The following is a 54,795-nucleotide window of genomic DNA, read 5'->3' as shown; positions in this document are numbered from 1 at the left end:
AGGCGCGGGGCTACCCGCCACCACACCTCCCGCACCCGCCGCCGCTCCCTACATCGAGATCGACGGCCGCACGGCCGCCACTGCGGACGACCTCCTCGTCCCCACCCTCTACGGCGGCTACGCCCACTTCACCGCCATGCAGGTCAGGGACGGCGGGGTGCGTGGACTGCGCCTGCACCTCGCGCGCCTCGACGCTGCCACCCAGGAGGTGTTCGGGACCGGGCTCGACGGCGAGCTGGTGCGCGAACGGGTGCGGCATGCGCTCGACGGGGCGGGGGTGCGGGATGCCGCGGTGCGTGTGTACGTGTTCTGGGCGCCGGGGGCCGTGGCGGCCACCCTCATGGTGACTGTCCGGCCGCCCGCCACCATGCCGTCAGCGCCGCAGGCCCTGATGTCGGTCCCGTACGAACGCCCCTTCCCGCACATCAAACACCTGGGCAGCTTCGCCCAGACCCACTACGGGCACCTCGCGCGGCGCGCGGGATTCGACGACGCGCTGCTGACGGTGCCCGGTGGGGTCGTCGCTGAGGGCGCGATCACCAATGTTGCTTTCTACGACGGCACTTCGGTCGTCTGGCCCGACGCGCCGTCGCTGCACGGCGTCACCATGGCCCTGCTCGAAGCCCGGCTCCCGGAGTACGGGCTGCCGTCGGTGCGGGGACGGGTGACGGTGGGCGGGCTGGCCGGGTATCGGGCGGCGTTCGTTACCAACTCGCAGGGGATTGCCGCGGTGCGGCGTATCGACGAGACGGGGTTCTCGGTCGACGAGGAGCTGATGAAGACGGTCATGTCGGCTTACGAGGCGACGCCGTGGGAGGCGGTCTGAGGGGGGCGGGTGCGGTGCGGGGGCGGTGCGGGCGCGGGTGCGGTGCGGGTTGCCTGCGGCGCGTTCCCTACCGCCCCTTCCCGCTGTGACGCTTTGCGGCTCCGCCGCGTGAGGGGCGCTGCCCCAGACCCCGGTCCTCAAACGCCGGACGGGCTGAAGTAGCCGGGGGTAGCTGGGGCTCCGCCCCAGACCCCGCTCCTCAAACGCCGGAGGGGCTGGATAGTGCCCGGCAGGGGCCGGCTTTGCGGCCCTGGCTGCAAAGTCGGCCCGTCCGGCGTTTGAGGACACGCCCGCAGGGCGTCTGTGTTGTCTGGGGTCTGGGGCTTGCCCCCAGTTTCGGGAAGGGGCGGGTAGGGGAAAGCCCGCCCGGCAGGGCCGTCCGTCACCCATTCGGTGCGCAATGGCAGGGTGACCGCCTCACCACCTCTCGCCCCCGCGCTGACCTGGGCGGACGCAGCGCCCGCGCGGCGTGGCGCGGAGCCGGGGGCAGGCAATCCGACCCGCGCTCAGCAGGCGCCCCGCGTGTGCGGCCACTTATCTCGGAGGGAGTGCCGTACCGACGCCTCCGGGAGGATCACCATGCGCCCTGCACTTCTGCTGACCGGTACCGCGCTGGCGGCCGCCGCGTTCGGCGGCCTCGGCGCAGGTCCGGCGTACGCCGAGAACGACACTCCGGAGCACACGCTGGAGGTGTATCCGGCGACCGCCGGCCCCGGCGAGACCATCACGGTGAACACCACCGCCTGCGGTTCCGACAGCGGCGGCACGGGCGACGCCAACTCCGTCGGCGCGGGCGACTTCCCTCTCCAGCCCGGCACCCACAAAGAGGTCGTCACCGGGGAGTTCACGCTCCCCCCGGACGCCCCGACGGGAACCCACGACATCGCGGTGGCCTGCGACAACGGAAACACCGCCCAGGGCACGCTGACCGTGACCGCCGGTTCGTCGCACGAACCCACGCACGCTCGCCCCCCGCACCCTCAACCCACGCACCCTCGCCCCACGCACCACACCCCGACCCACAAGCCCACGCACCCCACGGGCCACGTCAAGACCGGTGTCGGCGGGTCCGCGGGATCCGACACCACCCAGATCGCGGCGGGTGCGGCCGTGCTGGCCGCGACCGCCGTCGGCGGTACCTGGATGCTCCTGCGTCGCCGGGCGAGCGGCACGCGGGAACGCTGACGGGGCCGGCCCCCGGCCGCCCCGTACCCGTACCGCCGGAGTTCCCCGTGCCTCCGCCCTGGCCCCGAGCCGGGCGGGGGCACGCGGGGCGTACGGCCGGGCCGGACTGCACTGGAGGTGTGATCAGCGATGACGGACCGGCGTACGAAGGGCGGCCTCGTCGCCATCGCCATCTGCACCGGCGTCTGGCTGATCCAGAACGGCACAGCAGGTCAGGACCCGCCCCGGCCGTCGTCCGCCGAAGCGTTCGCCGCCGGGTCCGAGCACGTCCCGAGGAGTACGGTCCCGCCGACGCAGCCGCTGCGGCCCTCCGAGCCCGTACGGATCCGGATACCCGCCGTCCGGGTGGACGCGCCCATCATGCGTCTCGGCCTGGCCCCCGACGGCAGTCTCGACGTACCGCCGGCCGGGAACCGCAACATCGCCGGCTGGTACAAGGACGGCACCCCGCCCGGCGCCGAGGGCACGTCGGTCATCGCCGGGCACGTCGACAACGCGCGGGGGCCGGCCGTCTTCTACAACCTCGGCGCGCTGCGCAGGGGCCACACCATCGAGGTGGAGCGCAGGGACGGGCGTACCGCCGTCTTCACGATCGATGCCATCGAGGCGTACGACAGCGAGAACTTCCCCGAGCAGCGGGTGTACGCGGCCTCGGGGCAGGCCGAGCTGCGGGTGATCACCTGCGGAGGCACGTTCTCCGAGAAGACCGGTTACCGGGGAAACGTGGTGGCGTACGCGCACCTGACGGCGGTGCGCTAGACGCGGCCGCCCTACGTCCACTGGTCGAACGCCAGCTTCGCGACCAGCGAGAAGACCACGACCAGCAGCACCCCGCGCACGAACTCGCTTCCCTTCCTGAGAGCCATCCGCGCGCCCGCCATCGCGCCGGCGAGGTTGAAGAGAGCCATCAGCGCGGCGAGCTGCCACAGCACCGTTCCCTGGTACGCGAACATCGCGAGCGCGCCGGCGTTGGTGCAGACGTTGACGATCTTGGCGTTGGCGGAGGCGGTGACCAGGTCGAGGTGGAGCACGGCGGTGAGCGCCAGAACGAGGAACGTACCGGTGCCGGGTCCGAAGAGTCCGTCGTAGAAGCCGATGCCGCCGCCGACGAGGACGATCGCGGTGACGGTACGGGCCCGGGTGACCGGCACCTTCGCGTCGTCGTCGGCGGCGCGGCCGAAGGAGGGCCGCAGGAGCACGAAGGCCGCGACGCCGAGCAGCACCACCATGATGACCGGGCGCAGTACGTCGCTGCTGATCCCGGCGGCGAAGAAGGCCCCGGTCATGGAGCCGGCGAGGGCCGCGAGTCCGATCCGCACGGCCGTCCCGACCTTCACCGGCGCCTTGCGTAGATACGTCACCGCGGCACCGGAAGTGCCGACGATGGCCACCGCTTTGTTGGTGCCGAGGATGTGCGCGGCGGGCACGTGCGGCAGACCGAGCAGCAGAGCGGGCAGGAGCAGCAGCCCGCCACCGCCCACCACCGCGTCGATCCAGCCGGCCGCCGCGGCGGCGAGGCACAGGACAACGAGCGTGGTCAGCGATATGTCGGGCATGATCGCGACCTTAGGGAGGGGATGGGTGTGGCGTCCATCAATCGTTGGAAGGCTGAGCGACATCTGAGCTTCCTCCGGATGGCGAAGCCGGGTCCGGTGCCGCCGGTGCGGCCGGCGCCGGGGTGCCGCCGGTGCGACTCTTGCGACCGGTTGCACAGGTGCCGGATGCGCGCAGTCGCGCCCCCGAAAGCCCACGTCAGCGGCCCGGAAGGTGATCCGTGAAGAGGCCTTGAGGGAGCCTTGAGACGGCCTTGAGGATCGGCTGAAGGGGTATTGAGCCTCGGCAGCCTCCGCCGCCCCGTCCCCCGCTCCCCCTCACAGCGCCGTGCGCCGTGCGCTGAGCGCAGTGTTCCCCGCGGGAAACAGATGGGATGCGGTCGGGTAACACCGCCCCGGCAGTCTGCGGTCATGAGCAAGGACATCGTGGTGATCGGCGGCGGGACGGCGGGTGCCCGGCTGGCCCGGCAGCTGACCCGTCAGCCCACCCCGGCGACCGAGGCGACCGAAGCGACGGGGCCCAAGGTCACCGTCATCGGCGAAGAGGAGCACGCCCCCTACAACAGGGTGCTGCTCGCCGAGGTCCTCGCCGGCCGCTACGGCCCCGAGGTCATCGCCCAGCCCGCGACGCCGGTACGGCGCGGGGTGCGCGTGGTCCGTATCGACCGTGCCGAGCGGGTGGTGCAGTGCGACGACGGCAGCGTCGTCCCGTACGGCACACTCGTCCTCGCCACCGGCTCCAACCCCGTCCTGCCGCCGCTGCGCGGCCTCGGCGCCGACCTCCCCGACGGCGTCCACCCCTTCCGTACGATGGACGACTGCCTGGCACTGGCAGCCGCCGTACGCGAAGGCACCCGCGCCGTCGTGATCGGCGGTGGCCTCCTCGGCGTCTCGGCGGCCCGCGCGCTCGCGGAGCGCGGCGCCCAGGTCGTACTGGCCCAGCAGGGCGAACACCTCATGCAGCGCCAGCTCGACCCGGCCGCGAGCGAGCTGCTGCGCGGCCACCTGGAGACGCTGGGCGTCGAGGTCCACACGGAGTGCCGGGTGCGCGGCCTGCGCTGCGACGCCGGGGAGCGGGCCGGGACCGTGCGGGCCGTCGAGCTCGCCGACGGCTACGCCCTCGACGCCGACCTCGTCGTCCTGGCTTGCGGTGTGCGCCCCCGAATCGGCCTCGCGCAGGCCGCGGGCCTGGAGGTGCGCCACGGCATCGTCGTGGACGACGAGCTGCGCACCTCGGACCCGCACATCCGCGCCATCGGCGACTGCGCGGAGCACAACGGCCGCGTATACGGTCTCGCGGGCCCGGCACTCGAACAGGCCGACATCCTGGCCTCACTGCTGCTGGACTCACCTCGGACCGCGCCCTCCGTCAGCCCACTGTCCAGCCACGCCGCTGCCGCCGACGCCTGGTCGCAGAGCATCGGCGGCTACACCGGCACCCGCGCCCTCACCCGCCTCACCCTCAGGGCCGGCGGCAAGGGCTCCGGGCCGCTCGACCTCGCCGCGTTCGGCGAGACGAACCCGCTCCCCGGCGACGACGTCGTCCGCCTCGCCGACGCCACCCGTGGCGCGTACCGCAAGGTCGTCGTGCGCGGGGACCGGCTGATCGGCGGCATCCTGCTTGGCGATCTCGGCGCCGTCGGCGAACTCGCCCGCACCTGGGAGGGCGACGAACCGCTCCCCTCCACCCCGTTGTTCCATCTGCTTGGAGGCGCCTGAGATGTCCACACCACCCACGATCGTGGTCGTCGGCCACGGCATGGTCGGCCAGCGCTTCCTGGAGGCTCTCGCCGAGCGGGGCGTGACCGAGCGGGCGCGTGTCGTCGTGCTGTGCGAGGAGCCGCGAGCCGCGTACGACCGTGTCCAGCTGACCTCGTACTTCTCGGGCCGCACCCCCGACGAGCTCGCTCTCGGCGAGCCGGACTTCATGGACCAGCACGGCATCGAGCTGCACCTGGACGACCCGGCGACGGCCATCGACCGCGAGGCGCGGATGGTCACCTCGCGCGCCGGACGGACCTTCACTTACGACACGCTCGTCCTCGCCACTGGTTCGTACCCCTTCGTACCACCCGTTCCCGGGAAGGACGCGGAAGGGTGCTTCGTCTACCGCACCATTGAGGACCTCCTCGCGATCGAGGCGTACGCGAAAACAGCACGTACGGGAGCGGTCGTGGGCGGCGGACTGCTCGGCCTGGAGGCGGCGGGCGCGCTGAGCGGGCTCGGACTCGCCACGCACGTCGTGGAGTTCGCTCCCCGGCTGATGCCCGTCCAGGTCGACGAGGGCGGCGGCGCGGCCCTTCTCCGTACGATCGAGGGCATGGGCCTTAAGGTCCACACGGGCGTCGGTACGCAGGCCGTGACCACCGACGACGCCGGCGCGGTGAACGGCATGTCCCTCTCGGACGGTTCGACGCTGGAGACCGACCTCGTCGTCTTCTCGGCGGGTGTACGGCCGCGCGACCAGCTGGCCCGGGACTGCGGCCTGTCGGTGGGCGAGCGGGGCGGCATCGCCGTCGACGAGCAGTGCCGTACGTCCGACCCCGCGGTCTTCGCGATCGGCGAGTGCGCGCTGGCGGTGGACGGCCGGGTGTACGGCCTTGTCGCGCCCGGTTACGAGATGGCGGAGACCGCCGCCGAAACGATCGCGGGAACGGCCGAGGAGGCGACCAAGGCGTTCACCGGTGCGGACATGTCCACCAAGCTGAAGCTCCTCGGTGTGGACGTCGCGTCCTTCGGTGACGCGCACGGCCACGCGGAGGGCTGCCTGGACGTCACGTACTCCGACTCGCGCTCCGGCGTCTACAAGAAGCTCGTGGTCAGCCCGGACGGCGAACTCCTCGGCGGCGTGCTCGTCGGCGATGCCGACGCGTACGCGATGCTCCGGCCGCTCACCGGTTCCGTACCGCCCATCGCACCGGAACAGCTCATAGCGCCGGCGGGCGGCGGCTCGGTCACCCTCGGCCCGTCCTCCCTCCCCGACGACGCGGTGGTCTGCAACTGCCACAACGTCACCAAGGGGCAGGTGACCGCCTGTTCGTCGCTCCCCGAGGTGAAGAAGTGCACCAAGGCGGGCACGGGCTGCGGCAGCTGCGTGAAGCTGATCGGCCAGCTGCTTCCCCAGTCCGGCGACAAGGGCCTGTGCGGCTGCTTCCCGCACACGCGCTCGGAGCTGTACGAGATCGTCCGCACCCTGCGCATCACGTCGTACGCCGCGCTGCTCGACTCGCACGGCCGCGAGGAAGCCCGGGGCGGCGACGGCTGCGAGATCTGCAAGCCGACGGTCGGCTCGATCCTGGCCAGCCTGAGCAACGGCTACATCCTCGACGGCGAACAGGCCGCCCTCCAGGACACCAACGACCACTTCCTCGCCAACATGCAGCGCAACGGCTCGTACTCGATCGTGCCGCGCATTCCCGGTGGCGAGGTCACCCCCGAGAAACTGATCGTGATCGGCGAAGTGGCCCGCGACTTCGGCCTCTACACGAAGATCACCGGCGGCCAGCGCATCGACCTCTTCGGGGCCCGCGTCGAGCAGCTTCCGCTGATCTGGACGCGCCTGGTGGACGCCGGTTTCGAGTCCGGCCACGCCTACGGGAAGGCCCTCAGGACGGTGAAGTCCTGTGTCGGACAGACGTGGTGCCGTTACGGCGTCCAGGACAGCGTCCGGATGGCCATCGACCTGGAGCTGCGCTACCGGGGCCTGCGCGCGCCGCACAAGCTGAAGTCGGCGGTCTCGGGATGCGCGCGCGAGTGCGCCGAGGCGCAGTCGAAGGACTTCGGTGTGATCGCCACCGCGAACGGCTGGAACCTGTACGTCGGCGGCAACGGCGGCGCGACCCCGCGTCACGCGGATCTCCTCGCCCAGGACCTGTCGGACGCGGAACTCGTGCGCCTCATCGACCGGTTCCTGATGTTCTACATCCGCACCGCGGACCGCCTGGAGCGCACCTCCACCTGGCTGGAGCGGCTGGAGGGCGGCCTGGACCACCTCAGGGACGTGGTCGTCCACGACTCGCTCGGCATCTGCGAGCAGCTGGAAGCCCTGATGGCCACGCACGTGTCCGGCTACCGCGACGAGTGGGCCGAGACGATCAACGACCCCGAGCGGCTGTCCCGGTTCGTGTCGTTCGTCAACGCGCCCGACGCGCCGGACCCGTCCGTACGGTTCGTTCCCGAGCGCGACCAGATGAAGCCGGACCTGACCTTCCTCACCCTCGAAGGGACCCGAGTGGGATGACCCTGCAACTGCGTATCGACGACGACTCCTGGTTCACCGCCTGTGCCCTGTCCGACCTCACCCCTGGACGGGGTGTGGCGGCCCTGCTCCCCGACGGCCGTCAGGCCGCGCTGTTCACGGACCGCGCGGGGCGCCCGTACGCCATCGAAAACCGTGACCCGTTCTCCGGCGCCCAGGTGCTGTCGCGCGGTCTGATCGGATCCGCGAACGGCCGTCCCTTTGTCGCGTCGCCTCTCCTGAAGCAGCGCTTCGATCTGGAAACGGGCCGCTGTCTGGACGACGACACGGTCGCTGTGCAGACGTTCCCCGTACGCGTCGGAGTTAATTGACCGATCGTTCCAGTAAGGCTAGTGTTCGGGACGTGGCAAGGACCAAGGAATTCGACCCCGACGCCGCACTGCAGGCAGCCCTGGAGCTGTTCTGGCGGTGCGGCTACGAGGCGACGACCATGGCGGACCTCGTCGAGCACCTCGGCATCGGCCGCGCCAGCATCTACGCCACCTTCGGCAGCAAGCACGAGCTCTACCTGAAGGCGCTCGACCGGTACGCCGACTCCCGCAACCCGCAGCTGCTCGGCGAGCTTTCCCAGCCGGGCCCGGCACTGCCGGCCGTGCGCGCGGTGATGCGGCGGTTCGCCGCCGAGGCCGCCTCCGACGCGGAACGGCTGACCGGCTGCTTCGTCACCAACACGGCCGCCGAGCTGGCCCCGCACGACGACTCGGCGGCCCGCCGGGTGGCGGTGAGCTGGGAGAACATCGAAACCCTGCTGCACTCCGCGCTCGTACGGGCACAGGCACAGGGCGAGCTGCCCGAGGACCGCGATCCGCGGGCACTCGCCCGCATGCTGCTCGTGCTGATGCAGGGCCTGCGAGTCGTCGGGAAGGCTTCCAGCGACCCGGCCAGGGTGCGGGACGCGGCCGAACAGGCACTGACACTTCTCGACTGACCGCATCCCTGGACTCACCGAACCCGACAACCTCGTTTCACAGGCGCCCCTGGGGCGTCTCTTTTACGCTCTAATAACAGAACGCTCGTTCAAGAATAAGGACGGACAGACCATGACTGCTCGCTTCTCCGGCAAGACCGCCCTCGTCACTGGTGCGGGCTCCGGTCTCGGCCGTGCCATCGCGCTCGCCTTCGCCGCCGAGGGCGCGAACGTCGTCGCCACCGGACGCAGCGCCGCGACCCTCGACGAGACCGTCGCACTGGTACAGCGGGCGGGCGGCGGTGGCGCGTCGGTCGCGATCACCGCCGACGTCAGCCGTTCCGAGGACGTTCGGGCGCTCGTTCGCGAGAGCGTCGAGCGGTTCGGAAGCCTCGACGTCGCCGTGAACAACGCCGGTGTGTTCCGGGGAGGCGGGCCCGTCGCCGAACTGTCCGAGGAGGACTGGCGCACGCTCCTCGACATCAACGTCACGGGCGTACTCCTGTCGATGCAGGCCGAGATCGATGCGATGCGCACCCAGGAAGGCGGCGGCGCGATCGTCAACATCTCGTCCAACCTCGGCGCGCACCGCCGCATCCCGGGCGTCGCCGGCTACATCGCTTCCAAGGCCGCCGTCTCCGCCCTCACCCGTGCGGCAGCCGTCGACCACATCCAGGACGGCGTCCGGATCAACGCGGTCAGCCCCGGCCCCGCCGCGACCACCATGTCGCTGCGACGCGGCGAGAGTGAAGCGGAGCGCGCCGTCCGCATGAAGGACGAGTCACCGCTCGGCCGGGTGTCGACGGTCGACGAGGTCGCCGCCGCCGTGCTGTACCTGGCCTCCGCCGACGCCGCGTCCGTCGTCGGCAGCGACCTGGTCATCGACGGAGGCACCTCCGCCTGACGAATCGTCCGGCCGTACGCTGACCTCCATGACGACTGGCTGGAAAGCGAGCGACATCCCCGACCAGAGCGGCCGTACGGCCGTGGTCACCGGGGCCAACAGCGGCATCGGACTCGTCACGGCGCGCGAACTCGCCCGCCGCGGCGCACGCGTGGTGCTCGCGTGCCGCAGCGAGCAACGCGGCAAGGAGGCCGCGGCGGGCATCACGCGCGAAGTCCCGGGTGCGCTCGTCGAGTTCACGCCACTCGACCTGGCGGACCTGTCCTCCATACGGGACTTCGCAGGCTCGTACGCGTACGACCGCCTCGACCTGCTCATCAACAACGCGGGCGTCATGGCGCTCCCGTACGGACGGACCGCCGACGGCTTCGAGACGCAGTTCGGCGTCAATCACCTCGGGCACTTCGCCCTCACCGGGCTGCTTCTCCCGCACCTGCTGCGGACGCCCGCAGCGCGCGTGGTGACCGTATCCAGTGGCCTTCACGCTCTGTCCAACATCGACATCGGCGACCTCAACAGCGAGCGCAAGTACCGGCGCTGGATCGCGTACGGACGCTCCAAGACCGCGAACCTGCTCTTCATCCACGAGCTGGCCGCGCGCCTCGCCGCGGCCGGTTCCGACGTCGTCGCGGCGGCCGCCCACCCCGGTTATGCCAGCACAAACCTCCAGAGCGCGGGCGTACGGATGGAGGGGCGCAGGGCGGCCGAGCGGATCGTGGCACTGGGGAACAGGATCATCGCCCAGCCCGCCGAGTCCGGCGCCCTGCCGACGCTGTACGCGGCGACAGAACCCGGCGTACAGCCCGACTCGTTCACCGGGCCGAAGATCCAGGGCTGGCGGGGCGCGCCCACGAAGTCGTGGCGCGCGAAGTGGACAACAAACGATGTGGCGAGCGAGCGCCTGTGGGTGGCATCGGAGCAGCTCACCGGGGTGACGTACGAGGGCCTCACCTCGTGAGAACCGAAGCCTGAGGCCCTCCGTCGTCTTTCAGACCGGGGCCGGTCGTCAGCCCTGGCCGCCCTCGACCGCCGACGGGTCCATCCAGATGATCTCCCACGTGTGACCGTCGGGGTCCTGGAAGGAACGGCCGTACATGAAGCCGTGGTCGAGGGGCTCGTTCGCGGGGGATCCGCCGGACGCGAGGGCCGTGTCGGCCATCTCGTCGACCTTCTCCCGGCTGTCGGCACTGAGCGCGAGCAGGACCTCCGTCGTCCGGCTCGTGTCAGCGATCTCCTTCTTCGTGAACTCCTTGAAGCGCGGCTCGGTGAGCAGCATGGCGAAGATCGTGTCGCTGATCACCAGACAGGCGGTCTTGTCATCACTGAACTGCGGGTTGAAGGAGTACCCAAGCTTGCTGAAGAAGGACTTCGTGGTGTCGAGGTTCTTCACCGGCAGGTTCACAAAGATCATCTGAGGCATGAGCTGTGTCTCTCTTCTCTCGTCGTTGCCATTCGCAGGGGTAGACCCGGGGGCCGCGCGAAACTCATCGCTCGAACAGAAACTCGCAGAAAACTTCCGCCTTGCGGGTGCGCCACGCCCGTTCTAGCGTCGGCGCCATGACCCGCTCCGCCGGCGCCGGCAAGAAGATCACCGAGAAGCTGTCGGTCGACGTGCTGAAGGCCGCCACCGGCCGGAACTGGGACGCGTGGTTCGCCCTCCTCGACGCGTGGGGCGCCGCCGGGCGCACCCACACCGAGATCGCCCGTCACCTGACCGACGACCTCGCCGTGGACGGGTGGTACGCCCAGTCGATCACGGTCGGATACGAGCAGGAACGCGGACTGCGCGAGGTCGGCCAGTCTTCGACCGGTGACTGGCAGACGAGCGGCAGCAGAACCGTGGAAACACCGGTCGCGCGCTGCGAGGCCGCCTTCACCGATGCGGGCGTACGCCGCCGGTGGCTTCCCGGGAGCGAGTTTTCGCTGCGTACGCACCGGGCGGGGAAGACCCTGTCGGCCGACTACGGGAACAGTCGGCTCTCCGTCAGCTTCACTCCCAAGGGCGAGTCGAAGACCCAGGTGGCACTCCAGCACACGAAGCTCGCGGACGCTGCGGAGGTGGCGGCGTACAAGGCCTTCTGGAAGGAGCGCCTCGCCGCTCTCAAGACGCTTCTGGAGTCGTGACAGGAGAGCCGGGCTGGGCCCGCAGCTCTTCCGCCGCGTCGGCGACCCGGCCGATCAGGCGCAGCAGCGTTTCCTGCTCGCCCTCGTCGAGGGGGGCTAGGAACACCCGGTTCATCCGGGCCGTCCGGGTGACCAGCTTGCGGTGCACCGCCGCGCCCTCGTCCGTGAGTTTGAGTACGTTGCGCCGGCCGTCGTGCGGGTCGCGCACCCGCTCCATCAGTCCGCGCCTGCCGAGGCGCGCCACCAGGTCCGCGATGGTCGAGCGGTCCAGGTGAACATGCTCGCTCAGGGTGCGCTGGTCGATGTCCGGCTTCTCGGCCAGGGCATTGAGCACGGCGAACTGCGGCGACGTGGTCTCCTCCGAGACCATCGTGGTCCACAGCAGGGTGTGCGCCTGCTGCAGCCGCCGGGCGAGATGCCCGGGGTGGGTGCTCAGATCAACCGCAGCCATGCGGGGCCTCCTGCAATCCTGGGCAATGCTCTGTGTACTGAGCCATTGACGCGAGCGGAACTCGGTGGAATTGTACGGCCTCGACGAGAAACTAGTCAGTACACTGAGCAACTCGCGGAGTGAGTGACGATGGCCGACATACGCAGCCTGCACGACGCCGTGGCGGACCTCGTCCACGACGGGGACACCCTCGCGATGGAGGGCTTCACTCACCTGATCCCGTACGCCGCCGCCCACGAGATCATCCGCCAGGACATCACCGACCTGACCCTCGCCAGGATGACCCCGGACGTCATCTACGACCAACTGATCGGCGCCGGTCTGGTGAAGAAGCTGATCTTCTCCTGGGGCGGCAACCCGGGGGTCGGCTCCCTGCACCGCTTCCGCGACGCCGTCGAGAACGGCTGGCCACGGCCCCTGGAGCTCGACGAGCACAGCCACGCGGGCATGGCCAACCGTTACGTCGCGGGGGCGTCGCGACTGCCGTTCGCAGTGCTGCGCGGCTACCGCGGCTCCGACCTCGCCACCCGTACGGACACGGTCTCCTCCGTCACCTGCCCGTTCACGGGCGAGGAACTGGCCGCCGTCGCCGCGCTCAACCCCGACGTCACCGTCATCCACGCCCAGCAGGCCGACCGGGACGGCAACGTCCAGCTGTGGGGCCTGACCGGCGTCCAGAAGGAGGCCGCGCTGGCCGCCGGCCGGGTACTCGTGACGGTCGAGGAGATCGTCGACGAGCTGACGCCCCGGCCCGGCGGCGTAGTCCTGCCGACCTGGGTGATCGACGCGTGCGCCGTCGTACCGGGCGGCGCCCATCCCTCGTACGCCAGCGGCTACACGGTGCGCGACAACGCCTTCTACCAGGCGTGGGACCCGATCGCCCGGGACCGCGACGCCTTCACGCAGTGGCTCGACACGAACGTACGGACCGAAGGAGCTGCCGTCCGATGACCACCACCGAGGACTTCACGCACGACGAGCTGATGGAGGTCAACGCGGCCCGCGCGCTGGCCGGGGCGCGCACCTGCTTCGTCGGCATCGGGCTGCCGTCCACCGCCGCCAACCTCGCCCGTAACACCGTCAATCCCAAGCTCGTGCTGATCTACGAGTCCGGGACGATCGGCTCCAAGCCGACCCGGCTGCCGCTGTCCATCGGCGACGGCGAACTGGCCGAGACCGCGGACGCGGTGGTGCCCGTACCCGAGATGTTCAACTACTGGCTCCAGGGCGGCCGGATCGACGTCGGCTTCCTCGGCGCGGCCCAGGTCGACCGTTTCGCCAACATTAATACGACGGTCGTCGAACGAGGCCCGGGCAAGCCGGAGGGCCGCCTCCCAGGCGCGGGCGGCGCACCCGAGATCGCGTCGAACTGCGGCAAGGTGCTGATGGTGCTGCGCCACTCCACCCGCAACTTCGTGCGGAAGCTCGACTTCGTCACCACGCTCGGCCACGGTTCGGGCCCCGGCGACCGCAAGGAGCTCGGCATGCCGGGTGCGGGCCCGGTCGCCGTCATCACCGACCTCGGCATCCTGCGGCCCGACCCGGCCACCGCCGAACTCGTACTCACCGAGCTGCACCCCGGCGTCACCGTCGAGCAGGTACGGGCCGCCACCGGCTGGGAGCTGAAGACGGCGGACACGGTCGGGGTCACCGAGCCGCCCACCGCCGCCGAACTGGCCGCGCTGCGCGCCCTCAAGGCAGCGGGAAGGGACCAGGCCTGATGACTCCCACGCAGTCCGACATCGACGGCGAGCTCGCCGAGATCCGCGCGGATTACGAGAAGGCCCGCGCGGCCGGCACCCCCGCCGCGCATCACCCCCCGCGCGACTTCCCGCCGTACCGCAGCAGCCTCCTTCGCCACCCTCAGCAGCCCTTGGTGGCCGTCAGCGGGGACCCCGAGGCCGTCGAGCTCTCCGGCCCCGTCTTCGGCCACACCGACGTCACCGAGCTCGACCACGACCTGACCCGGCAGCACGCGGCTGAGCCGCTCGGCGAGCGCATCACCGTCTCCGGGCGGCTGCTCGACAGCGCGGGCCGGCCGGTACGCGGTCAGCTCGTCGAGTTGTGGCAGGCCAACGCCTCCGGCCGGTACGCCCACCAGCGCGACCAGCACCCGGCGCCGCTGGACCCGAACTTCACGGGCGTGGGGCGGGGGCTGACGGGCGACGACGGCTCGTACAGCTTCACGACCATCAAGCCGGGCGCCTACCCGTGGCGCAACCACGAGAACGCGTGGCGCCCCGCGCACATCCACTTCTCGCTCTTCGGCACGGCCTTCACACAGCGCCTGGTCACTCAGATGTACTTCCCGGGGGACCCGCTCCTCGCGTACGACCCGATCCTCCAGTCGGTGACGGACGACGCGGCGCGTGCCCGGCTGGTCGCCGCGTACGACCACTCCCTCTCCCGCCCCGAATGGTCGCTGGGCTACCGCTGGGACATCGTCCTCGACGGCCCGTCCGCCACCTGGATCGAGGAAGGCCGCTGATGACGTATCTGCCGCCCACTCCTTCGCACACCGTCGGTCCGTTCTACGGGTACGCCCTGCCGTTCCCGGGAGGCGGCGATATCGCCCCCAGGGAACATCCCGACGCGATCACGCTTCACGGGTACGTCTACGACGGCGCCGGGGAACCGGTCCCGGACGCGATCGTCGAGTTCTGGCAGGCGGGGCCGGACGGTTCACTGGCGGGCGCGCCGGGTTCGATGCGCCGCGATCCCGTGACGGGCGGTTTCCTCGGCCGCAACGGCGTCGACTTCACGGGCTTCGGCCGGGTCCCGACGGACGCGGACGGCCACTACACGGTGCGCACCCTTCCCCCGGGCGCCCCTTCTCCCGTCCCGTACATCAGCGTGTGCGTGTTCGCGCGGGGCCTGACCCACCACCTCTTCACGCGCGCGTACCTGGCGGAGGGCCCGGACGCGCTGTTCGCCTCGCTGACTCCCGAGCGCCGCGCGACACTGATCGCCCGGCCCGAACCGAACCGCGACAGCAACCGCACCCACCGCTTCGACATCCGCCTCCAGGGCGAGGAAGAGACGGTCTTCCTTGACTTCGCCTGACCACGGACTGCTCTCTCCTGTACGCGCCGGAACCGCGGCCGAGGCTGCGACCGGCGACGTGGCCCTGCTCCAGGCGATGCTCGACGCGGAGGCGGCCCTCACGCGGGCGCAGGGGCCCGCGTGGGCGGGCGAGGCAGTCACGGCGGCGGCTAGGGCCGCCCACTTCGACGTACGCGACCTGGCACTGCGTGCCCGTTCCGGCGGCAATCCGGTGATCCCCCTGGTGGCCGACCTCGCGGCAGCCGTGGGCCCGGAAGCCGCGCCGTACGTGCACCGGGGAGCCACCAGCCAGGACATCGTCGACACGGCGGTGATGCTGGTAGCCACGCGCACGCTCCCCCTCATCACCGCCGACCTGACCCGCACGACCGCGGCCCTCACCACCCTGGCGGCAGTCCACCGGGACACCCCCATGCCGGGCCGCACACTGACCCAGCACGCGGTCCCCACCACCTTCGGCCTGAAGGCGGCAGGCTGGCGCTCGCTGACCCTGGACGCCACGAACCGGCTGAACGCCGTCACCCTCCCCGCCCAACTGGGCGGAGCAGCAGGCACGCTTGCGGCCTTCGCCCCGCCCCCACGCTGTGGGCAATCGTTCCGCCAGGGCGAAGGGGGTACCCCCCATGCCCTTAAGGCCATGGGGGAGGGTGGGCACAGCGGAACCCCCGCCGAAGGCCCAGCCCCCCGCACGCCCGACCCGGGCCTGACCGTCCGCACCCCCGACCCGGGCCTGACCACCCCCACCCCCGACCCCGGCCTCACCCTCCTCACCACCTACGCCGCCGAGCTCAACCTCGCGGCGCCCAGCCTCCCCTGGCACACCCTCCGCACCCCCATGGCCGACCTGGCCACCACTCTCGCCTTCACCTGCGCCGCCCTGGGCAAACTGGCCACAGACGTCCTCACCCTCTCCCGCACCGAAATCGCCGAAGTCTCCGAAGGCACCGGCGGCGGCTCCTCCGCCATGCCCCACAAAGCCAACCCCGTCCACGCCACCCTGATCACCTCCGCCGCCCAACAGGCCCCGGCCCTGGCCTCCGTACTGCTCGCCTCCCTCGCCTCCGCCGGGGACGAACGCCCCGCAGGCGCCTGGCACGCCGAATGGCAGCCCCTGCGCGAACTCCTGCGCCTGGCCGGCGGCGCGGCCTCCCACGCGGCGGACCTCACCGAAGGCCTTCGCGTCCACCCCGACCGCATGCGCCAGAACCTCGACCTCACCCACGGCCTGATCGTCAGCGAACGCATCGCCGCAGCCCTGGCGCCCTCCCTCGGCCGAGCCGCCGCCAAGGACCTCCTCACCGCGGCTTCCCGGCGCACAGCCACGGAAGGCATCCCCCTGGCAGAGGCCCTCGCAGCCGCACTCCCCACCGACGAACTGGCGGAAGACGAGCTGGCCGAACTCACCGACCCCACGCACTACACCGGCTCCGCGGCCGCCCTGGTAGACCGCGCCCTGGACCGAAAGCCGGAGCACCCCCATGCCTGACGCGCACCACGACCTCTCCCTCCCCCACGTCCGCCTCGACGGCCCCGAATCCGGCACCCCCCTGGTCCTCGGCCCGTCCGTAGGCACCTCCCTCACCGTCTGGGAGCCGCAGCTCGCCGCCTTCGCCCGTGTCCACCGCGTCCTGCGCTGGGACCTCCCGGGCCACGGCGGCACCCCCACCGACGTGATCCCGCAGGCCGCCGGCACCGCGACCGTCGCCGACCTGGCGGCGCTCGTGCTGCGGGCCGCCGACGCACAGGGCTGGGAGTCGTTCGCGTACGCCGGTATCTCCATCGGCGGCGCCGTAGGGCTTCACCTGGCGACGCACTTCCCCGAGCGTGTCACCGCCCTCGCCGTGGTCTGTTCGTCGGCCCGCTTCGGTGAGCCCGCCACCTGGCGCGAGCGCGCCGCTCTCGTACGGGCGGAAGGCACCGAGGCGATGGTGGCGAGCCGCCCGGGCACCTGGTTCGCGCCCGCGTTCGCACCGACACCCCTGGGCCACGCGCTCATCGAAGACCTGCGCGCCACCGACCCGGCCGGCTACGCCGCCTGCTGCGACGCACTCGCGGCGTACGACCTGCGCGGCGCGCTCCCCTCGGTCTCCGCACCGACCTTGGTCGTCGCCGGACGCGACGACCCGGCCACGCCGCCCGCGCACGCCCGCGAGATCGCCGACGCGATCCCGGGTTCCAGCCTGCTCGAAATCGCGGGCGCGGCGCACCTGGCAGGCGTGGAGAAGCCGGATGCAGTGACCAATGCCCTGCTCGCCCACTTCGCCCCGCCGCCCGCCCACACCGACGCGTCCCACCACGCGGCGGGCATGCGCGTGCGCCGGGAGGTACTGGGCGCGGCCCACGTGGACCGCGCGGTCGGTCGTACGACGCCGTTCACGGCCCGCTTCCAGGACTTCATCACGCGGTACGCCTGGGGTGAGATCTGGACGAGCGAGACCCTGGACCGGCGCACGCGCAGCTGCATCACCCTCACCGCACTCGTCGCCCACGGCCACGAGGCGGAACTGGCGCTGCATGTGCGCGCAGCACTGACCAACGGCCTGACCAGGGAAGAGATCGGCGAGATCCTGCTCCAGACGGCGGTGTACTGCGGAGTCCCCGCAGCCAACTCCGCCTTCACGGTGGCCCAGAGCGTCTTCGACGACCTGGACCGCGTCGACTACGAGGTCCGCGAGGTCGGCGACTGATCACCTCCCGCACACCGGTTGTTGATGCACTGTCAATTCGAGACTCTTACGTTCCGAGGTCACAGTCCCCCATTTTGGAGTGACACATGGAACGTCGTAGCTTCCTGCGCGGCGCTGTCATCGGCACCTCCGCCGCCGCCTTCGGCGGCACCCTCTGGCGCGGCGCCGCGTACGCCGCCCCCGCCCAGCCCGGCGCCGGTCCCTACGGAGCCCTCGGCTCGACCGACGCCAACGGCCTGCGCCTGCCCGCCGGCTTCACCAGTCGCGTCATAGCCCGCTCCGGCCAGAAGGTCGGCTCCACCGCGTACACCTGGCACAACGCGCCCGACGGCGGCGACTGCTACGCGGACGGCACCGGCTGGATCTACGTCTCGAACTCGGAAATCAACCCTCCGGCGGCGCGGGCGCGGTCCGCTTCTCCTCGACCGGCGCCATCACCGGCGCGTACCGCATCCTCTCCTCCACCCGCCAGAACTGCGCGGGCGGCAAGACTCCGTGGAACACCTGGCTGTCGTGCGAGGAGGTCGACCGAGGCTACGTCTACGAGACCGACCCGTGGGGCGTGAAGGCCGCCGTACGCCGGGACGCGATGGGCCGCTTCAAGCACGAGGCCGCCGCGGCCGACCCCGTCCGCAGGACCATCTACCTCACCGAGGACGTCACCGACGGCTGCTTCTACCGCTTCACGCCCACCACCTGGGGTGATCTGTCGGCGGGCAGGCTGGAGGTCCTGAAGATGGGTTCGGGTACGTCCGGACCCGTCACCTGGGCCACCGTCCCCGACCCGAGCGGCGCCACCGCCACCCGCAACCAGGTCTCGGGCGCCAAGCGCTTCACGGGCGGCGAGGGCTGCTACTACGCCAACGACACCTGCTGGTTCACCACCAAGGGCGACAACCGCGTCTGGCAGTACAACGCCGCCGCCCAGACCATCGAGCTCGCCTACGACGACTCCCTGGTGAACGGCACGGCCCCCCTGACGGGCGTCGACAACGTCACCGGCACAGCCGCCGGCGACCTGTTCGTCTCCGAGGACGGCGGCAACATGGAGATCTGCGTGATCACGCCGGACGACGTGGTGGCCACCTTCCTGCGGATCGAGGGACAGTCGAGCTCGGAGATAACCGGCCCGGCGTTCTCACCGGACGGCAGGCGCCTGTACTTCTCCAGCCAGCGCGGTACGAGCGGCAGCTCGTCCGGCGGCATCACGTACGAGGTGACGGGCCCCTTCCGCAGCTGACACACCTGACACACCTGACACAGCCGACCCAGCCGACCCAGCTGACACAGCTGTTACTGGAGCGATTCCGCTGTCGCGCCGCCCCGCAGGAGGGCGGCGCCCAGTGGCGTCAGCGTGTGCAGGACCGAGTTGCCGTGCCGCAGGGTGACGACCAGGCCCGCCTCGCGCAGTACGCACGCGTGCTGGCTCGCCGAGGCGAGCGACACCCCCGCCCTGCGGGCCAGTTCGCTCGTCGTACAGCCGCCGCCGATGGCCGCAAGGACCGTCGAGCGGGTCTGGCCGACGAGGCGGCCCAGGGGCGGTCCGGGGTCGTCGGCCGGTGCCGGGGCGTCCGCGTGGGTCACCGGGTAGACGAGAACGGGCGGCAGCTGCGGGTCCCGGTAGACGACCGGGGTGCCGCGACAGAAGAACGACGGCTGGAGCAGCAGTCCCCGCCCGCGCAGGTAAAGATCCCGGTCGACCGGATAGTCGGCCTCCAGGACCGGCGGGCGCCAGCGCAGCATCGGCGGGAGTGAGGCGAGGAGTTCGTCCGCGCCGCCGTCGAGCAGGGCGCGGCCTCTGGCGGCCCGGTCGGCTTCTATACGGGACTGGATGTGCGGCCAGTACGGCTCGACGGCGGCGCGGTGGTAGCCGCGCAGCGCACCGGCGAGCAGGGCCAGTGCGTCGCCCCGGCCGCCGGCGAGCGGGGCTGCGTGCCGGCGCTGCTGCGTCGACGCCCCGCAGCCCTGCGGAGCCGTACGGTCGCTCTGGCGGTGCGAGGCGGCGAGCAGGGCCAGTTCGGCGCGCAGCCGCTCGGTGGCGGTGGCGCGTACCGCTTCGAGTCCCGCTTCCATGCCGCGGACACCCTCACGAGGCGTCAGGAAATCCGGGAAATAACCCCTGCTCGGTATCACCGGCGCCAACAGTCGTGTTTCACCATTCAACCGAGTACGCGATTCACGGCGCCATTCTCCGAACACCTTGGCACCACGCCTGTCTCGCAGTCTGTGAAAACTGAGCACCGTTTCCCATAACGCGTCCGGCCGGTCGGACAGCCGAACCCTCGACAAGTCAACACCGGAGAAATGAACACGTAGCACCGAAGCCCCATCTGTTGCATCCGCAATCGCCCCCGCAGTTGAGTATGCACGCCATCACACGCCGTCACCACGGCCTTTCAGCCACAGTTGAAACGCATCGCGCGTCCCCGGTGCCGAACGCAATGCTGTTCCTCGTCGGGCACGACACCGGAGTCACCGGAAAGGCACAGCGAAGGCCGTGGGGGGCTTTGCTGGGTCTGGCGGCGGTCGGCGAAGGTAGCGGCTCAGTGTCCGGCGAGCTATCGGGATGCGGTCGTCGGGTGGGGATCCGGCGACCGCATCCTGCCGCACTTTCAGGGCCAAAATGGCGAAATTCAACTGCTGTTGCTTTCTGTTGTTTCGTGTACCCCTAATTGTCTGACAACAGAACACAACAGAGCGGCGGCACCTCGCACGAGATGCCGCCGCTTCTTTGTTACTGGTTACTGGTCCTGCTAGCGCGAGTCGCTGCCCGAGGACTGCGCCGCCGCGCGCCCCGCCTCAAGTCGCGCCACCGGGATCCGGAACGGCGAGCAGGAGACGTAGTCCAGGCCCACCTCGTGGAAGAAGTGCACCGACTCCGGGTCACCGCCGTGCTCGCCACAGACGCCGAGCTTCAGGTCGGGACGCGTGGCACGCCCGGCCTCGACGGCGCTGCGCACGAGTGCGCCGACGCCGTCCCGGTCGATCGTCTCGAACGGGGAGACCCCGAAGATGCCCTTCTCCAGGTACGCCGTGAAGAAGCTCGCCTCGACGTCGTCGCGGGAGAAGCCCCACACGGTCTGGGTGAGGTCGTTCGTACCGAAGGAGAAGAACTGCGCGGCCTCGGCGATCTGACCGGCGGTCAGCGCGGCGCGCGGCAGCTCGATCATGGTGCCGATGGTCAGCTTGAGGTTGGTGCCGGTGGCGGCCTCGACCTCGGCGATGACCTGGTCGGCCTCCTCGCGGACGATCTCCAGCTCCTGGACCGTGCCGACGAGCGGAATCATGATCTCCGCGCGCGGGTCGCCCTTGGCGTTCTTGCGGTGCGCCGTCGCCTCGGCGATGGCGCGGACCTGCATCGCGAACAGACCCGGGATGACGAGGCCCAGACGTACACCGCGCAGACCCAGCATCGGGTTCTGCTCGTGCAGCTTGTGCACGGCCTGGAGGAGGCGCAGGTCGTTCTCGTTCGCGTCCTTGCGGGACTCGGCGAGCGCGACGCGCACCGACAGCTCGGTGATGTCGGGGAGGAACTCGTGCAGCGGCGGGTCCAGGAGGCGCACCGTCACCGGCAGTCCGTCCATCGACTCGAACAGCTCGATGAAGTCGGCCTTCTGGAGCGGCAGCAGCGCGCCCAGCGCCTGCTCGCGCTCGTCGTCCGTGTCGGCCAGGATCAGCCGCTCCACCAGCTCGCGGCGCTCGCCGAGGAACATGTGCTCCGTACGGCACAGGCCGATGCCCTGGGCGCCGAAGCGACGGGCGCGCAGGGCGTCCTCGGCGTTGTCGGCGTTGGCGCGTACGCGCAGGCGGCGTACTCGGTCGGCGTACGCCATGATCCGGTGCACGGCGGCGACGAGCTCGTCGGCGTCGTCGGCGCCGGCGTGCATGCGGCCCTCGAAGTACTCGACGACCGGGGACGGCACGACGGGCACCTCGCCGAGGTACACCTTGCCGGTGGAGCCGTCGATGGAGACGACGTCACCCTCCTCGACGACGATCCCGCCGGGGGCCGTCATGCGGCGGCGCTTGGTGTCGACCTCGATCTCCTCGGCGCCGCAGACACAGGTCTTGCCCATGCCGCGCGCCACGACGGCGGCGTGCGAGGTCTTGCCGCCGCGCGAGGTCAGGATGCCTTCGGCGGCGATCATGCCGTCGAGGTCGTCCGGGTTCGTCTCACGGCGGATGAGGATGACCTTCTCGCCGGAACGCGACCACTTGACGGCCGTGTACGAGTCGAAGACCGCCTTGCCGACAGCGGCGCCGGGGGAAGCGGCGATGCCGCGCCCGAGCTTCTCGGTCTTCGCCTCGTCGTCGAAGCGCGGGAACATCAGCTGCGCGAGCTGCGCGCCGTTGACGCGCTGGAGCGCCTCGGCCTCGTCGATGAGGCCCTGGTCGACGAGCTGCGTGGCGATGCGGAAGGCGGCACCGGCGGTGCGCTTGCCGACGCGGGTCTGGAGCATCCACAGCTGGCCGCGCTCGATCGTGAACTCGATGTCGCAGAGATCCTTGTAGTGGGTCTCCAGCGTCTCCATGATCTGCATGAGCTGGTCGTACGACGCCTTGTCGATGTTCTCGAGGTCGGCGAGCGGCACGGTGTTGCGGATACCGGCTACGACGTCTTCGCCCTGCGCGTTCTGCAGGTAGTCGCCGTACACACCCTGGTGGCCGCTGGCGGGGTCGCGGGTGAAGGCGACGCCGGTGCCGGAGTCGGGGCCGAGGTTGCCGAAGACCATGGAGCAAATGTTGACGGCCGTGCCGAGGTCGCCGGGGATGCGCTCCTGGCGGCGGTACAGCTTGGCGCGGTCGGTGTTCCACGAGTCGAAGACCGCGTTTATGGCGAGGTCCATCTGCTCGCGCGGGTCCTGCGGGAAGTCGCGTCCGGCCTCGTCGGAGACGATCTTCTTGAACTTGCGGACCAGCTTCTTGAGGTCGGCAGCCTCCAGGTCGGTGTCGACCTTGACTTTCTTGGCGGCCTTCGCCTGCTCCAGCGCCTCTTCGAAGAGCTCGCCGTCGACGCCGAGGACCGTCTTGCCGAACATCTGGATGAGACGGCGGTACGAGTCCCACGCGAAGCGCTCGTCGCCGCCGGCCTGCTTGGCGAGGCCGGTGACCGACTTGTCGGAGAGCCCGATGTTCAGGACCGTGTCCATCATGCCGGGCATGGAGAACTTGGCGCCCGAGCGGACGGAGACGAGCAGCGGGTTGTCGGCCTGGCCGAGCTTCTTGCCCATCTTCTGCTCGAGGGCGTCGAGGTGCGCGCTGACCTCGGCGCGCAGCGCCTCCGGCGCCTCGCCGCTGTCGAGGTAGACCTTGCACGCCTCGGTCGTGATGGTGAAGCCCGGAGGGACGGGCAGCCCGAGGTTGGTCATCTCGGCGAGGTTGGCGCCCTTGCCGCCCAGCAGGTCCTTGAGGTTCCTGTTGCCCTCGGTGAAGTCATAAACGAACTTCTGGCCCTCAGGCGCGGGTGTGACTACGTGAAGATCTTTGTTTTCCGACACGGGTCTCGACTCCTCGAGGCTCGGTGGCTGCCCTGACGGCCAGGAACATACCCAGATCGAAGGTGTCTGGGTACGTCCACCTGACTGTCATGCGGCCTTAACCACTCGTCCGCCAGCAGATCGAAAGTGATCAACTACCCGGAGCACATATCGGACACCGTTCAGGAGTTGTACGCAAAAACACGTTCAGCAATCATTATCTCGCAAATCATTGGCGGAGAGTAACCAATAGTTTGATCGATCAAAACAAAAAAGGTGGCACCCAGTGCCACCTTTTGAGAGATGCAGTCTCGGCCGGCATGCTCATCTGAGCAAACAGCTCATCAGGCGTGGCGAGGATCACGCCACAGATGAGCTCGAATGAGACCCGCCCGAGACCCGAATCTCAGCCTCCGGACGTGTCCAGCTCTGCATCCTCGCTCACACCCGCACAGTCGTACGGGTCCTTCAACCAGCCGTCCGGCAGGACAACTCGCCCATTACCGGATGAACGACCCCGGGGTCCGTCCGCCCCCACCGGCCACGCCTGGTCCAGATCGAGCTCGCTCAAGTGAGCGTCCATTTCGTCCAGAGATGAGGAGATCGCAAGCTTCTTGCGCATCTCCGAGCCGACGGCGAAGCCCTTGAGGTACCAGGCAACGTGCTTACGGAAGTCAATGACCCCGCGTGCCTCGTCACCGATCCACTGGCCAAGGAGCTCCGCGTGCCGGCGCATCACCGCGGCCACCTCGCGCAGCGTCGGGGCGGCGTACGCCTCCGTACCCTCGAAGCCCGCCACCAGGTCCCCGAACAGCCACGGCCGCCCCAGGCAGCCGCGCCCGACGACCACACCGTCACAGCCCGTCTCGCGCATCATCCGCAGCGCGTCGTCGGCGGACCAGATGTCGCCGTTGCCGAGCACCGGGATCTCCGGCACGTGCTCCTTGAGTCGGGCGATGGCGTCCCAGTCGGCCGTACCGCCGTAATGCTGAGCGGCAGTTCTGCCGTGCAGAGCGATCGCTGTGACGCCTTCCTCGACCGCTATCCGTCCGGCGTCGAGATAGGTGAGGTGGTCGTCGTTGATGCCCTTGCGCATCTTCATCGTCACTGGCAGCTCGCCCGCGTTGGACACGGCCTCGTTGAGGATGGCCCGCAGCAGCGGCCGCTTGTACGGAAGCGCCGAGCCACCGCCCTTGCGCGTCACCTTCGGCACCGGGCAGCCGAAGTTCAGGTCGATGTGATCGGCCAGGTCCTCGTCCACGATCATGCGGACCGCCTTGCCGACGGTGACGGGATCCACTCCGTACAGCTGGATGGAGCGAGGCGTCTCGGCCTCGTCGAAGTGGACCAGCTGCATGGTCTTCTCATTGCGCTCGACCAGCGCCCTCGTGGTGATCATCTCGCTCACGAACAGCCCCTTGCCGCCGGAAAACTCGCGGCACAGGGTGCGGAAAGGGGCGTTGGTGATGCCGGCCATGGGGGCGAGCACCACCGGCGGCTGCACGGAGTGCGGGCCGATGGAGAGCATGGGGAGCGCGGTGGTCATGGCCCCATTGTCCCGTACGGCGCGAGTCGTTAGTGAGCCGTACTATCCGCGTATGCCCGAGCTCACCCACCGGCGGCGGTTGCTGGTCCTGGCGATCTGCTGCATGAGCCTGCTGATCGTGAGCCTCGACAACACCGCGCTCAATGTCGCCCTCCCGTCCATGCGAGAGGAACTCGGGGCGACGGTCGCCGGGATGCAGTGGACGATCGACGCGTACACGCTGGTCCTCGCCTCGCTGCTGATGCTCGCGGGCTCCACGGCCGACCGGATCGGGCGCCGCAAAGTCTTCAAGACCGGCCTCGTCCTCTTCACGCTCGGCTCGCTGCTGTGCTCCCTCGCGCCGAACCTCGAATCGCTCGTCGCCTTCCGCATGGTCCAGGCCGTCGGCGGCTCGATGCTCAACCCCGTCGCGATGTCGATCATCACCAACACCTTCACCGAGCCGCGAGAGCGGGCCCGGGCGATCGGGATGTGGGGCGGTGTGGTCGGAATCTCCATGGCGGCGGGCCCGCTGATCGGCGGCCTGCTGGTGGACTCCGTGGGCTGGCGGGCGATCTTCTGGGTGAATCTGCCGGTAGGGCTGGCCGCTCTCCTGCTGACCATCCGGTACGTACCCGAGTCGCGCGCCCCGAAGGCACGCCGCCCCGACCCCGTCGGACAGCTGCTGGTCATCGCGCTGCTCGGATCGCTCACGTACGCGATCATCGAGGCACCCGTGGCGGGCTGGACGTCGCCGCTGATTCTGCTGTTCGCGGGAACGGCCGTTTCGTCACTCCTGTGCCTTCTCGTGCACGAACCGAGACGGACGGAGCCACTGATCGATCTCCGGTTCTTCCGGAGTGCGCCCTTCAGCGGGGCGACGGTGATCGCGGTGTGCGCGTTCGCCGCGCTCGGCGGCTTCCTCTTCGTGAACACCCTGTACCTCCAGGACGTACGCGGCTTCTCCGCTCTGCACGCCGGGCTCTACATGCTCCCCATGGCGGCTCTGACGTTCGTCTGCGCACCGCTCTCGGGACGGCTCGTAGGCAGCCGCGGGCCCCGCCTCTCGCTCCTGGTGGCCGGGGTCACGATGGCGGCGAGCGGCGTGCTGTTCGCGGCGTTCGAGGCGGAGACGTCCACGCCGCTGCTGTTCACCGGGTACGTACTGTTCGGCCTCGGTTTCGGCATGGTGAACGCACCAATCACGAACACCGCCGTATCCGGGATGCCGCGCGCCCAGGCGGGCGTCGCCGCCGCGGTCGCCTCCACCAGCAGGCAGGTCGGTACGACGCTGGGCGTCGCCGTCATCGGCGCGGTGCTGGCCGCCGGGGTGCACGGGCGGCCGTACGCCGACACCTTCGTGGCGGCGAGCAGGCCGGCCTGGTGGGTCATCGCCGGCTGCGGACTGTGCGTACTACTGGTGGGAGCCCTGACCAGCGGGCCGTGGGCGCTGCGGTCGGCGCACCGGACGGCGGCCCGGCTTGAGGATCCGGCAGTGGATCAGGGGCCGCCGCGTACGACGGACACGGGCGTGGGCCCGGATCACTTGCGGTGATCCGGGCCCACGGTGTTCCTGGGTGTGCCTCAACGTCGTGCGGGGAGGGCGTCAGTCCTGCTGCGTGTCCGGCGTCGTCGCCTCGCTGTCGTCCTCCTGGGCAGCGGCGCGCTCGCGCATCTTGCGCAGCAGCTCCTCCTTCTGCTCGGCGGCCGTCCTGCGGTCGGCGTTGCGCGTGGGGCCGTTGTCCGCGACCTCGGCGCGGGACATCCTCTTGCGCTGCCCGCCTACGCCGAGAAGGTTGTTGCGGCTCTTTGCCACGGGGTTCTCCCGAAGTGATGAGAAGTGATCTGCGGATTCGTCTGGTGGGGGGCGGACGTGCGATCCGCCGCGCGCTCACTCGTAGATCTGGAAGAACATGCATGCGACATTACCCGGCCCCGGAGGCGCCGGGCACCAGATTTTCCGCCACGGGGCGCCGCCGGCTCAGGTCCGGGACCCCGCCGGATCCACCGTCGCCTGGTGAGCCTCGGCGAGGTGCTCCTCGGCCTTGAGCCACGGCAGGAACTGCACCCCCTTGCGCCAGCCGCACGTCCCGCAGTTCAACGAGCGCTCAATTCCGACCCGTTGGACTTCGACCACGTGCTCACGGCCGTGCTGATCCCATCTGCGGACCTTGCTGCCGGTAGTCGGCGGCATCACGCCTCCCTGCTGTGCGTCGGGCCCAGTGTGCACGAAGACCCCGGCTCCGCTCTGCGGAACCGGGGCCTTCGGGACGTACGCCCAGGTCAGGCGCCAGGTCGGCGTCAGCAGCCGAGGAGGCGGCCACCCAGGTACGACTGGATCTGGTCCAGCGAGACGCGCTCCTGCTTCATGGTGTCGCGCTCGCGCACCGTCACCGCGTTGTCGTCGAGGGTGTCGAAGTCGACGGTCACGCAGAACGGCGTACCGATCTCGTCCTGACGGCGGTAGCGGCGGCCGATGGCGCCCGCGTCATCGAACTCGATGTTCCAGTTCTTGCGCAGGTCGGTCGCCAGGCCCTTGGCCTTCGGCGACAGCTGCGGGTTGCGGGACAGCGGCAGCACAGCGACCTTGACCGGCGCCAGGCGCGGGTCGAGGCGCATCACGGTGCGCTTCTCCATGACGCCCTTGGCGTTCGGGGCCTCGTCCTCGATGTACGCGTCGAGCATGAAGGCGAGCATGGCGCGGTTCACACCGGCTGCCGGCTCGATGACGTACGGAGTCCAGCGCTCGCCGGCCTCCTGGTCGAAGAACGACAGATCCTGGCCGGAAGACTTGGAGTGCGCCTTGAGGTCGAAGTCGGTGCGGTTGGCAACGCCCTCCAGCTCCGAGAACTCACTGCCGCCGAAGTTGAAGCGGTACTCGATGTCGGCGGTGCGCTTCGAGTAGTGCGACAGCTTCTCCGCCGGGTGCTCGAACCAGCGCATGTTCTCCTCACGGAGACCAAGCTCGCGGTACCAGCTCCAGCGCTGGTCCATCCAGTATTCCTGCCACTGCTCGTCCTCGCCCGGCTTGACGAAGAACTCCATCTCCATCTGCTCGAACTCGCGCGTGCGGAAGATGAAGTTGCCCGGCGTGATCTCGTTCCGGAAGGACTTGCCCATCTGCGCGATGCCGAACGGCGGCTTCTTGCGCGAAGTCTGCTGCACCTGGGCGAAGTTGGTGAAGATGCCCTGCGCGGTCTCGGGACGCAGGAAGGCACGCGAGCCGGTGTCCTGAGTCGGGCCGAGATGCGTCTCCAGCATGCCGGAGAACTGCTTGGGCTCGGTGAACTGGCCCTTGGTGCCGCAGTTCGGGCAATTGATGTCGGCAAGACCGTTCTCGGGGGCACGGCCGTTGTGCTTGGCCTCGTACGCCTCGATCAGGTGGTCCGCGCGGTGACGCTTGTGACAGGCGGTGCACTCGGTAAGCGGGTCGGAGAACGTCGCGACGTGGCCGGACGCCTCCCACACCTCGGGCGCCAGGATCACCGAGGAGTCGAGACCGACGACGTCCTCGCGCGCGATGACCATGGAACGCCACCACTGGCGCTTGATGTTCTCCTTGAGCTCGACACCCAGCGGTCCGTAGTCCCAGGCGGCCCGGGAGCCGCCGTAGATCTCACTGCACGGGTAGACGAAGCCACGGCGCTTGCTCAGGCTGACGATGGTGTCGATCTTGTCGGCGGCCACGGTGCTCTCTTCATTACGACGACGACGAACGCGAATGATTCAGATTACCGGCGCTCGTACCCCCCGGATCAAATCGATACCCGGGTAAGGGACCACAGCGGCGATCCGGGCTCAGATCACATCCCGCTTTATTGACAATCGTTTCCAGTTTAGTTGAAAATGGGAGTCATGAACGTACGTCGACTCCGCCTCATACCCACCGCCGCGACCGCCGCAGCCGTAGCGCTCGGCCTGCTGTCCGTGAGCGCCTGCTCCTCATCATCCGGCGCCGCCGACAAGAACGGCGAGGGCAAGCTCGACGTGGTGGCGTCCTTCTACCCCATGCAGTACCTGGCCGAGGAGATAGGCGGCGAGCACGTCGACGTATCGACCCTCACCAAGCCCGGCGTGGAGCCGCACGACCTGGAGCTCAGCCCGAAGCAGACCGCCGGGCTCGGCGAAGCGGACTTCATCCTCTACCTCAAGGGCCTGCAGCCCGCAGTCGACGAGGCCGTCGCGCAGTCCGGTGTGAAGAACACCGTCGACGCCGCCGGCCTCACCCACCTCGAAGAGCACGGCACCGAGGCCGGCCACGACGAGCACGGCGCGGAAGAAGAGCACGCCGACGAGCACGCCGATGAGCACGCGGACGAGCACGCCGCCGGCGACCCTCACATCTGGCTCGACCCCGTGAAGTACTCCGAGGTCGCCAAGGGCGTCGGCAAGGCCCTGGAGAAGGCCGACCCCGACAACGCGGCGGCGTACAAGAAGAACACCGACGCCCTGGTGAGCAAGCTCGACGGCCTGCACGCGAAGTTCGAGAAGGGCCTGAAGAACACCGACACCCGGACGTTCATCACGACCCACGCCGCCTTCGGCTACCTCGCCGAGCGCTACGACCTCAAGCAGGAAGGCATCAGCGGTCTCGACCCCGACTCCGAGCCCAGCCTCTCCCGCATGAAGGACCTCCAGAAGATCCCCAAGAAGGACAAGGTCACCACGGTCTTCTTCGAGACGCTCGTCAGCGACAAGACCGCCAAGACCCTCGCCGGCGACACCGGCCTCAAGACCGACGTCCTGGACCCGCTGGAGGGAATCACGGACAAGTCCAAGGGCGCTGACTACGTCGAGGTCATGGAGTCCAACCTCAGCGCGCTGGAAAAGGCCCTCGGCGCGAAGTGAAGCAGATCACCCCAGCAGCACCCGCAGCATCGGAGGCGCGAGCCATGAAGCCAGAGCCAGAGCAGCAGCCGCCCGTCATATCCCTGCGCGGTGCCACGGCCACGCTCGGCTCGCGCCCCGTGCTGCGCGGCATCGAACTCACCGTGCACCGCGGTGAGGTCGTTTCGCTGCTCGGCGCCAACGGCTCCGGAAAGTCGACCGCCGTACGCTCCGTGATCGGCCAGGTGCCGCTCACCGGCGGCTCCGTCGACCTCTTCGGTACGCCGCTGCGCCGCTTCCGCGACTGGTCGCGCGTCGGGTACGTACCGCAGCGCACGACAGCCGCGAGCGGCGTCCCAGCCACCGTGTACGAGGTCGTCTCCTCCGGCCGCCTCTCCCGCGCGAAGCTGCGCTGGCCGTCCAAGGCCGACCGCGCCGCCGTGCACCACGCCATAGAGCTCGTCGGGCTCGCGGACCGCACCAAGGACTCCGTGAACGCCCTCTCCGGCGGCCAGCACCAGCGCGTCCTCATAGCGCGGGCACTCGCCTCCGAGCCGGAGCTGTTGATCATGGACGAGCCGATGGCGGGCGTGGACCTGACCAGCCAGGAGATCCTCGCGACGACACTGCGCGAGCAGGTCCTGGCCGGTACGACGGTCCTGCTCGTACTCCACGAACTCGGCGCCCTGGAGCCGTTGATCGACCGCGCGGTGGTCCTGCGCGACGGCTGCGTCACTCACGACGGCCCGCCCCCGGAGTCGCTGGGCCAGCACGCGCTGCCCGGCCACGACCACGTACATCCGCACGCGGGTTCCGAGCCCGTCCGCACAGGACTGCTGACCTGACTGATGGAAATCCTCGAAACAGCCTTCATGCAGCGGGCCCTGCTCGCCGCCGTGCTCGTCGGCATCACCGCCCCCGCCGTCGGCATCTACCTCGTGCAGCGCCGCCAGGCCCTGATGGGAGACGGCATCGGCCACGTCGCGATGACCGGCGTCGGCCTCGGCTTCCTTCTCAGCACCAACCCGGTGTGGATGGCCGCGCTCGTCTCGATCGCCGGCGCCATCGCGATGGAACTGATCCGCTGGTACGGCCGCATGCGCGGCGACATGGCGCTGGCCATGCTCTTCTACGGCGGCATGGCGGGCGGTGTCCTGCTGATCAACCTCGCGCCGGGCGGCTCGAACTCCAACCTGAACTCGTACCTCTTCGGATCGCTCTCGACGGTCTCGGACGAGGACGTCGTCGCAATCTGCCTGCTCGCAGCATTTGTGATGCTGGTCACGGTCGGTCTGCGCCGCCACCTCTTCGCGATAAGCCAGGACGAGGAGTTCGCGCGGGTGACGGGGTTGCCGGTGCGCGCCCTGAATCTGCTGATCGCGGTCACGGCGGCCGTCACGGTCACCGTGGCGATGCGCGTCGTCGGGCTGCTGCTGGTCAGCGCGCTGATGGTGGTGCCGGTGGCGGCGGCGCAGCAGATCACGCGGTCCTTCAAGGTCACCTTCGTACTGGCCGTTGTCATCGGCACGGCCGTGACGCTGGCCGGCACGGTGACCTCGTACGAGTACGAAGTGCCGCCGGGCGCGACGATCGTGCTGCTGGCCATCGGCGTCTTCTTCGTACTGACCGCACTCGCGACACCTCTCGCCAGGCGCCGGGCACGGGCCCTGAGCGAGGCGGAGACCGAGTCGGGGGCCGGATGTAGCGTGGAGGCGGGCGGGCTGCCGGACGGCCCGCGCTCCGCCAACGGCGTCAAGGTCTGACCGGCGCTCCGCAACGACCTGGCAGAATGGCCCGACATACGTACGGGCGACCAGAGGAGGCACCTGTGACGACGGCGGGAACCCCATCCCCGGTGCGTGGCCGGTCCACCCGGCAGCGGGCCGCCGTAGCGGCGGCGCTCGACGAGGTGGACGAGTTCCGCAGCGCGCAGGACCTGCACGACATGCTCAAGCACCGGGGCGACTCGGTCGGGCTGACCACTGTCTACCGCACCCTGCAGTCCCTCGCCGAGGCCGGTGAGGTCGACGTGCTGCGCACCAGCGAGGGCGAGGCGGTGTACCGGCGCTGCTCGACCGGCGAGCATCATCACCACCTGGTGTGCCGAGTGTGCGGCAAGGCCGTCGAGGTCGAGGGCCCCGCGGTGGAGAAGTGGGCAGAGGCGATCGCGGCCCAGCACGGCTACGTGAACGTGGCCCACACCGTGGAAATCTTCGGCACGTGCGTGGAGTGCGCGGCGGCGGTCTGAGGCCGAGTCTGAGGCGATACGGGAGCGGGCCCGCACCGAACCTTCGGTGCGGGCCCGCTCCCGTGCCTGAAGCGCCTCAGAGCCGCCGCAGGTTCCCGTCCAGGATCGCCAGCAGCCGCTCGGCGTCTTCCGGGGCCCCGAGTCCCCGCTTGGGCAGGACTTCCAGGCAGAGGATGTTCGGATCCCGGCTGAGCAGCACGACGTGGTCGCGCGGCTCCCGGTAGCCCCTGAAGAGCGACCACCTCACGCTAAGGGTGACGTGATCGTTGGTGGCCGAGACGCCCGCGTCGGTGACCGTCGTACGGTATTCGCCCTGCCACTTCACGATGCGCAGCACGTGGTTGGCCTGGATGCGCGGAATCGACCACACGAACAGGGCGAGCAGTCCGTACACGAGGACATTCATCATTCCCGCCCCGCCGGGTGCCATCGTCAGCAGCAGGCCGAGCCCCGCGATCAGCGCGATCAGCGCCCCCCGAAGCACATTGAGCCGCCGGATGCTGTCGCGCACCCGGATGCCCGCCAGAATGTCGCCGCGCGTCGGCCGGTAGGTCAGCTCGACGGTCTCCGCGGCTTGAGTGGTGTCCCGCCCCTGGTGATCCATGGGGCGGGATCCTAGCCACGCCCTCCGGCCGGCCCCGCCGCCGCCCTACATGCTGCCCGCGGCGAGCTGCTCCTCGTTCGGGACGGCGCCGCCGAAGCGGCGGTCACGGGAGGCGTATTCGACGCAGGCGCGCCACAGGTCGCGGCGGTCGAAGTCCGGCCACAGCACGTCCTGGAAGACCATCTCGGCGTACGCGCTCTGCCAGATCAGGTAGTTGGACGTGCGCTGCTCGCCACTCGGACGTACGAAGAGATCCACGTCCGGCATGTCCGGGTAGTACATGTACTTCGCGAAGGTCTTCTCATTGACCTTCGACGGGTCCAGCTTGCCCGCCGCGACGTCCCGCGCGATCGCCTGCGCCGCGTCCGCGATCTCCGCGCGGCCGCCGTAATTGACGCAGAAGTACAGCGTCATCGCGTCGTTGTTCTTGGTCTGCTCCTGGGCGACCTGGAGCTCCTGGACGACGGACTTCCACATCTTCGGCATCCGGCCGGTCCAGCGAATACGAATCCCGAGCTCGTCCATTTCGTCGCGCCGGCGGCGGATGACGTCCCGGTTGAAGTTCATGAGGAAGCGCACCTCGTCGGGCGAGCGCTTCCAGTTCTCGGTCGAGAAGGCATACAGAGACAGGTTCTTGACGCCCATCTCGATGCAGCCCTTGAGTACGTCGAGAACGACGCCCTCGCCGACTTTGTGGCCCTCGGTACGCGGCAACCCGCGCTCTTTTGCCCACCGCCCGTTGCCGTCCATGACGACCGCCACATGCTCCGGCACCAGCTCGCCGGGGATCTTCGGCGGCCGCGCACCGGACGGGTGCGGCTCCGGCATCTTGTATTCGCGCCGGTTACGGCCGAGAATCCCGCGTCGTGCCATGAGCTTGTCTCCCTCTACGTCTCTACTTCTCTACGTACCGCAGCGAGCGCAGTCCGCGCTCCAAGTGCCAGTGGAGATACGCCGACACCAGCCCGCTGCCCTCCCTGACGTGCCTCGGCTCGCAGGCGTCCGCCGTCTCCCAGTCCCCCGTGAGGAGCGCGCTGAGCAGACCGATGGCCTCGCCCGAGGGTACGACGCTTCCGGGCACCCGGCAGTCGCCGCATATGACGCCGCCCGCCGCGACCGAGAAGAACCGGTTCGGCCCGTGCAGGCCGCAGCGCGCGCAGTCGGTGAAGCTGGGCGCGTAGCCGTTGACGGCGAGCGAGCGCAGCAGAAAGGCGTCCAGGATCAGATTGGGGGCGTGCTCGCCGCGCGCGAGGGTGCGCAGGGCGCCGACGAGCAGCAGGTACTGCTGTACGGCCGGCTCGCCCTCGTGGTCGGTGAACCGCTCGGCGGTCTCCAGCATCGCGGTGCCGGCGGTGTACCGGCCGTAGTCGGTGACGATCCCTCCACCGTACGGAGCGATGGTCTCGCTCTGCGTACACAGCGGCAGTCCGCGCCCGACGAGCTCGCTGCCGCGCGAGAAGAACTGCACGTCGACGTGCGAGAAGGGTTCGAGCCGCGCCCCGAATTTCGATTTGGTCCGCCGGACGCCGCGCGCGACAGCGCGTACGCGGCCGTGACCGCGAGTGAGCAGCGTGATGATCCGGTCCGCCTCACCCAGCTTCTGGGTGCGCAGCACGATGCCGTCGTCGCGGAACAGGCTCATGGGCCCATTCTCGCGCAGGGTCATGGCTGCCTCATCCAGGTCCCGGCTCCGGGGACCGCGCAGCGTATGGCGTACGTCACAGGCCCCATCACCGCCCACGCCGACTGAGCGCATTGGCCGCCGCGACCTTCGCACGCATGGTTTCGACGACGGTGGCGGGACGTGCGTCGCCCGGGGAGCAGTCCCATTCCCGGCCCCCACCGACGGGCCGGAGCTGAAGATAAGGCCCTTCGCGGCCCATGACGCATCCGACACGTCCGGTGCACGTATCGACGACGAAGTCGCCTTCTTCCATTCCCGCTGACACCATGCGGCCCCTCTTTCGTCTTTCTTGTACTTCGGCTGTTCCCCTCTCCACATTGAGGCCGCGAATCTAGAATCGGCAGGGCGGCAGGTCCTACAACTCACCAGCAGCCCAAGGGAGTTAACCCATGGCCAACACATCCGGTTCGCGGCAGGCCGCGTGGGAATTCTTCGGCGCGGAGCTGAAACGTCACCGGGAGGCAGCGGGATTCACCCAGGCGGAGCTGGGGATGCGGGTGTTTGTGTCGGGGGCGTACATCGGGCAGTTCGAATTGGCGGTTCGAAAGCCGCAATTGGACGCGGCGGAACGGATCGACGAGGTGCTACAAACCGCTGGTTTTTTCGAGCGGATGTGCCGAAAGCTGATCAACAACAAGCGGTTCGCAGAGTATTTCGCGCCAACGGCGGAGCTTGAGGCCCTGGCGACACAGATCTGCGACTTCGAACACGCGGTGGTGCAAGGCTTGTTGCAGACCCCCGCGTACGCGCGGGCAGTGATGCTCTCGGCCAACCCGATCGAGTCCGACGAGTACATCGACGAGAAGGTCGCCGCCCGGATGGATCGAGCACACATACTGCATGGCTCCACAACGCCCCCGTACTGGGCAATTCTGCACGAAACGGTTCTCCGCATCCCGGTGGGCGGCCCCACAACCATGGCCGAGCAGTTGGATCACATCGCCGCACTCACGCGTAGGCGACGAGCCACGGTGCAGGTGATTCCGTTCTCCGCGGGGGTGTACCCAGCCATGGGGAAGCCGCTCCGGCTCATGGAGTTTGATGACGCGCCACCAACTGCCTATACAGAGGGCCTGTATACGGGGAACTTGCTGGACTACCCGGCCATGGTGAAGCGCGCACAGCGCACCTACGATCGGCTTAGGGCCGTCGCATTGTCGCCGGAGGCGTCCCTCGCACTGATCGAATCGGCGGCGGAGGACTACAGACGATGCGCGAGTACGACCTGAGCACGGCCCAATGGCGCAAGAGCACGTACAGCGACGGCGACGCCGGCAACTGCGTCGAGGTGGCATACGACTTCCCCGGCGCCGCCCCCTGGCGCAAGAGCACGTACAGCGGCGGCGACGGTGGGGAGTCCTGCGTCGAGGTTCTCGACAACATCCCCGGTGTCGTCCCCGTCCGGGACAGCAAGAACCCCACCGGTCCCGTCCTCCTCATCAGCGCCGCCAGCTGGTCCGCCTTCATCAAGGCAACCTATGAGCGGCCATAAGCCTCGCTTATGGGGTCATAGGCCGGGGTCAAGTACCTGAACGGGCATTTCGTTGCCTAGGGTGACGCAGGAGACAGTTGTCCAGCTGTCGGTTTTTCCAGTTGTCGCCGCTCGAAGGGAACCCCCATGCCCCGCCCCCTCCGGATAGCCATCGTCGGTGCCGGCCCCGCCGGGATCTACGCCGCCGATGCTCTGCTGAAATCCGAGGCGGCCTCGGAGCCGGGCGTGTCCATCGACCTCTTCGAGCGGATGCCGGCGCCCTTCGGGCTGATCCGTTACGGCGTCGCACCCGACCACCCCCGCATCAAGGGCATCGTCACCGCCCTGCACCAGGTGCTCGACAAGCCGCAGATACGTCTCTTCGGCAACGTCGACTACCCCTCCGACATCGGCCTGGACGACCTCCGCGCGTTCTACGACGCCGTGATCTTCTCCACCGGCGCCAGCGCAGACCGAGCCATCGACATACCCGGCATCGACCTCGACGGCTCCTACGGCGCCGCCGACTTCGTCTCCTGGTACGACGGCCACCCGGACGTCCCCCGCACCTGGCCGCTGGACGCCGAGAAGGTCGCCGTACTCGGCGTCGGCAACGTGGCCCTCGACGTGGCCCGCATCCTCGCGAAGACCGCCGACGAACTCCTCCCCACCGAGATCCCGCCGAACGTCTACGACGGCCTCGCCGCCAACAAGGCGCGCGAGATCCACGTCTTCGGACGTCGCGGACCGGCCCAGGCCAAGTTCAGCCCGATGGAGCTGCGCGAGCTGGACCACTCGCCCAACATCGAAGTCATCGTCAATCCCGAGGACATCGACTACGACGACGGCAGCATCGCCACCCGCCGCGCGAACAAGCAGGCCGACATGGTCGCGAAAACCCTTGAGAACTGGGCAATTCGCGACGTGGGCGAGCGCCCCCACAAGCTCTTCCTGCACTTCTTCGAGTCGCCCACCGAGGTCGTCGGCGAGGACGGCAAGGTGGTCGGACTCCGCACCGAGCGCACGCAGCTCGACGGCACCGGCAACGTCACCGGAACCGGCGTGACCCAGGCCTGGGACGTCCAGGCCGTCTACCGCGCGGTCGGCTACCTCTCCGACGAGCTCCCCAAGCTCCCCTTCGACTTCGTGACCGGCACCGTCCCGCACGAGGGCGGCCGCGTCATCGAGGCGGGCGAGCACCTTCCGTCGACGTACGTCACCGGGTGGATCAAGCGCGGCCCGGTCGGCCTCATCGGCCACACCAAGGGCGACGCGAACGAGACGGTCGCCAACCTGCTGGTGGACCACAACGCGGGCCGTCTGGCCGCCCCCGCCGCGCCCGCCGAGGACGCCGTAGTGGCCTTCCTCGACAGCAGCGGCGTGCAGTACACGACGTGGGACGGCTGGCACCACCTCGACAGCGCCGAGCGCGCACTGGGCGCCGCAGAGGGCCGCGAGCGCGTGAAGATCGTCGACCGCGAGGCGATGCTGAAGGCGAGCGAAGCCCCGACCGAGGCCTGACACAACCGCAGCGTCAAAGCCGCCTTCCGGGTCGCCGGGAGGCGGCTTTGCCGTACCGCCGCCGTACGACCACCCACGACACCACGAAGAACACCGGCAGGCTGATCCCCAGCAGCGTCGCGGCACCCGTGAACGCACTCGTCACAAGCCCGCCGTCCAGCTGGGCCGCACTCTCGTAGTAGCCGGCCACCACGACCATCAGCAGCACGTATCCGCCGACCGCGGTGCCGACCACCTGACGGACGAGGCCGGACCACCCGCGTCTCCTGGGAACCCGAGCGGGCCTGACCGACTGTCGGCGCTGCATGCGCAGGCCGACGGCGAGATACCCCATGACCAGCAGGTAGCCGATCAGCATGAGGGCGATATTCAGCGCGAGGGGAAGCACGAAAGGCGTCCTCCGACCCGCTGATGAAGCGTCATGACACGTCCTGGAGGAGGAAGTGCCAGCCGCGTACGAAGGTGTGCCAGCCCCACCACAGCCACAGGGCGAAGAGCGACCACCGCCCCACGGGATAGCGCATGACGGCGTCGACGGCATCGCTGAGGGTGGGAAAGCTGTCACCGGCCCGGATCAGACCGATGCCCTCCCAGACGAAGATGGCGCCGAACAGAACCGCCCAGACGAGATACCCGATCACCGGATGCGCTGCCACCGCCGACCTCCCACGCTCGTGTGCACACTCGTGCGCTGCCCGGCCGTACAAGGGCGGACCGGATCGATCATCCGCCACGACGAGCACGAACGGCCGGATGCGGCGCGCGGACCCGGGCGGCCGGGCCCGCTACTGGCCCGGGGCGACCAGCCTCGACTCGTACGCGATGATCACCAGCTGCGCCCGGTCCCGTGCGTCCAGCTTGCCCATGATGCGGCTGACGTGCGTCTTCGCGGTGAGGGGGCTCAGTCCCAGGGTCTCGGCTATCTCCGTGTTGTTGAGGCCGCGCGCCACGAGCGTCAGCACTTGCCGCTCGCGTTCGGTGAGTTGGCCGGGTCCGCCTGCCGCACCGATCGCCGGGGGCTCGGGAGCACTCAGTACGCGGGCGATCAGACGGGACGTCGGGCCCGGGGCGAGGAGCGATTCGCCTGCCGCGACCGTGCGGATGGCGGCCAGCAGGTCGGCGGGCTTGGCGTCCTTCACCAGAAATCCGGACGCACCCGCGCGCAGCGCCTCGATGACGTGCTCGTCGCTGTCGTACGTCGTGAGGACGAGGACGCGTACGCCGGCCAGGTCGTCGTCGGCGGCGATGAGGCGGGTCGCCTCGATGCCGTCGAGGTCGGGCATCCGGATGTCCATGACGACGAGGTCGGCGCGTTCGGAACGGGCCAGGTCGACGGCCTCGCGGCCGGTGCCGGCCTGGGCGACGACCTCCATGTCGCGGCAGGATTCGACGAGCATGGCGAAGGACGCGCGTACGAGCGTCTGGTCGTCGGCGAGCAGTACCCGGATCGGATTCACGCGATGGCCCCCTACTGTCCAAGCGGCAGACCGCCGCAACCTGAAATCCAACACCGCCCTGAGATTTGCCGCTTGCGGCAAATCTCAGCCCCTCCGGCGTTTGAGGAGCGGGGTCTGGAGCAGAGCCCCAGCACTCACGCACTGGCCTCCCGTCGTCCGAGCGGCAGTACCGCCGCGACCTCGAACCCCGCACTGTCACGGCGCGGCCCCGCCGCCAGTGTCCCGCCGACGCTGCGGGCGCGCTCCCGCATCCCGGCCAGTCCGTAGCCAGGGCCTGAGTCGTCCATCGCCTCGCTGCCGTCGTCCGTGACCGTCACGCGCAATGCGCCGTCGGGCCGCGCCACGACGCCCACCCGCACGCGTACGTCCGGGCCCGCGTGCCGTACCGCGTTCGTCAGGGACTCCTGGACGATGCGGTACGCCGCCGCTGCGACCGCCGGGCGCAGTTCCGGGGTTTGGACCGTCAGGTCCACCTTCGCGCCCGCCGTCTCCGCCGCCCGTATGAGCGCCGGCAGCGCCGCCAGGTCCGGCAGCGGGCCGTCCCGGCCGGCGTCGGTCCGCAGTACCTCCAGGGTCGTACGCAGCTCACCCCGCGCCGTACGGCAGGTCTCCGCGATACCGTCCAGCGCCTTGGCGACCGCCTCCCGGTCCAGCCGGTCGGGGTCGGCGATCAGGATGTGGGCGGCGACCGACATCTGGACGCCGATGAGCGTGATGGAGTGCACCAGCAGATCGTGCAGGTCGCGGGCGATGCGCAGGCGCTCCTCCGCCACCCGGCGCGCCGCCTCCTCCTCCCGCGTGCGTTCCGCGCGTTCCGCGGTCGCCGCGATGTACTGCCGGTGGGTCCGGACAGCCACGCCCAGCACGATCACCGCGAGGATCCAGCCGGAGGTGCGCAGCAGCTCCAGGCCCTGGTGGGTGTTGACGACGGACATCACCGACACCGCGACCGCCACCACCCCCGACCCGATCAGCATCGTCCGCAGCGGCCTTCCCGTGACCGCCACCGTGTAGACGGCCAGCAGCGAACCCGGCACCGGGGCAGTGTGGTTGTAGTCGAGCGCGTGGTACGCCCCGACAGCCGCCACCACCGCCAGCAGTACGACCACCGGCCTGCGCCGTCGCCACGCGAGAGGCACCGTGCCCGCCGCAAGCAGCGCCCAGCCGAGCGCGTCCGGCCTTCGGCCGTCGTCGACAAGGAGCGCGAGCGCGACGGCGAGCGCACCGATCACGGCGGTGATCACCGTGTCGGTGCGCTGCCGTTGCGGCGCTCGCAGGGGGTCCCGATGCAGTGCGGCGAAGACCCGTTCCAACGTCAGGTGCACCCGCTCATCCTCCGGTACGCACCGGTTCTTCGGCCATGGGGGCGGCGGAAGTCACCGGCTTCGCGCCACGGGACAGCGCGCCCGGCCACCACACCCGCCGGCCGAGCAGCAGGCTCGCGCTGGTCACCAGGTAGGTCCGTACGAGGAAGGTGTCGAGCAGTACGCCCACCGCGACCAGCGAGCCCAGCTCGACCATCATCACCAGCGGCAGTGAGGCGAGGACCGCGAACGTAGCGGCGAGCACGATGCCGGCCGAGGCGATCACCCCGCCCGTCGTGCGCAGGGCAGTGAGCGCCGCCTCGGCGGGGCCCGCGCCCCGCGCCGCCTCCTCCCGCATGCGGTGCATGAGGAAGATGCCGTAGTCGACGCCCAGCGCCACCAGGAAGACGAACGACAGCAGCGGGAGTCCGGGGTCGATGCCCTCGAAGCCGAGCACCGGGCCGAAGACCAGACCCCCGAGGCCCATCGCCGCTCCCCAGACCACCACCACCGCCGTGACGAGCAGAAGCGGCGCGACGAGGCTGCGCAGCAGCACCGTCAGGATGAGCATGACGGCGGCGAGGACGAGCGGGACGACGATCAGCCGGTCCCGGCCGGTGGTCTCAGCCAGGTCGAGCTGCTGGGCGCTCGGCCCGCCGACGTACGCCCCGTCGTCCAAAGCCTCCCGCAGCCGCTCGATCGTCGCCGTCTCCCCCGCCGTCTCCGGTGCGTCCTCGGCGAAGACGGCGATCTCGGTCCACCCTCCGCCGCTGCGGCCCCGTTCCGCCCCCGCGACGCCTTCGGTCGTACGGGCCGTGCTCAGCGCCCCGTCCGCCTCCTCCGTCGGCGCGAGGACGTCGATGGGCCTGCTGCTGCGGTCGGGATAGGCCTCCGCGAGCCTCGCCATCGCGGCGACCGACTCGGGGGCCTTGGTGAAGCTGTCCTCCTCCTTGAGCGCTCCGGGGAAATTGAGCGCACCGAGGGCCAGCGCGCCGAGCAGCACCGTGCCGGTCGCCAGGACCGCGACGGGCCTGCGGGCGGCCGAACTGCCCATGCCGGCAAAGAGGTTGCGGCGCTTACGAGGCTCGCTCCCGTACGCCGGAATCAGCGGCCAGAACACGCGCCGCCCGAGCAGCACCAGCACAGCCGGCAGCAGCGTCATCATCGCGGCGAGCGCGCACACCACACCCACCGCACCGACCGGCCCCAGCCCCCGGCTGCTGTTGAGGTCGGCGGCGAGCAGGCACAGCAGCCCGGCGGCCACCGTCCCCGACGAGGCGAGCACGGCGGGCCCGCAGCCGCGCAGCGCGGCCCGCATGGCGTCGTACGGCCGGGGAACGCGGCGCAGCTCCTCCCGATAGCGGGCGACGATGAGCAGGGCGTAGTCGGTGCCCGCGCCGAAGACGAGGACGGTCATGATGCCCGCGCTCTGACTGGTGACGGTGAGGTCGAAGCCCTGGACGAGCCCGTAGATCACCGCCCGTGAGACAAGAGCCGCGACGCCCACGACGACGAGCGGCACCAGCCACAGGAACGGGCTGCGGTAGGTGACGATCAGCAGAACGGCGACGACCAGCAGCGTCGCCAGCATCAGCGTGGCGTCGATGGACCCGAAGACGGCCTCCAGGTCGGTCTGGAGGGCCCCTGGACCGCCGACCTCGACGCTCATCCCCCCGACGTCGGCCGTCGCCTCCCGTACGTCGTCGACGAAGGCGTTCCGCGCCTCCTCGTCCTGTCCCGGCTCCGAGGTGGACACCGGGAACATCAGCGTGCTGCCGTCCTTCGAGGGAAGCCCCTCGGGCCGGTCCCCGGTCAGCCGGTACTCCGCCGCGATCGCGTCGACCTGCCCCTGCGCCGCGCCCCGGTCGGCTGCGGTGAGCCCGCCGTCACGCCGGTAGACGAGGACGAGGTCGGTGGTCTCGCCGCCGGGCAGCAGCTGCTGGAGCCTTTCCGCCTGCGTCGAATCCGCGCTCGCGGGAAGGTAGTCGACGGCCTCGTCGCGCTGTACGTCGCCGAGCTTGCCGGCGAAGGTCATCGCCACCGCGACGGCGACGGCCCAGAGCGCGATCACGGCCCAGGGCACGGCTCGTCGGCGTACAGCGGAAGATGAATCGGATGTCGCAGGCCCCATCGCGGGCCTCCCCTCGTGGACGGGCTTCCGGTCCTCACCAGAGTCCCGTCGGGGGACGGCCGATTCGTCGCACGCAGGGGCGAGATCAGCGGTACTGCCAGGGGTGGTACGCGGGCTGCCTTACTCCCTGGGGAGTAAGGAGGGATTGACTCAGGAAGGTGTACGCGCCGCCGCCAGCAGCCGGGACGTGTCGTCCGGGCAGATCAGCAGCGCGCCGCCGACGATCGTCAGCACCTCGCGCTCGGCGGGGCTGTACGGGCCGTCGGCGAGGGCGATCCTGGCGCCCTGGAGCAGGATCGATTCGCGTCCGCCGGGGGCGAGGTGCGGGGCCAGCGGTTCCAGCGCCTCGTGCAGTTCGATGGCGAGCGCGGCGCCGCAGGGCTCACTGATGCCCTCGTACGCCCCGGGAAGGCGCCCGGTGTCGGCGGCGAGGGCGTCGATGAGGGTGGTGAGCTGGTCCTCGGTGCACTCGTCGAAGCCGGCGGCGCGCACCGCGGCGACGGCGGTCACTCTGACCGTGCGGGAGGACGTGCCGCCCGCGGCGAGGACGGCGAGGGCGACGGTATGGACGGCGTCGCGGAGCATCGCGGAGAAGCGGACGGTGGTGGGGTGGTCGAGTGCCTCGGTGCCGAAGTGGTTCTGGCAGGCGGCGCATTCGACGACCGGGCCGGCGTAACCGCGCGGCAGCAGCGGGATGCCGAGGACGGTGAAGCGCCTGCGCCCGGTCCGGCGGCGGTAGTTGCGGTCACCGCCACAATCCGGGCAAAAGAATTCACCGTCGCCGACGGTGTTCCATGCGGTGCGAATGCCCCATACGCATTGTTTCCGCCCTCGGGTTGGCAGCACGTCGCACCTCCGTAACGCTCCGGCAACACTGCCGCGTTGCCGTGATGTTAGCCACATCCGTGATGCCGCGTCAGCACCCTCCCGCGACAAGAGGCACGCGAAGCGCCGGGCGTGGCCGAAAATCGGCCCGCCCGGCGCTTCACAACCGGAGCATGGAATTGCCTAGCGCGTGGCCCTGTTCACGGCCGACACGACCGCCTTCAGCGACGCGCGCGTGGTGTTGGCGTCGATGCCGATGCCCCACATGACCTTGCCGTCGATCGCGCACTCGATGTACGACGCGGCCTGGGCGCTCGCACCTTCGCTCATCGTGTGCTCCTGGTAGTCCAGCAGCCTGGCGTCCACACCGACCGCGCCCAGCGCCTCGAAGAAGGCCGAGATCGGGCCGTTGCCGGTACCGGTCAGCACCGCGTCGACGCCGTCCACGACCGCCTCGACGGTCAGCGTGTCCTGGCCGTCCGTGTCGGTCGTGGTCTGGCCGGAACGCAGCTGGATTCGGCCCCACGCGTTCTCGGCGTTCGGCAGGTACTCGTCCTGGAAGACCGACCAGATCGCCTTCGGCGTGACTTCGCCACCCTCGGCGTCCGTCTTGGCCTGGATGATCCGCGAGAACTCGATCTGCATGCGGCGCGGCAGGTCCAGCTTGTGGTCGTTCTTCAGGACGTACGCGATGCCACCCTTGCCGGACTGCGAGTTGACCCGGATGACGGCCTCGTACGAGCGACCCACGTCCTTCGGGTCGATGGGCAGGTACGGCACGGCCCACTCGATGTCGTCGACCGTCTTGCCGGCGGCGGCTGCCTCGGCCTCCATCGCGTCGAAGCCCTTCTTGATGGCGTCCTGGTGGGAGCCGGAGAAGGCGGTGTAGACCAGGTCGCCCGCGTAGGGGTGGCGCGGGTGGACCTCCATCTGGTTGCAGTACTCGGACGTCCGGCGGATGTCGTCGATCTGCGAGAAGTCGATCTGCGGGTCGACGCCCTGGGAGAAGAGGTTCATGCCCAGCGTCACCAGGTCGACGTTGCCGGTGCGCTCGCCCTGCCCGAACAGGCAGCCCTCGATACGGTCGGCGCCCGCCATGATCGCCAGCTCGGCGGCGGCGACGGCGGTGCCCCGGTCGTTGTGCGGGTGCACGGACAGGCAGATGTACTCACGCCGGGACAGATTCCGCGACATCCACTCGAACCGGTCCGCGTGCGTGGACGGCGTCGAGCGCTCGACGGTGGCCGGCAGGTTCAGGATGATCTCCCGGCCCTCCTCCGGCTGCCATACGTCGCAGACCGCCTCGCAGACCTCCAGGGCGAAGTCCAGCTCGGTGTCGGTGAAGATCTCCGGGCTGTACTGGTAACCGAAGGTCGTCTCCGGGCCCAGCAGCTTGTCGGCGTACTCCATGACCAGCCGCGTGCCGTCCACGGCGATCTGCTTGACCTGCTCCTTGGAGCCGCGGAAGACCACGCGGCGGAAGGTCGGGGCGGTGGCGTTGTAGAGGTGCACGGTCGCGCGGCGGGCGCCGACCAGCGACTCGACGGTCCGCTCGATCAGCTCTTCGCGCGCCTGGGTCAGGACGGAGATCGTCACGTCCTCGGGGATCGCGCCCTCTTCGATGATGGAGCGTACGAAGTTGAAGTCGGTCTCGCCGGACGACGGGAAGCCGACCTCGATCTCCTTGTAGCCCATGCGTACGAGCAGGTCGAACATCTCGCGCTTGCGGGCGGGGGACATGGGGTCGATCAGGGCCTGGTTGCCGTCACGCAGGTCGGTGGACAGCCAGCGGGGCGCCTTGGTGATCCGGTTGTCCGGCCAGGTGCGGTCGGGGATGTCCACGGCCTCGTACTTGCCGTACTTGTGGACCGGCATCCCGGACGGCTTCTGCAGCTGCGTCGCGTTGGTGATCGGCGTGGGGCGGCCAACAGGGGCATTCATCGCGTAGGGCTCCTCGGTGTCCTGCAAAGGGGACGGCCGACGGTGTCGCTGCAGCACCAGACTCCGCGGGGAGGGGGTCGGCCTATAACTACAGACCCTCGCCGCGGCAGCTAAGGAGGAGCAGCCCGTAACGCATGATGTGCCGCAGCCTAGCCGAGAGGAGCCGGAAATGCCGGTCCCGTATCAGTATGCGGGACCGCTCCCCCGGTAACGGGCGAGTAACGGGCGAAAGTGATCCTTCACTCGATTTCATCAATCATGGTCGCAACTAGTGACACTGGCGTGACCCAGTGCCACATTGCGGCCATGAAGGCCACACACCCCGTGTTCTGCACCATCGTGCCGCCCCACGTCCTCGACAAGCTCGCCCAGGCAGAGGACCCCGCGCTCGCGCGCCCCGCCCGCCGGACCCTGGAAGCGGACGCCGCGCAGCGCACCCATCGCCGGCTCACCACGGTGCTCGGCGCACCGTCGGGCGCCGCGCCGCGCGGCGGCGCGCCCGCGAACACACCGCACCGCACCCTCTACGACGCGCGGCACCGCGAGCAACTGCCGGGGATCAAAGTGCGCGGCGAGGACGACGAGCCCGGTCAGGACGCGACGGTCAACCGGGCGTACGCGGGTCTGGGTGCGACGTTCGAACTCCTGCTGAAAGCCTTCGAGCGCGACTCCATCGACGGGAACGGGCTGCCGCTCGTCGCGACCGTCCACTACGGCGAGAACTACGGAAACGCCTTCTGGAACGGCGAGCAGATGGTCTTCGGCGACGGCGACGAGATCTTCCGCGACTTCACCCTCCCCGTGGACGTCATCGCCCACGAGCTCGCTCACGGCATGACGCAGTACACGGCGAACTTCACGTACTTCGGGCAGCCCGGCGCGCTGAACGAATCCGTGTCGGACGTCTTCGGCTCCCTGGTCAAGCAGTACGTCAACGAACAGACCGCCGACCGGGCCGACTGGCTGATCGGCGCGGGCCTGCTGACCGAGCGCGTCACCGGTGTGGCCCTGCGCTCCATGAAGGCTCCCGGTACGGCGTACGACGACGACGTACTCGGCAAGGACCCGCAGCCCGCGACGATGGACGAGTACGTCCGCACCGGCCGGGACAACGGCGGCGTCCACATCAACTCCGGCATCCCCAACCACGCCTTCTACCTGCTGGCGACCGCGCTCGGCGGCAAGGCGTGGGAGGGCGCGGGCCAGATCTGGTACGACACGCTCACCGCCGGCACCCTTCAGGTCGACGCGAGCTTCGCCGACTTCGCCCGCGCCACCGCGGCCGCCGCGCACGCCCGTTTCGGTGAAGGGGACGAATACGAGGCTCTGCTGAAAGCGTGGTCCCAGGTCGGGGTGCCTACCGGCTGAGCCACATCCGTACTAGAACGGGACCCATGCGAATTGGGGTAAGGCGTACGGGCGGATTCGCCGGCATCGAGCGGTACGCGGAGGTGGACACCTCGGGACGGCCCGACGCGGGCGAGTGGCACGCCCTGGCCGAGGAGGCGGCCGCCGAGGGCCGGGGCACGCCGCCCATCGGCGTACCGGACGGATTCAGCTACCAGATCACGATCGACGGGAAGACCGTCTACTGCGCGGATCCACGACTGACCGAGGCGCAGAGCCGGCTCATCTCGCAGGTCTTGAAGGAAGGGGCCTAGGGTCAACAAGGGGCCGTAAAAGGAGGCGCGCAAGCCGCCTGCCGGATGATCTGATGCCCGGATGACTTCTGCCACCACCGACATCCTCACCCGGCTCGAGCGCTACTACGACGCCGTACCGCGCTCCATCGCCCGCGCCGAGGACTTCGGGCCGCTGACCCTGTTCGTACGCGACGGCTCGGGCTACCCGTACTACGCCCGGCCGACGCTGGGATGGACGGGCGCCCCGGCGACCGCCGACGATGTGGAGCGGGTCAGGGCGCGGCAGCGGGAGCTGGACGTACCGGAGGCGTTCGAGTGGGTACCGGAGACCACTCCGGGCCTCGGCGGGGCCCTGGAGGAGACCGGCCTGGCGCTGCGGGAGCGCCCGCTGATGCTCCTGGAGGACGACGGGCTCGCCGCGCCCCCGCACCCGCTGGTACGCCTGCTCGCCGCCGAGGACCCGGCGCTCCCGGGCGCGCTCGCCGTCCCGCACCTCGCCTTCGCCGACCTCGGTACGGCGGTGGGGACGGCCGGACCGGATGAACTCGCCGCCATGATCGCGACCCTGGAGGCCGACGACGGCGGCTCGGTGGAGCGCGTCGCGGAGCGGATCCTGGCCGGCCGGTCCGTCGTGGCCGCCGCGGTCGAGGACGGCGTGGTGCTCTGCGCGGGCCAGTACCTCCCGGTGGATACGGCGACCGAGATCGTCGGCGTGGGCACGCTGCCGTCGGCCCGCCGCCGGGGCCTGGCGGTCGCGGTCACGGCGGCACTGGCCGCGGACGCACGCTCACGCGGCATCGAAACGGTCTTCCTGACCGCGACGGACGACGCGGTCGCCCGGATATACGCCCGGGTGGGCTTCCGGCGCATCGGCACGGCGATGGAGGCGGCGGCCGAGTAGGACCGCGCGAGGAGGTACGCAGGTAACCATTGACAGGGTTACGGGCGGTACCGAGCATCTCTGCATGACGACGCCGCCGCCGCGCCCGCTGCCCCGCTTCCCTGCCAACTTCCTCTGGGGTGTGTCGACTCTTTGAGCAGCGCCGGGCCAGGAGCGGCACGTACAGCATCGGGATCGCGAACTCGCACGGGCCGGTGTGGGCGGCGTCGGACAGCGACGAGGACCGGGGCGCGGCCGACTTCTACGACCTGCTGCTCAACCGGCTCTTCGCCGATCCGCTGCTTCTGGGGCGCTATCCGGACGGCATCGCCGAGATGCTGCCCGGCCCGGTGGCCGAGGACCTCGACATCATCGGGCAGCCGCTCGACCGGTACGGGATCAACTACTACCAGCCGACGCTGGTCGGGGCTCCGGGCGCGGACGCGCCGACCGACTTCGCGGGCATCGGGATACCGCCGGAAATGCCGTTCTCCGTACGGGAGATCGAGGGCCACCCGCGTACCGCCTTCGGCTGGCCGGTCGTCCCCGACGCGCTGACCGAGCTGCTGACCTCGTTCCGTGAACGGTACGGCGACCGGCTCCCGCCCGTCGTCATCACGGAGAACGGCTGCTCGTACGACGGCCTGGACGATCAGGAGCGGATCGCCTTCCTCGACGGCCATCTGCGGGCGCTGCACCGGGCGATGGAGGCGGGCGTCGACGTACGCGGCTACTTCGTCTGGTCGCTGATGGACAACTTCGAGTGGGCCGAGGGGTACGCCCAGCGTTTCGGCCTCGTACACATCGACTACGAGACGCTGGCCCGGACCCCGAAGACGTCGTTCCGCTGGCTTCGGGATGCGTTGCGCGGGCAGCGGGCGCGAGGGTGACGACGACAGCTCTCGCGGAGCCCACGGCCGCCGTCGGGCTGGAGCGCGCCCGCGTCCTTGGCGCTCCACACTGAGGGGTACAGGGGGCGGAAGCCGCACTCGGTGCGTGCGGGCACGGAGGCGTACGAACGTCTGGAGCTGCTGCGGGTCATCGGGCTGCAGGACCTCGCAGCCGGCGTGGGCTGACTCAGAAGCCCAGCTTGCGCAGCTGCTTCGGGTCCCGCTGCCAGTCCTTCGCGACCTTCACGTGCAGGTCGAGGAAGACCGGCGTACCCAGCAGCGCCTCGATGTGCTTGCGCGACTTCGTACCGACGTCCTTCAGGCGCTTGCCCTTGGGGCCGATGATGATGCCCTTCTGGCTGGGGCGCTCGATGTAGACGTTCGCGTGGATGTCGAGGAGCGGCCTGTCGGCCGGGCGGTCCTCGCGGGGCAGCATCTCCTCGACGACGACCGCGATGGAGTGCGGCAGCTCGTCCCGTACGCCTTCGAGGGCGGCCTCGCGGATCAGCTCCGCGACCATCACCATCTCGGGCTCGTCGGTGAGGTCGCCCTCGGGGTAGAGCGGCGGGCTCTCGGGAAGGAGCGGGATGAGCAGGTCGGCGAGGAGCGAGACCTGAAGGTCGCCGACGGCGGAAACCGGGACGATCTCCTGCCACTCGAAGCCGAGCTCCTTGGAGAGCTGGTCGATGGCGATGAGCTGCTCGGCGAGCTGCTTGGAGTCGACGAGGTCGGTCTTGGTGACGATCGCGACCTTCGGCGTCTTCCTGATGCCCGCGAGCTCCTTGGCGATGAATTTGTCGCCGGGGCCGAGCTTCTGGTCGGCGGGCAGGCAGAAGCCGATTACGTCGACCTCGGCCCAGGTGGTGCGTACGACGTCATTGAGCCGCTCGCCCAGCAGCGTGCGCGGCTTGTGGAGGCCCGGGGTGTCGACCAGGATCAGCTGAGCTTCGGGGCGGTGCACGATCCCGCGCACGGTGTGGCGGGTGGTCTGCGGCCGGCTGGAGGTGATGGCGACCTTCTGGCCGACCAGAGCGTTCGTCAGGGTGGACTTGCCCGCGTTCGGGCGGCCGACGAAGCAGGCGAAGCCGGCCCGGTGGGGGGCCTCGGAAGACTGGGTGCGAGCGCTCATGCGTGCCATTCTCCCCGATGTACGCGGCGGGGCCGACCAGTGCGGCCGGGGAGCGCCCCTGCGGGCATCTGGGGCGCTGCCCCAGACCCCGCTCCTCAAACGCCGGAGGGGCTGAGATTTGCCGCAAGCGGCAAGATCCAACCGACGCGCGGCAAATCCAGCCCGTCCGGCGTTTGAGGACACGCCCGAAGGGCGTCCCGGGGCCAGGGGCCCAGCGGTCAGCCCGCCGCCACGCTCACCCGCAGCACCCCGTCCGGCCCCGCCACCAGCACCGGCGTCGCGGGACCGCCCAGGTCCCGCACCGCCGCCCGGTCCTCCTCCGACGCCGTGTCCGCGTCCGTCACCACCGCCGCCGCCTCCAGCGACTTCGCCCCGCTCGCCACAGCCATCGCGACCGCGGTCCGCAGGGCGCTCAGCTTGAGGGAGTCCAGGTCAACGCTCCCGGCGACATACGTACGCCCCGTCTCGTCCCGCACCGCCGCCCCCTCCGCCACCTCATTACGCGCACGCGCACTGCGCGCCAGCGTGATGATCTTGCGGTCCTCAGGGTCGAGTTCAATGCTCGGCGTGGTCTCAGTCATGTCCAGAGCATAAGGAGGGAAGCCGGATCAGCCCGCGACCGGGTACATCGACCCGCGCCGCCCCTCCGGTGACGCCAGCCACTCCAGCTTCGCCGCGGTGTCCGCGTCCGGGAGCGCCGTGTGCAGCACGATCGTCAGGTCGGGGCGGGCCGGCACGCGCAGCTGGGTCGACTCCACCACGAGCGTGCCGACGACCGGATGCTCCATCTCCTTGCGGACCTGCCCGCCGGGCGCGATGTCGCGCCGCTCCCACAGTTCGGCGAACTCCGGCGAGAGTTCCTTCACCTCGTCGACGACCGCGCGAAAGCCCTCGTCGTCCGGCCGGTCCGAGCACGCCGCCCGGTACTGGGCCACGACATGCGCGGCGTTCTGGCCCCAGCTCTTCGCCCTGGAGCGGTAGATCGGATCGGTGAAGAACGCCACCAGGCAGTTCTGGGTGATCTCGGGCCGCATGCCCAGCACCGCGCCCGCCGCGTCGTTGTACATGATCGTGTTCCAGTACGCGTCCATGATGTGCGCGGGGAACGGCATCCAGGCGTCGATCAGCCGGCGCAGCCCCTCGCACATGTCCGCATTGCGCGGATCAACCTCCGGCGCGGGCGGGTTGAGTCCGGCCAGGACGTACAGATGACGACGCTCCGCGCTGCTCAGCCGCAGCACCCGCCCCACCGAGTCGAGCACCTGCGCCGAGACGGTGATGTCCCGGCCCTGCTCCAGCCACTGGTACCAGGAGACGCCGACGCCCGCGAGCACCGCGACCTCCTCCCGGCGCAGTCCGGGCGTACGCCGCCGCGCGCCGCCGTCCGGAAGTCCCGCCTCCGCGGGGCTGACCCGGGCACGCCGGCTCATGAGGAACTCGCGCAGTTCGCCGAGACGGTGTGCCTTGAGATCGACCGGTGTAGCCACGTACTCCCCCTGTCAGCGGCTGCCTGGTGGTTGCACCAACAGGATAAGTTCCCGCTCCCCACGGCTATTCCTGCGGCCGCAAGGTGTCGACCATGGCAATCGACACCCCCGTCCCCAGCTCAACTGCCCCCGGAGAGACGGCGACACCGCCCAAGCTCTCCCGCCGCGCCAAGCTGATCCTGTTCGTGCTGTGCGCCGCCCAGTTCATGGTGGCCCTCGACTTCTCCGTACTGAATGTGGCCCTGCCGGTCCTCGGCAAGGACCTCGGCATGAGCCAGTCCGGGCTCCAGTGGGCAGTCACCGCCTTCGCTCTCCCCTCCGGCGGATTCCTGCTCCTCTTCGGCCGGATCGCCGACCTGTTCGGGCGGCGGAAACTGTTCCTCACCGGCCTCGCCGTCTTCGGCGCGGCCTCCCTCCTCGCCACCTTCGCCTGGGGCCCGGCGTCCTTCCTGGCCGGGCGGGCCCTCCAGGGCCTCGGAGCGGCCGCGATCGTGCCGACCGGCATGTCGCTGCTGACCACCACGTTCCCCGAAGGCCCGCAGCGCGACCGGGCGCTGGGGATCAGCGGCACGCTGCTCTCGCTCGGCTTCACCGTCGGCATGCTGCTCGGCGGTGTCATGACCGACACCCTGGGCTGGCGCTCCACGATGGGCCTGCTGGCCGTCGCCGCCGTGATCGTGCTCGTACTGGCGCCGGGCCTGCTGTCGGAGTCCCGCCACCCCGAGCGCCCGCGCCTCGACATCCCCGGCGCGGTCACTGTCACCGCCGGTCTGCTGGCCCTGATCTACGCCCTGTCGACGGCGGCCGAGCGCGGCTTCGGCGGCGCGGACGTCCTCGTCACCCTGGTCGCGGGCATCGCGCTCCTCGCCGCCTTCGTGTACGTCGAGTCCCGTGCCGCGGCGCCCCTCGTCTCGCTGCCGATGCTGCGGCGCCGGACCGTGGCCTGGGGCAATCTGGGCGGCCTGGTCACCTTCTCGATGATGAGCACGGTCATCTTCGTCCTGACCCTCTACCTCCAGGAAGTGCTCAAGCTCTCCGCCTTCCAGACCGGTCTGATCTTCGGCGTCCAGGGTGCGATGTCGGCCGTCGCCGGTACGTACGCCTCGAAGCTCATCGGCCGCATCGGCGCCCGCCGCACCCTGGTCGGCTCGCTGCTCGGCCAGGGCCTGTTCATCGCCGCGCTGCTGGGCATCGGCACCGGGTCGGGGGCGCTGCTGGCGGCCGCCGCCGTCTCGCTGGCCAGCATGTGCCACCTGGGCGCGATCATCTCGTACGGCCTGATCGTCACGTCCGGGGTGCCGGACGAGGAGCAGGGTCTGGCGACCGGACTCGTCACCACCACCCAGCAGGTCGGCCTCACGGTCGGCATTCCGCTGCTCGGTGTGCTGGCCACGACCCAGGGCGCGCTCTTCGACGGCGTACGCACCGTGCTCGCCGTGGACGCGGCGCTCGTGCTGGTGGCGGCGGTCCTGGTGGGCATCGGCCTGCGGACGAGCCGGGCCAAGGACCAGTAGGCGTCAGGCCCGGTCGAGCCGCAGGCGCTCCGCCTTCGGGAGACCGGCCACCACCAGGTCGTACGAGTCCTCGATCAGCTCCCGGACCATGCGGTCCGGGAGCCGGCCGTCGACGGTGACCGTGTTCCAGTGGCGCTTGTTCATGTGCCGGCCGGGGGCGATCGCGTCGTGCTCCTCGCGGAGTTGGGCGGCGATCTCGGGTTCGCACTTGAGGTTGACCGTCAGCGGGTCGCCGTCCAGCGCGCAGAGCGCGAAGAGCTTTCCGAGGACCTTGAAGACCGATGTCTCGGGGCCGAAGGGGAATTCCTCCGTCGCCGCGTTGAATTCCAGACAGAACGCCCTGAGCTCCTGCGGCGTCATGCCGCCTCCCTCTGCTCCGGCTCCACCAGTACCGTGACGATCTTGTTCCGGCGGCCGGCCGGGGACTCGGCGGTCAGGCGCAGCGAGCGCCCGTCGGGCAGGTCCACGGTCGCGGACGCGCCCGCGATCGGCACCCGGCCGAGCGCCTTGGCCAGCAGTCCGCCGACGGTCTCGACGTCCTCGTCGTCGTACTCGTCGAAGCCGAAGAGCTCGCCGAGGTCGCCGATGTCGAGCCGGGCGGTCACCCGGTAGCAGCCGTCGTCCAGTTCCTCGATGGGCGGCAGTTCACGGTCGTACTCGTCCGTGATCTCGCCGACGATCTCTTCGAGGATGTCCTCGATGGTGACGATGCCGGCCGTGCCGCCGTACTCGTCGATGACGACGGCGACGTGATTGCGCTCCTGCTGCATCTCGCGCAGCAGGTCGCCCGCGTTCTTCGTGTCGGGGACGAAGACGGCCGGGCGCATCGCGGTGGAGACCAGATCGGCCTCCGACTCGCGGTTGATGTGGGTCTTCCTGACCAGGTCCTTGAGGTAGACGATGCCGACGATGTCGTCCTCGTTCTCACCGGTCACCGGGATACGGGAGAAGCCGGAGCGCAGGGCCAGGGTGAGGGCCTGGCGGATCGTCTTGAAGCGCTCGATGGAAACGAGGTCGGTCCTGGGGACCATGACTTCGCGTACGAGCGTGTCGCCGAGCTCGAAGACGGAGTGCACCATGCGGCGCTCGTCGTCCTCGATCAGGGACTCCTGCTCGGCCAGGTCGACCATCGCGCGCAGCTCGGCCTCGCTGGCGAACGGGCCCTTGCGGAAGCCCTTGCCGGGGGTGAGGGCGTTGCCGATGAGGATCAGCAGCTGCGGGATGGGGCCCATGACGCGGGCGAGCGGCAGCAGGACGTACGCGGAAGCGGTGGCCGTGTTCATCGGGTGCTGGCGGCCGATGGTGCGAGGGGAAACGCCGACGGCGACGTACGAGACGAGGACCATCACGCCGATGGCGATGGCCAGCGCCTCCCAGGTCTCGTCGAACTCGCGCAGGCAGGCGTACGTGACAAAGACACCGGCGGCCATTTCGCAGGCCACGCGTATCAGCAGCGCGACGTTCAGGTAGCGGGTCGGGTCGGAGGCGACCTGGGCCAGCTTGGCGCCGCCGCGCCGGCCCGAGCGTACGGCCTCGGCGGCCCTGAAGGTGGAGACACGGGCGATGCCCGCTTCCGCACAGGCCGCCAGCCAGGCGACCACGACCAGCAGGACGGCGCCGGTGATCAGTTGGGCGGTCATGAAACGGTCGGCGCGGGGGACGGACCGGTCAGGCCCTTCTCCGCTCGCCAGCCGTCCACGATGGCCGCCTGGAGGCCGAACATCTCGGCCTTCTCGTCCGGCTCCTCGTGGTCGTAACCGAGCAGGTGCAGCACGCCGTGGACGGTGAGGAGCTGGAGCTCCTCGTCCATGGAGTGCTGCGTGTCCGCGTCCTCGCCCTGCTTCTTGGCGACCTCGGGGCAGAGCACGATGTCACCGAGGAGCCCCTGCGGGGGCTCCTCGTCGTCCTTGGACGGCGGACGCAGTTCGTCCATCGGGAAGGACATGACATCGGTCGGGCCCGGGAGGTCCATCCACTGGATGTGGAGCTGCTCCATGGCGGCCGTGTCCACGACGATCACCGACAGTTCGGAGAGCGGGTGGATCCGCATCCGGGTGAGTGCGTAGCGGGCGATGTCGAGAATCGCCTGCTCGTCGACCTCGGTGCCGGATTCGTTGTTGACGTCGATCGACATGGTGCTGGATCTACCCCTGGTTCAAAGTCACAGCCCGTTTTGGCTGTCGTCGTACTGCTCGTACGCGTCGACGATACGGCCGACCAGCTTGTGCCGTACGACATCCTGCGACGTGAGCCGGGAGAAGTGGACGTCGTCGAGGCCC

At 69.8% G+C, this 54,795-nt stretch carries 56 protein-coding genes and 2 pseudogenes (1 of these 58 cut by a window edge); 31 read left to right on the top strand and 27 right to left on the bottom strand.

Annotated elements, in window-relative coordinates; translation table 11 throughout:
- The 3 genes from J7E89_RS35030 to J7E89_RS35020 form a co-directional block, all read left to right on the top strand.
- A partial coding sequence (locus tag J7E89_RS35030) for an aminotransferase class IV (RefSeq protein WP_251061483.1) occupies positions 1–826 on the top strand: 826 nt, incomplete at its 5' end.
- Positions 827–1,405: 579 nt separating this feature from the next.
- Positions 1,406–2,011, top strand: a complete 606-nt coding sequence (locus J7E89_RS35025) for a hypothetical protein (protein ID WP_214979631.1) — start codon at positions 1,406–1,408, stop codon at positions 2,009–2,011.
- Positions 2,012–2,140: 129 nt separating this feature from the next.
- A complete protein-coding gene (locus tag J7E89_RS35020; protein ID WP_214979629.1) occupies positions 2,141–2,770 on the top strand; it encodes a class F sortase in 630 nt (209 codons plus the stop codon).
- A gap of 11 nt (positions 2,771–2,781) precedes the next feature.
- On the opposite strand, the gene J7E89_RS35015 is transcribed toward J7E89_RS35020, so the two are convergent.
- The gene (locus J7E89_RS35015; protein WP_214979628.1) at positions 2,782–3,567 is read right to left on the bottom strand and encodes a TSUP family transporter; all 786 of its coding nucleotides are present in this window, start codon (positions 3,565–3,567) and stop codon (positions 2,782–2,784) included.
- 408 nt (positions 3,568–3,975) lie between these two features.
- Between J7E89_RS35015 and J7E89_RS35010 the strand changes: the two genes are divergently transcribed.
- From J7E89_RS35010 to J7E89_RS34985, 6 genes are all read left to right on the top strand, one after another.
- Positions 3,976–5,283: an NAD(P)/FAD-dependent oxidoreductase gene (locus J7E89_RS35010; RefSeq protein ID WP_214979621.1), complete on the top strand. Its 1,308-nt coding sequence runs from the start codon at positions 3,976–3,978 to the stop codon at positions 5,281–5,283.
- Position 5,284: 1 nt separating this feature from the next.
- Entirely contained in the window at positions 5,285–7,804 is a 2,520-nt protein-coding gene (gene nirB, locus J7E89_RS35005; RefSeq protein ID WP_214979619.1) for a nitrite reductase large subunit NirB, read from the top strand.
- A complete protein-coding gene (gene nirD, locus J7E89_RS35000) occupies positions 7,801–8,133 on the top strand; it encodes a nitrite reductase small subunit NirD (RefSeq protein WP_214979617.1) in 333 nt (110 codons plus the stop codon). The genes nirB and nirD overlap by 4 nt, the downstream gene beginning before the upstream one ends.
- A gap of 32 nt (positions 8,134–8,165) precedes the next feature.
- Positions 8,166–8,750, top strand: coding sequence for a TetR/AcrR family transcriptional regulator (locus J7E89_RS34995; RefSeq protein WP_214979615.1), 585 nt, complete (start codon positions 8,166–8,168; stop codon positions 8,748–8,750).
- Between the two features lie 112 nt (positions 8,751–8,862).
- The gene (locus J7E89_RS34990; RefSeq protein WP_214979613.1) at positions 8,863–9,633 is read left to right on the top strand and encodes an SDR family NAD(P)-dependent oxidoreductase; all 771 of its coding nucleotides are present in this window, start codon (positions 8,863–8,865) and stop codon (positions 9,631–9,633) included.
- Between the two features lie 28 nt (positions 9,634–9,661).
- Positions 9,662–10,591: an oxidoreductase gene (locus tag J7E89_RS34985; protein WP_214979611.1), complete on the top strand. Its 930-nt coding sequence runs from the start codon at positions 9,662–9,664 to the stop codon at positions 10,589–10,591.
- Positions 10,592–10,639: 48 nt separating this feature from the next.
- Here J7E89_RS34985 and J7E89_RS34980 read toward each other — a convergent pair whose 3' ends face one another.
- Positions 10,640–11,053 (bottom strand): VOC family protein, encoded by a 414-nt coding sequence (locus tag J7E89_RS34980; protein ID WP_214979609.1) that lies wholly within the window; start codon positions 11,051–11,053, stop codon positions 10,640–10,642.
- Positions 11,054–11,190: 137 nt separating this feature from the next.
- Between J7E89_RS34980 and J7E89_RS34975 the strand changes: the two genes are divergently transcribed.
- Positions 11,191–11,757: a hypothetical protein gene (locus J7E89_RS34975; RefSeq protein WP_214979608.1), complete on the top strand. Its 567-nt coding sequence runs from the start codon at positions 11,191–11,193 to the stop codon at positions 11,755–11,757.
- On the opposite strand, the gene J7E89_RS34970 is transcribed toward J7E89_RS34975, so the two are convergent.
- Positions 11,735–12,208 (bottom strand): MarR family winged helix-turn-helix transcriptional regulator, encoded by a 474-nt coding sequence (locus J7E89_RS34970; protein WP_214979606.1) that lies wholly within the window; start codon positions 12,206–12,208, stop codon positions 11,735–11,737. The genes J7E89_RS34975 and J7E89_RS34970 overlap by 23 nt on opposite strands.
- A gap of 129 nt (positions 12,209–12,337) precedes the next feature.
- On the opposite strand from J7E89_RS34970, the gene J7E89_RS34965 reads away from it, so the two are divergent.
- The 7 genes and pseudogenes from J7E89_RS34965 (at position 12,338) to J7E89_RS34935 (ending at position 19,198) form a co-directional block, all read left to right on the top strand.
- On the top strand, positions 12,338–13,159 hold the full coding sequence (locus tag J7E89_RS34965; protein WP_214979604.1) for a CoA transferase subunit A: 822 nt from the start codon (positions 12,338–12,340) through the stop codon (positions 13,157–13,159).
- Positions 13,156–13,929, top strand: coding sequence for a CoA-transferase subunit beta (locus tag J7E89_RS34960; protein WP_214979602.1), 774 nt, complete (start codon positions 13,156–13,158; stop codon positions 13,927–13,929). Before J7E89_RS34965 ends, J7E89_RS34960 begins: the two co-directional genes overlap by 4 nt.
- Positions 13,929–14,696: a protocatechuate 3,4-dioxygenase subunit beta gene (pcaH, locus tag J7E89_RS34955; RefSeq protein ID WP_214979600.1), complete on the top strand. Its 768-nt coding sequence runs from the start codon at positions 13,929–13,931 to the stop codon at positions 14,694–14,696. The genes J7E89_RS34960 and pcaH overlap by 1 nt, the downstream gene beginning before the upstream one ends.
- On the top strand, positions 14,696–15,271 hold the full coding sequence (gene pcaG / locus J7E89_RS34950; RefSeq protein WP_214979598.1) for a protocatechuate 3,4-dioxygenase subunit alpha: 576 nt from the start codon (positions 14,696–14,698) through the stop codon (positions 15,269–15,271). Before pcaH ends, pcaG begins: the two co-directional genes overlap by 1 nt.
- A complete protein-coding gene (locus J7E89_RS34945) occupies positions 15,258–16,757 on the top strand; it encodes an adenylosuccinate lyase family protein (protein ID WP_251061482.1) in 1,500 nt (499 codons plus the stop codon). Before pcaG ends, J7E89_RS34945 begins: the two co-directional genes overlap by 14 nt.
- The gene (gene pcaC / locus J7E89_RS34940) at positions 16,750–17,958 is read left to right on the top strand and encodes a 4-carboxymuconolactone decarboxylase (protein WP_214979590.1); all 1,209 of its coding nucleotides are present in this window, start codon (positions 16,750–16,752) and stop codon (positions 17,956–17,958) included. The genes J7E89_RS34945 and pcaC overlap by 8 nt, the downstream gene beginning before the upstream one ends.
- An 86-nt stretch (positions 17,959–18,044) precedes the next feature.
- Positions 18,045–19,198: pseudogene (locus J7E89_RS34935) on the top strand (alkaline phosphatase PhoX).
- A 53-nt stretch (positions 19,199–19,251) separates the two neighbouring features.
- On the opposite strand, the gene J7E89_RS34930 reads toward J7E89_RS34935, so the two are convergent.
- The 3 genes from J7E89_RS34930 to dusB all read right to left on the bottom strand — a co-directional run bounded on the left by J7E89_RS34930 (position 19,252) and on the right by dusB (position 24,981).
- Positions 19,252–20,277, bottom strand: a complete 1,026-nt coding sequence (locus tag J7E89_RS34930; protein ID WP_214979583.1) for a helix-turn-helix transcriptional regulator — start codon at positions 20,275–20,277, stop codon at positions 19,252–19,254.
- Positions 20,278–20,711: 434 nt separating this feature from the next.
- Positions 20,712–23,456 carry a pyruvate, phosphate dikinase gene (gene ppdK / locus J7E89_RS34925; protein WP_214979581.1) on the bottom strand — a complete coding sequence of 915 codons (2,745 nt, stop codon included), beginning with the start codon at positions 23,454–23,456 and terminating at the stop codon, positions 20,712–20,714.
- Between the two features lie 385 nt (positions 23,457–23,841).
- Positions 23,842–24,981 carry a tRNA dihydrouridine synthase DusB gene (gene dusB, locus J7E89_RS34920; protein ID WP_214979579.1) on the bottom strand — a complete coding sequence of 380 codons (1,140 nt, stop codon included), beginning with the start codon at positions 24,979–24,981 and terminating at the stop codon, positions 23,842–23,844.
- A gap of 52 nt (positions 24,982–25,033) precedes the next feature.
- Between dusB and J7E89_RS34915 the strand changes: the two genes are divergently transcribed.
- Positions 25,034–26,515: an MFS transporter gene (locus tag J7E89_RS34915; protein WP_214979577.1), complete on the top strand. Its 1,482-nt coding sequence runs from the start codon at positions 25,034–25,036 to the stop codon at positions 26,513–26,515.
- 51 nt (positions 26,516–26,566) lie between these two features.
- Here J7E89_RS34915 and J7E89_RS34910 read toward each other — a convergent pair whose 3' ends face one another.
- From J7E89_RS34910 to J7E89_RS34900, 3 genes are all read right to left on the bottom strand, one after another.
- Positions 26,567–26,776: a DUF6243 family protein gene (locus J7E89_RS34910; RefSeq protein WP_214979575.1), complete on the bottom strand. Its 210-nt coding sequence runs from the start codon at positions 26,774–26,776 to the stop codon at positions 26,567–26,569.
- Positions 26,777–26,941: 165 nt separating this feature from the next.
- On the bottom strand, positions 26,942–27,154 hold the full coding sequence (locus tag J7E89_RS34905; RefSeq protein ID WP_214979573.1) for a hypothetical protein: 213 nt from the start codon (positions 27,152–27,154) through the stop codon (positions 26,942–26,944).
- Between the two features lie 107 nt (positions 27,155–27,261).
- A complete protein-coding gene (locus tag J7E89_RS34900) occupies positions 27,262–28,647 on the bottom strand; it encodes a glycine--tRNA ligase (RefSeq protein ID WP_214979571.1) in 1,386 nt (461 codons plus the stop codon).
- A 168-nt stretch (positions 28,648–28,815) separates the two neighbouring features.
- On the opposite strand from J7E89_RS34900, the gene J7E89_RS34895 reads away from it, so the two are divergent.
- The 4 genes from J7E89_RS34895 to J7E89_RS34880 all read left to right on the top strand — a co-directional run bounded on the left by J7E89_RS34895 (position 28,816) and on the right by J7E89_RS34880 (position 32,035).
- A complete protein-coding gene (locus J7E89_RS34895) occupies positions 28,816–29,808 on the top strand; it encodes a metal ABC transporter substrate-binding protein (RefSeq protein WP_214979569.1) in 993 nt (330 codons plus the stop codon).
- A gap of 44 nt (positions 29,809–29,852) precedes the next feature.
- A complete protein-coding gene (locus tag J7E89_RS34890) occupies positions 29,853–30,632 on the top strand; it encodes a metal ABC transporter ATP-binding protein (protein WP_214979567.1) in 780 nt (259 codons plus the stop codon).
- 3 nt (positions 30,633–30,635) lie between these two features.
- Positions 30,636–31,550, top strand: a complete 915-nt coding sequence (locus J7E89_RS34885) for a metal ABC transporter permease (RefSeq protein WP_214979565.1) — start codon at positions 30,636–30,638, stop codon at positions 31,548–31,550.
- Between the two features lie 65 nt (positions 31,551–31,615).
- A complete protein-coding gene (locus tag J7E89_RS34880) occupies positions 31,616–32,035 on the top strand; it encodes a Fur family transcriptional regulator (RefSeq protein ID WP_214979564.1) in 420 nt (139 codons plus the stop codon).
- 76 nt (positions 32,036–32,111) lie between these two features.
- Here J7E89_RS34880 and J7E89_RS34875 read toward each other — a convergent pair whose 3' ends face one another.
- The 4 genes from J7E89_RS34875 to J7E89_RS41425 form a co-directional block, all read right to left on the bottom strand.
- Positions 32,112–32,639 carry a YcxB family protein gene (locus J7E89_RS34875; protein WP_214979562.1) on the bottom strand — a complete coding sequence of 176 codons (528 nt, stop codon included), beginning with the start codon at positions 32,637–32,639 and terminating at the stop codon, positions 32,112–32,114.
- A gap of 45 nt (positions 32,640–32,684) precedes the next feature.
- The gene (locus tag J7E89_RS34870) at positions 32,685–33,512 is read right to left on the bottom strand and encodes an isoprenyl transferase (protein WP_214979559.1); all 828 of its coding nucleotides are present in this window, start codon (positions 33,510–33,512) and stop codon (positions 32,685–32,687) included.
- Between the two features lie 22 nt (positions 33,513–33,534).
- Positions 33,535–34,281 (bottom strand): DNA repair protein RecO, encoded by a 747-nt coding sequence (gene recO / locus J7E89_RS34865; protein WP_214979557.1) that lies wholly within the window; start codon positions 34,279–34,281, stop codon positions 33,535–33,537.
- A gap of 88 nt (positions 34,282–34,369) precedes the next feature.
- Positions 34,370–34,591, bottom strand: coding sequence for a hypothetical protein (locus J7E89_RS41425; protein WP_374196958.1), 222 nt, complete (start codon positions 34,589–34,591; stop codon positions 34,370–34,372).
- A gap of 121 nt (positions 34,592–34,712) precedes the next feature.
- On the opposite strand from J7E89_RS41425, the gene J7E89_RS34860 reads away from it, so the two are divergent.
- The 3 genes from J7E89_RS34860 (at position 34,713) to J7E89_RS34850 (ending at position 37,315) form a co-directional block, all read left to right on the top strand.
- A complete protein-coding gene (locus tag J7E89_RS34860; RefSeq protein ID WP_214979555.1) occupies positions 34,713–35,552 on the top strand; it encodes a helix-turn-helix transcriptional regulator in 840 nt (279 codons plus the stop codon).
- A complete protein-coding gene (locus tag J7E89_RS34855; protein ID WP_214979553.1) occupies positions 35,534–35,815 on the top strand; it encodes a DUF397 domain-containing protein in 282 nt (93 codons plus the stop codon). Before J7E89_RS34860 ends, J7E89_RS34855 begins: the two co-directional genes overlap by 19 nt.
- Positions 35,816–35,941: 126 nt before the next feature.
- On the top strand, positions 35,942–37,315 hold the full coding sequence (locus J7E89_RS34850; protein WP_214979550.1) for an FAD-dependent oxidoreductase: 1,374 nt from the start codon (positions 35,942–35,944) through the stop codon (positions 37,313–37,315).
- Between the two features lie 13 nt (positions 37,316–37,328).
- Here J7E89_RS34850 and J7E89_RS34845 read toward each other — a convergent pair whose 3' ends face one another.
- The 7 genes from J7E89_RS34845 to leuA all read right to left on the bottom strand — a co-directional run bounded on the left by J7E89_RS34845 (position 37,329) and on the right by leuA (position 44,973).
- Positions 37,329–37,703 (bottom strand): DUF6256 family protein, encoded by a 375-nt coding sequence (locus tag J7E89_RS34845; RefSeq protein ID WP_214979548.1) that lies wholly within the window; start codon positions 37,701–37,703, stop codon positions 37,329–37,331.
- A 31-nt stretch (positions 37,704–37,734) separates the two neighbouring features.
- Complete coding sequence (locus tag J7E89_RS41945; RefSeq protein ID WP_214979546.1) at positions 37,735–37,971, bottom strand: DUF6186 family protein; 237 nt, start codon at positions 37,969–37,971, stop codon at positions 37,735–37,737.
- Between the two features lie 129 nt (positions 37,972–38,100).
- Positions 38,101–38,772: a response regulator transcription factor gene (locus tag J7E89_RS34835; RefSeq protein ID WP_214979544.1), complete on the bottom strand. Its 672-nt coding sequence runs from the start codon at positions 38,770–38,772 to the stop codon at positions 38,101–38,103.
- A 134-nt stretch (positions 38,773–38,906) separates the two neighbouring features.
- The gene (locus J7E89_RS34830; RefSeq protein WP_214979542.1) at positions 38,907–40,097 is read right to left on the bottom strand and encodes a histidine kinase; all 1,191 of its coding nucleotides are present in this window, start codon (positions 40,095–40,097) and stop codon (positions 38,907–38,909) included.
- Between the two features lie 4 nt (positions 40,098–40,101).
- Complete coding sequence (locus tag J7E89_RS34825; RefSeq protein ID WP_214979540.1) at positions 40,102–42,207, bottom strand: MMPL family transporter; 2,106 nt, start codon at positions 42,205–42,207, stop codon at positions 40,102–40,104.
- A 150-nt stretch (positions 42,208–42,357) separates the two neighbouring features.
- Positions 42,358–43,053, bottom strand: coding sequence for a TerB family tellurite resistance protein (locus tag J7E89_RS34820; RefSeq protein ID WP_308315702.1), 696 nt, complete (start codon positions 43,051–43,053; stop codon positions 42,358–42,360).
- A 162-nt stretch (positions 43,054–43,215) separates the two neighbouring features.
- Positions 43,216–44,973 carry a 2-isopropylmalate synthase gene (gene leuA / locus J7E89_RS34815; RefSeq protein ID WP_214979536.1) on the bottom strand — a complete coding sequence of 586 codons (1,758 nt, stop codon included), beginning with the start codon at positions 44,971–44,973 and terminating at the stop codon, positions 43,216–43,218.
- A 306-nt stretch (positions 44,974–45,279) separates the two neighbouring features.
- Between leuA and J7E89_RS34810 the strand changes: the two genes are divergently transcribed.
- The 5 genes and pseudogenes from J7E89_RS34810 to J7E89_RS41940 all read left to right on the top strand — a co-directional run bounded on the left by J7E89_RS34810 (position 45,280) and on the right by J7E89_RS41940 (position 48,572).
- Complete coding sequence (locus J7E89_RS34810) at positions 45,280–46,341, top strand: M4 family metallopeptidase (protein WP_214979534.1); 1,062 nt, start codon at positions 45,280–45,282, stop codon at positions 46,339–46,341.
- A gap of 26 nt (positions 46,342–46,367) precedes the next feature.
- Entirely contained in the window at positions 46,368–46,634 is a 267-nt protein-coding gene (locus J7E89_RS34805) for a protealysin inhibitor emfourin (protein WP_214979532.1), read from the top strand.
- Positions 46,635–46,695: 61 nt separating this feature from the next.
- The gene (locus tag J7E89_RS34800; RefSeq protein ID WP_214979530.1) at positions 46,696–47,517 is read left to right on the top strand and encodes a GNAT family N-acetyltransferase; all 822 of its coding nucleotides are present in this window, start codon (positions 46,696–46,698) and stop codon (positions 47,515–47,517) included.
- Positions 47,518–47,669: 152 nt separating this feature from the next.
- Positions 47,670–48,386, top strand: a pseudogene (locus J7E89_RS34795) (family 1 glycosylhydrolase); the annotation flags it as partial.
- 57 nt (positions 48,387–48,443) lie between these two features.
- Positions 48,444–48,572 carry a hypothetical protein gene (locus J7E89_RS41940; protein ID WP_285439322.1) on the top strand — a complete coding sequence of 43 codons (129 nt, stop codon included), beginning with the start codon at positions 48,444–48,446 and terminating at the stop codon, positions 48,570–48,572.
- Between the two features lies 1 nt (position 48,573).
- Here J7E89_RS41940 and era read toward each other — a convergent pair whose 3' ends face one another.
- From era to J7E89_RS34780, 3 genes are all read right to left on the bottom strand, one after another.
- Positions 48,574–49,515: a GTPase Era gene (gene era / locus J7E89_RS34790; protein ID WP_214979528.1), complete on the bottom strand. Its 942-nt coding sequence runs from the start codon at positions 49,513–49,515 to the stop codon at positions 48,574–48,576.
- Between the two features lie 218 nt (positions 49,516–49,733).
- Positions 49,734–50,096, bottom strand: coding sequence for a cytidine deaminase (locus tag J7E89_RS34785; protein ID WP_214979526.1), 363 nt, complete (start codon positions 50,094–50,096; stop codon positions 49,734–49,736).
- Between the two features lie 27 nt (positions 50,097–50,123).
- Positions 50,124–50,945, bottom strand: coding sequence for a helix-turn-helix transcriptional regulator (locus tag J7E89_RS34780; RefSeq protein ID WP_214979647.1), 822 nt, complete (start codon positions 50,943–50,945; stop codon positions 50,124–50,126).
- A 149-nt stretch (positions 50,946–51,094) separates the two neighbouring features.
- On the opposite strand from J7E89_RS34780, the gene J7E89_RS34775 reads away from it, so the two are divergent.
- The gene (locus J7E89_RS34775) at positions 51,095–52,516 is read left to right on the top strand and encodes an MFS transporter (protein ID WP_214979524.1); all 1,422 of its coding nucleotides are present in this window, start codon (positions 51,095–51,097) and stop codon (positions 52,514–52,516) included.
- Positions 52,517–52,519: 3 nt separating this feature from the next.
- On the opposite strand, the gene J7E89_RS34770 is transcribed toward J7E89_RS34775, so the two are convergent.
- The 4 genes in view from J7E89_RS34770 to J7E89_RS34755 are tightly spaced (at most 27 nt apart) and all read right to left on the bottom strand, a layout consistent with a single transcriptional unit that may run on beyond the window.
- The gene (locus J7E89_RS34770; RefSeq protein ID WP_214979522.1) at positions 52,520–52,876 is read right to left on the bottom strand and encodes an MmcQ/YjbR family DNA-binding protein; all 357 of its coding nucleotides are present in this window, start codon (positions 52,874–52,876) and stop codon (positions 52,520–52,522) included.
- Entirely contained in the window at positions 52,873–54,156 is a 1,284-nt protein-coding gene (locus J7E89_RS34765) for a hemolysin family protein (protein WP_214979520.1), read from the bottom strand. The genes J7E89_RS34770 and J7E89_RS34765 overlap by 4 nt, the downstream gene beginning before the upstream one ends.
- Positions 54,153–54,650: an rRNA maturation RNase YbeY gene (gene ybeY, locus J7E89_RS34760; RefSeq protein ID WP_214979517.1), complete on the bottom strand. Its 498-nt coding sequence runs from the start codon at positions 54,648–54,650 to the stop codon at positions 54,153–54,155. The genes J7E89_RS34765 and ybeY overlap by 4 nt, the downstream gene beginning before the upstream one ends.
- Positions 54,651–54,677: 27 nt before the next feature.
- A protein-coding gene (locus tag J7E89_RS34755; protein WP_214979508.1) for a PhoH family protein crosses the window boundary here: on the bottom strand, positions 54,678–54,795 show its end. The gene runs 1,964 nt beyond the window's last position; only the last 118 of its 2,082 coding nucleotides appear in the window; its start codon lies beyond the right edge, outside the window — the gene reads right to left on this strand; its stop codon occupies positions 54,678–54,680.

The organism is Streptomyces sp. ISL-100, assembly GCF_018614615.1.
Lineage (GTDB): Bacteria > Actinomycetota > Actinomycetes > Streptomycetales > Streptomycetaceae > Streptomyces.
The sequence above is the reverse complement of the archived record's forward strand: the minus strand, read 5'-3'. Positions and strand labels throughout refer to the sequence as shown.

Coding starts and splice junctions, on each gene's coding strand:
- J7E89_RS35025 (WP_214979631.1), top strand. CDS start 1,406: ATGCGCCCTGCACTTCTGCTGACCGGTACCGCGCTGGCGGCCGCCGCG.
- J7E89_RS35020 (WP_214979629.1), top strand. CDS start 2,141: ATGACGGACCGGCGTACGAAGGGCGGCCTCGTCGCCATCGCCATCTGC.
- J7E89_RS35015 (WP_214979628.1), bottom strand. CDS start 3,567: ATGCCCGACATATCGCTGACCACGCTCGTTGTCCTGTGCCTCGCCGCC.
- J7E89_RS35010 (WP_214979621.1), top strand. CDS start 3,976: ATGAGCAAGGACATCGTGGTGATCGGCGGCGGGACGGCGGGTGCCCGG.
- nirB (WP_214979619.1), top strand. CDS start 5,285: ATGTCCACACCACCCACGATCGTGGTCGTCGGCCACGGCATGGTCGGC.
- nirD (WP_214979617.1), top strand. CDS start 7,801: ATGACCCTGCAACTGCGTATCGACGACGACTCCTGGTTCACCGCCTGT.
- J7E89_RS34990 (WP_214979613.1), top strand. CDS start 8,863: ATGACTGCTCGCTTCTCCGGCAAGACCGCCCTCGTCACTGGTGCGGGC.
- J7E89_RS34985 (WP_214979611.1), top strand. CDS start 9,662: ATGACGACTGGCTGGAAAGCGAGCGACATCCCCGACCAGAGCGGCCGT.
- J7E89_RS34980 (WP_214979609.1), bottom strand. CDS start 11,053: ATGCCTCAGATGATCTTTGTGAACCTGCCGGTGAAGAACCTCGACACC.
- J7E89_RS34975 (WP_214979608.1), top strand. CDS start 11,191: ATGACCCGCTCCGCCGGCGCCGGCAAGAAGATCACCGAGAAGCTGTCG.
- J7E89_RS34970 (WP_214979606.1), bottom strand. CDS start 12,208: ATGGCTGCGGTTGATCTGAGCACCCACCCCGGGCATCTCGCCCGGCGG.
- J7E89_RS34965 (WP_214979604.1), top strand. CDS start 12,338: ATGGCCGACATACGCAGCCTGCACGACGCCGTGGCGGACCTCGTCCAC.
- J7E89_RS34960 (WP_214979602.1), top strand. CDS start 13,156: ATGACCACCACCGAGGACTTCACGCACGACGAGCTGATGGAGGTCAAC.
- pcaH (WP_214979600.1), top strand. CDS start 13,929: ATGACTCCCACGCAGTCCGACATCGACGGCGAGCTCGCCGAGATCCGC.
- pcaG (WP_214979598.1), top strand. CDS start 14,696: ATGACGTATCTGCCGCCCACTCCTTCGCACACCGTCGGTCCGTTCTAC.
- pcaC (WP_214979590.1), top strand. CDS start 16,750: ATGCCTGACGCGCACCACGACCTCTCCCTCCCCCACGTCCGCCTCGAC.
- dusB (WP_214979579.1), bottom strand. CDS start 24,981: ATGACCACCGCGCTCCCCATGCTCTCCATCGGCCCGCACTCCGTGCAG.
- J7E89_RS34915 (WP_214979577.1), top strand. CDS start 25,034: ATGCCCGAGCTCACCCACCGGCGGCGGTTGCTGGTCCTGGCGATCTGC.
- J7E89_RS34905 (WP_214979573.1), bottom strand. CDS start 27,154: ATGCCGCCGACTACCGGCAGCAAGGTCCGCAGATGGGATCAGCACGGC.
- J7E89_RS34895 (WP_214979569.1), top strand. CDS start 28,816: ATGAACGTACGTCGACTCCGCCTCATACCCACCGCCGCGACCGCCGCA.
- J7E89_RS34890 (WP_214979567.1), top strand. CDS start 29,853: ATGAAGCCAGAGCCAGAGCAGCAGCCGCCCGTCATATCCCTGCGCGGT.
- J7E89_RS34885 (WP_214979565.1), top strand. CDS start 30,636: ATGGAAATCCTCGAAACAGCCTTCATGCAGCGGGCCCTGCTCGCCGCC.
- J7E89_RS34875 (WP_214979562.1), bottom strand. CDS start 32,639: ATGGATCACCAGGGGCGGGACACCACTCAAGCCGCGGAGACCGTCGAG.
- J7E89_RS34870 (WP_214979559.1), bottom strand. CDS start 33,512: ATGGCACGACGCGGGATTCTCGGCCGTAACCGGCGCGAATACAAGATG.
- recO (WP_214979557.1), bottom strand. CDS start 34,281: ATGAGCCTGTTCCGCGACGACGGCATCGTGCTGCGCACCCAGAAGCTG.
- J7E89_RS41425 (WP_374196958.1), bottom strand. CDS start 34,591: ATGGTGTCAGCGGGAATGGAAGAAGGCGACTTCGTCGTCGATACGTGC.
- J7E89_RS34860 (WP_214979555.1), top strand. CDS start 34,713: ATGGCCAACACATCCGGTTCGCGGCAGGCCGCGTGGGAATTCTTCGGC.
- J7E89_RS34855 (WP_214979553.1), top strand. CDS start 35,534: ATGCGCGAGTACGACCTGAGCACGGCCCAATGGCGCAAGAGCACGTAC.
- J7E89_RS34850 (WP_214979550.1), top strand. CDS start 35,942: ATGCCCCGCCCCCTCCGGATAGCCATCGTCGGTGCCGGCCCCGCCGGG.
- J7E89_RS34825 (WP_214979540.1), bottom strand. CDS start 42,207: ATGGGGCCTGCGACATCCGATTCATCTTCCGCTGTACGCCGACGAGCC.
- leuA (WP_214979536.1), bottom strand. CDS start 44,973: ATGAATGCCCCTGTTGGCCGCCCCACGCCGATCACCAACGCGACGCAG.
- J7E89_RS34810 (WP_214979534.1), top strand. CDS start 45,280: ATGAAGGCCACACACCCCGTGTTCTGCACCATCGTGCCGCCCCACGTC.
- J7E89_RS34805 (WP_214979532.1), top strand. CDS start 46,368: ATGCGAATTGGGGTAAGGCGTACGGGCGGATTCGCCGGCATCGAGCGG.
- J7E89_RS34800 (WP_214979530.1), top strand. CDS start 46,696: ATGACTTCTGCCACCACCGACATCCTCACCCGGCTCGAGCGCTACTAC.
- era (WP_214979528.1), bottom strand. CDS start 49,515: ATGAGCGCTCGCACCCAGTCTTCCGAGGCCCCCCACCGGGCCGGCTTC.
- J7E89_RS34785 (WP_214979526.1), bottom strand. CDS start 50,096: ATGACTGAGACCACGCCGAGCATTGAACTCGACCCTGAGGACCGCAAG.
- J7E89_RS34780 (WP_214979647.1), bottom strand. CDS start 50,945: ATGAGCCGGCGTGCCCGGGTCAGCCCCGCGGAGGCGGGACTTCCGGAC.
- J7E89_RS34775 (WP_214979524.1), top strand. CDS start 51,095: ATGGCAATCGACACCCCCGTCCCCAGCTCAACTGCCCCCGGAGAGACG.
- J7E89_RS34770 (WP_214979522.1), bottom strand. CDS start 52,876: ATGACGCCGCAGGAGCTCAGGGCGTTCTGTCTGGAATTCAACGCGGCG.
- J7E89_RS34765 (WP_214979520.1), bottom strand. CDS start 54,156: ATGACCGCCCAACTGATCACCGGCGCCGTCCTGCTGGTCGTGGTCGCC.
- ybeY (WP_214979517.1), bottom strand. CDS start 54,650: ATGTCGATCGACGTCAACAACGAATCCGGCACCGAGGTCGACGAGCAG.